This is a genomic window from Maridesulfovibrio ferrireducens, from assembly GCF_900101105.1.
Taxonomy (GTDB): Bacteria; Desulfobacterota; Desulfovibrionia; order Desulfovibrionales; family Desulfovibrionaceae; genus Maridesulfovibrio; species Maridesulfovibrio ferrireducens.
In genome coordinates this window covers 286,138-343,808 of the sequence record NZ_FNGA01000002.1, presented here as the reverse complement: position 1 = coordinate 343,808, position 57,671 = coordinate 286,138, and the positions used below count along the sequence as shown (strand labels likewise).

The 57,671-nt window shown below is 42.9% G+C and carries 52 protein-coding genes (2 of these 52 only partly in view); 17 read left to right on the top strand and 35 right to left on the bottom strand.

All coding sequences use genetic code 11. The features are described from left to right. From BLT41_RS06350 to BLT41_RS06230, 25 genes are all read right to left on the bottom strand, one after another. On the bottom strand, window positions 1-41 hold the 5' portion of the coding sequence (locus tag BLT41_RS06350; protein WP_092159441.1) for a glycosyltransferase family 39 protein. It extends 2,614 nt beyond the left edge of the window; 41 of the gene's 2,655 nt are visible here — the first part of the coding sequence; it begins with the start codon at window positions 39-41; its stop codon lies off the left edge, out of view. Between the two features lie 9 nt (window positions 42-50). Continuing rightward, window positions 51-1,325: an ABC transporter substrate-binding protein gene (locus tag BLT41_RS06345; RefSeq protein WP_092159440.1), complete on the bottom strand. Its 1,275-nt coding sequence runs from the start codon at window positions 1,323-1,325 to the stop codon at window positions 51-53. 11 nt (window positions 1,326-1,336) lie between these two features. Continuing rightward, window positions 1,337-3,220 carry a DUF3131 domain-containing protein gene (locus BLT41_RS06340; protein ID WP_092159438.1) on the bottom strand — a complete coding sequence of 628 codons (1,884 nt, stop codon included), beginning with the start codon at window positions 3,218-3,220 and terminating at the stop codon, window positions 1,337-1,339. 1 nt (window position 3,221) lies between these two features. Beyond that, window positions 3,222-4,634, bottom strand: coding sequence for a DUF3131 domain-containing protein (locus BLT41_RS06335; protein ID WP_170830327.1), 1,413 nt, complete (start codon window positions 4,632-4,634; stop codon window positions 3,222-3,224). 10 nt (window positions 4,635-4,644) lie between these two features. Then, the gene (locus BLT41_RS06330) at window positions 4,645-6,072 is read right to left on the bottom strand and encodes a DUF3131 domain-containing protein (protein WP_092159434.1); all 1,428 of its coding nucleotides are present in this window, start codon (window positions 6,070-6,072) and stop codon (window positions 4,645-4,647) included. Then, window positions 6,069-7,595: a DUF3131 domain-containing protein gene (locus BLT41_RS06325; RefSeq protein WP_092159426.1), complete on the bottom strand. Its 1,527-nt coding sequence runs from the start codon at window positions 7,593-7,595 to the stop codon at window positions 6,069-6,071. Before BLT41_RS06325 ends, BLT41_RS06330 begins: the two co-directional genes overlap by 4 nt. 7 nt (window positions 7,596-7,602) lie before the next feature. Further along, a complete protein-coding gene (locus BLT41_RS06320; RefSeq protein WP_092159422.1) occupies window positions 7,603-8,649 on the bottom strand; it encodes a hypothetical protein in 1,047 nt (348 codons plus the stop codon). A gap of 2 nt (window positions 8,650-8,651) precedes the next feature. After that, window positions 8,652-10,010 (bottom strand): DUF3131 domain-containing protein, encoded by a 1,359-nt coding sequence (locus BLT41_RS06315; protein ID WP_092159420.1) that lies wholly within the window; start codon window positions 10,008-10,010, stop codon window positions 8,652-8,654. Window positions 10,011-10,048: 38 nt separating this feature from the next. Then, on the bottom strand, window positions 10,049-11,854 hold the full coding sequence (locus BLT41_RS06310; RefSeq protein ID WP_092159418.1) for a glycosyltransferase family 2 protein: 1,806 nt from the start codon (window positions 11,852-11,854) through the stop codon (window positions 10,049-10,051). An 11-nt stretch (window positions 11,855-11,865) separates the two neighbouring features. Then, on the bottom strand, window positions 11,866-12,201 hold the full coding sequence (locus tag BLT41_RS06305; RefSeq protein WP_092159412.1) for an STAS domain-containing protein: 336 nt from the start codon (window positions 12,199-12,201) through the stop codon (window positions 11,866-11,868). A 43-nt stretch (window positions 12,202-12,244) separates the two neighbouring features. Then, window positions 12,245-12,994: a dolichyl-phosphate beta-glucosyltransferase gene (locus BLT41_RS06300; RefSeq protein WP_170830326.1), complete on the bottom strand. Its 750-nt coding sequence runs from the start codon at window positions 12,992-12,994 to the stop codon at window positions 12,245-12,247. Window positions 12,995-13,002: 8 nt separating this feature from the next. Further along, a complete protein-coding gene (locus BLT41_RS06295; RefSeq protein ID WP_092159408.1) occupies window positions 13,003-13,359 on the bottom strand; it encodes a DMT family transporter in 357 nt (118 codons plus the stop codon). Between the two features lie 10 nt (window positions 13,360-13,369). Continuing rightward, window positions 13,370-13,720 (bottom strand): EamA family transporter, encoded by a 351-nt coding sequence (locus BLT41_RS06290; RefSeq protein ID WP_092159406.1) that lies wholly within the window; start codon window positions 13,718-13,720, stop codon window positions 13,370-13,372. Window positions 13,721-13,723: 3 nt separating this feature from the next. Then, on the bottom strand, window positions 13,724-14,149 hold the full coding sequence (locus BLT41_RS06285; protein WP_092159404.1) for an ATP-binding protein: 426 nt from the start codon (window positions 14,147-14,149) through the stop codon (window positions 13,724-13,726). Beyond that, on the bottom strand, window positions 14,146-15,129 hold the full coding sequence (locus BLT41_RS06280) for a metallophosphoesterase (RefSeq protein ID WP_092159402.1): 984 nt from the start codon (window positions 15,127-15,129) through the stop codon (window positions 14,146-14,148). The genes BLT41_RS06285 and BLT41_RS06280 overlap by 4 nt, the downstream gene beginning before the upstream one ends. Further along, entirely contained in the window at window positions 15,126-16,286 is a 1,161-nt protein-coding gene (locus BLT41_RS06275; RefSeq protein ID WP_092159400.1) for a PP2C family protein-serine/threonine phosphatase, read from the bottom strand. The genes BLT41_RS06280 and BLT41_RS06275 overlap by 4 nt, the downstream gene beginning before the upstream one ends. Window positions 16,287-16,405: 119 nt before the next feature. Beyond that, entirely contained in the window at window positions 16,406-17,539 is a 1,134-nt protein-coding gene (locus BLT41_RS06270; protein WP_092159398.1) for an HD domain-containing phosphohydrolase, read from the bottom strand. A 34-nt stretch (window positions 17,540-17,573) separates the two neighbouring features. Then, on the bottom strand, window positions 17,574-20,036 hold the full coding sequence (locus BLT41_RS06265; protein WP_170830325.1) for a PAS domain-containing sensor histidine kinase: 2,463 nt from the start codon (window positions 20,034-20,036) through the stop codon (window positions 17,574-17,576). A 7-nt stretch (window positions 20,037-20,043) separates the two neighbouring features. Next, entirely contained in the window at window positions 20,044-20,397 is a 354-nt protein-coding gene (locus BLT41_RS06260) for a PAS domain S-box protein (protein ID WP_092159394.1), read from the bottom strand. Between the two features lie 29 nt (window positions 20,398-20,426). Continuing rightward, entirely contained in the window at window positions 20,427-21,629 is a 1,203-nt protein-coding gene (locus BLT41_RS06255; protein WP_092159393.1) for a response regulator, read from the bottom strand. 337 nt (window positions 21,630-21,966) lie between these two features. Further along, window positions 21,967-23,232: a hypothetical protein gene (locus BLT41_RS06250; protein WP_139167336.1), complete on the bottom strand. Its 1,266-nt coding sequence runs from the start codon at window positions 23,230-23,232 to the stop codon at window positions 21,967-21,969. A gap of 9 nt (window positions 23,233-23,241) precedes the next feature. Beyond that, on the bottom strand, window positions 23,242-24,669 hold the full coding sequence (locus BLT41_RS06245) for a hypothetical protein (protein ID WP_092159391.1): 1,428 nt from the start codon (window positions 24,667-24,669) through the stop codon (window positions 23,242-23,244). Further along, on the bottom strand, window positions 24,670-25,908 hold the full coding sequence (locus tag BLT41_RS06240; RefSeq protein WP_092159384.1) for a tetratricopeptide repeat protein: 1,239 nt from the start codon (window positions 25,906-25,908) through the stop codon (window positions 24,670-24,672). Window positions 25,909-25,926: 18 nt separating this feature from the next. Further along, window positions 25,927-26,934, bottom strand: a complete 1,008-nt coding sequence (locus BLT41_RS06235) for a hypothetical protein (RefSeq protein ID WP_092159378.1) — start codon at window positions 26,932-26,934, stop codon at window positions 25,927-25,929. Between the two features lie 83 nt (window positions 26,935-27,017). Further along, on the bottom strand, window positions 27,018-27,899 hold the full coding sequence (locus BLT41_RS06230) for a hypothetical protein (RefSeq protein WP_244512205.1): 882 nt from the start codon (window positions 27,897-27,899) through the stop codon (window positions 27,018-27,020). Between the two features lie 239 nt (window positions 27,900-28,138). On the opposite strand from BLT41_RS06230, the gene BLT41_RS06225 reads away from it, so the two are divergent. From BLT41_RS06225 to BLT41_RS06210, 4 genes are all read left to right on the top strand, one after another. Continuing rightward, window positions 28,139-28,927 carry a NifB/NifX family molybdenum-iron cluster-binding protein gene (locus BLT41_RS06225; RefSeq protein ID WP_092159377.1) on the top strand — a complete coding sequence of 263 codons (789 nt, stop codon included), beginning with the start codon at window positions 28,139-28,141 and terminating at the stop codon, window positions 28,925-28,927. Then, a complete protein-coding gene (locus BLT41_RS06220) occupies window positions 28,924-29,484 on the top strand; it encodes a hypothetical protein (RefSeq protein WP_092159376.1) in 561 nt (186 codons plus the stop codon). The genes BLT41_RS06225 and BLT41_RS06220 overlap by 4 nt, the downstream gene beginning before the upstream one ends. Before the next feature lie 152 nt (window positions 29,485-29,636). Further along, the gene (locus BLT41_RS06215) at window positions 29,637-30,638 is read left to right on the top strand and encodes a substrate-binding domain-containing protein (RefSeq protein WP_170830324.1); all 1,002 of its coding nucleotides are present in this window, start codon (window positions 29,637-29,639) and stop codon (window positions 30,636-30,638) included. Window positions 30,639-30,704: 66 nt separating this feature from the next. Next, window positions 30,705-30,995 carry a hypothetical protein gene (locus BLT41_RS06210; protein ID WP_092159374.1) on the top strand — a complete coding sequence of 97 codons (291 nt, stop codon included), beginning with the start codon at window positions 30,705-30,707 and terminating at the stop codon, window positions 30,993-30,995. 61 nt (window positions 30,996-31,056) lie between these two features. Here BLT41_RS06210 and BLT41_RS06205 read toward each other — a convergent pair whose 3' ends face one another. Genes BLT41_RS06205 through BLT41_RS17425 form a run of 3 tightly spaced genes read right to left on the bottom strand, consistent with a single transcriptional unit; the run spans window position 31,057 to window position 33,215 of the window. Then, window positions 31,057-31,788, bottom strand: a complete 732-nt coding sequence (locus BLT41_RS06205) for a lysophospholipid acyltransferase family protein (protein ID WP_092159373.1) — start codon at window positions 31,786-31,788, stop codon at window positions 31,057-31,059. A 12-nt stretch (window positions 31,789-31,800) separates the two neighbouring features. Continuing rightward, window positions 31,801-32,694, bottom strand: a complete 894-nt coding sequence (locus BLT41_RS06200) for a CPBP family intramembrane glutamic endopeptidase (protein ID WP_170830323.1) — start codon at window positions 32,692-32,694, stop codon at window positions 31,801-31,803. A gap of 2 nt (window positions 32,695-32,696) precedes the next feature. Further along, the gene (locus BLT41_RS17425; protein ID WP_170830322.1) at window positions 32,697-33,215 is read right to left on the bottom strand and encodes a hypothetical protein; all 519 of its coding nucleotides are present in this window, start codon (window positions 33,213-33,215) and stop codon (window positions 32,697-32,699) included. Between the two features lie 212 nt (window positions 33,216-33,427). Here BLT41_RS17425 and BLT41_RS06195 point away from each other — a divergent pair, with 212 nt between their 5' ends. From BLT41_RS06195 to BLT41_RS06180, 4 genes are all read left to right on the top strand, one after another. Beyond that, on the top strand, window positions 33,428-33,643 hold the full coding sequence (locus tag BLT41_RS06195; RefSeq protein ID WP_092159370.1) for a hypothetical protein: 216 nt from the start codon (window positions 33,428-33,430) through the stop codon (window positions 33,641-33,643). A gap of 32 nt (window positions 33,644-33,675) precedes the next feature. Next, window positions 33,676-33,858 carry a hypothetical protein gene (locus BLT41_RS06190; protein ID WP_170830321.1) on the top strand — a complete coding sequence of 61 codons (183 nt, stop codon included), beginning with the start codon at window positions 33,676-33,678 and terminating at the stop codon, window positions 33,856-33,858. Window positions 33,859-33,882: 24 nt separating this feature from the next. After that, on the top strand, window positions 33,883-34,125 hold the full coding sequence (locus BLT41_RS17825) for a DUF6933 domain-containing protein (RefSeq protein ID WP_092159366.1): 243 nt from the start codon (window positions 33,883-33,885) through the stop codon (window positions 34,123-34,125). A gap of 549 nt (window positions 34,126-34,674) precedes the next feature. Further along, entirely contained in the window at window positions 34,675-35,142 is a 468-nt protein-coding gene (locus BLT41_RS06180) for a reverse transcriptase family protein (RefSeq protein ID WP_139167335.1), read from the top strand. Between the two features lie 912 nt (window positions 35,143-36,054). Here BLT41_RS06180 and BLT41_RS06170 read toward each other — a convergent pair. The 3 genes from BLT41_RS06170 to BLT41_RS06160 are packed head-to-tail and all read right to left on the bottom strand — an operon-like array spanning window position 36,055 to window position 39,161. Beyond that, window positions 36,055-37,038 (bottom strand): GDP-mannose 4,6-dehydratase, encoded by a 984-nt coding sequence (locus BLT41_RS06170; protein WP_170830319.1) that lies wholly within the window; start codon window positions 37,036-37,038, stop codon window positions 36,055-36,057. Between the two features lie 13 nt (window positions 37,039-37,051). Then, window positions 37,052-38,326 (bottom strand): class I SAM-dependent methyltransferase, encoded by a 1,275-nt coding sequence (locus BLT41_RS06165; RefSeq protein WP_170830318.1) that lies wholly within the window; start codon window positions 38,324-38,326, stop codon window positions 37,052-37,054. Window positions 38,327-38,345: 19 nt separating this feature from the next. Continuing rightward, a complete protein-coding gene (locus tag BLT41_RS06160; protein ID WP_092159356.1) occupies window positions 38,346-39,161 on the bottom strand; it encodes an FkbM family methyltransferase in 816 nt (271 codons plus the stop codon). 231 nt (window positions 39,162-39,392) lie between these two features. On the opposite strand from BLT41_RS06160, the gene BLT41_RS06155 reads away from it, so the two are divergent. Next, entirely contained in the window at window positions 39,393-40,463 is a 1,071-nt protein-coding gene (locus BLT41_RS06155; RefSeq protein WP_092159354.1) for a TIGR00180 family glycosyltransferase, read from the top strand. 143 nt (window positions 40,464-40,606) lie between these two features. Here the strand turns inward: BLT41_RS06155 and BLT41_RS06150 are convergent, their stop codons facing one another. Further along, window positions 40,607-41,713 (bottom strand): FkbM family methyltransferase, encoded by a 1,107-nt coding sequence (locus BLT41_RS06150; protein WP_170830317.1) that lies wholly within the window; start codon window positions 41,711-41,713, stop codon window positions 40,607-40,609. A 515-nt stretch (window positions 41,714-42,228) separates the two neighbouring features. On the opposite strand from BLT41_RS06150, the gene BLT41_RS06145 reads away from it, so the two are divergent. Continuing rightward, window positions 42,229-43,632 carry a putative sugar O-methyltransferase gene (locus BLT41_RS06145; protein WP_170830316.1) on the top strand — a complete coding sequence of 468 codons (1,404 nt, stop codon included), beginning with the start codon at window positions 42,229-42,231 and terminating at the stop codon, window positions 43,630-43,632. Between the two features lie 497 nt (window positions 43,633-44,129). On the opposite strand, the gene BLT41_RS06140 is transcribed toward BLT41_RS06145, so the two are convergent. The 3 genes from BLT41_RS06140 to BLT41_RS06130 are packed head-to-tail and all read right to left on the bottom strand — an operon-like array spanning window position 44,130 to window position 48,162. Continuing rightward, window positions 44,130-46,139 (bottom strand): hypothetical protein, encoded by a 2,010-nt coding sequence (locus tag BLT41_RS06140; RefSeq protein WP_092159348.1) that lies wholly within the window; start codon window positions 46,137-46,139, stop codon window positions 44,130-44,132. A gap of 20 nt (window positions 46,140-46,159) precedes the next feature. Then, entirely contained in the window at window positions 46,160-47,305 is a 1,146-nt protein-coding gene (locus BLT41_RS06135) for a Rid family hydrolase (RefSeq protein ID WP_092159346.1), read from the bottom strand. A 20-nt stretch (window positions 47,306-47,325) separates the two neighbouring features. Then, window positions 47,326-48,162 (bottom strand): DAHP synthetase I family protein, encoded by an 837-nt coding sequence (locus BLT41_RS06130; RefSeq protein WP_092159344.1) that lies wholly within the window; start codon window positions 48,160-48,162, stop codon window positions 47,326-47,328. Window positions 48,163-48,879: 717 nt separating this feature from the next. On the opposite strand from BLT41_RS06130, the gene BLT41_RS06125 reads away from it, so the two are divergent. From BLT41_RS06125 to neuB, 7 genes are all read left to right on the top strand, one after another. Then, window positions 48,880-50,331 carry a mannose-1-phosphate guanylyltransferase/mannose-6-phosphate isomerase gene (locus BLT41_RS06125; RefSeq protein ID WP_092159342.1) on the top strand — a complete coding sequence of 484 codons (1,452 nt, stop codon included), beginning with the start codon at window positions 48,880-48,882 and terminating at the stop codon, window positions 50,329-50,331. Continuing rightward, the gene (locus tag BLT41_RS06120) at window positions 50,331-51,686 is read left to right on the top strand and encodes a phosphohexomutase domain-containing protein (RefSeq protein ID WP_092159340.1); all 1,356 of its coding nucleotides are present in this window, start codon (window positions 50,331-50,333) and stop codon (window positions 51,684-51,686) included. The genes BLT41_RS06125 and BLT41_RS06120 overlap by 1 nt, the downstream gene beginning before the upstream one ends. Before the next feature lie 226 nt (window positions 51,687-51,912). Further along, window positions 51,913-53,004, top strand: a complete 1,092-nt coding sequence (gmd, locus tag BLT41_RS06115) for a GDP-mannose 4,6-dehydratase (RefSeq protein WP_092159338.1) — start codon at window positions 51,913-51,915, stop codon at window positions 53,002-53,004. A 2-nt stretch (window positions 53,005-53,006) separates the two neighbouring features. Continuing rightward, window positions 53,007-53,957 carry a GDP-L-fucose synthase family protein gene (locus tag BLT41_RS06110; RefSeq protein WP_092159336.1) on the top strand — a complete coding sequence of 317 codons (951 nt, stop codon included), beginning with the start codon at window positions 53,007-53,009 and terminating at the stop codon, window positions 53,955-53,957. Between the two features lie 90 nt (window positions 53,958-54,047). Further along, window positions 54,048-56,420, top strand: a complete 2,373-nt coding sequence (locus BLT41_RS06105) for a glycosyltransferase (RefSeq protein ID WP_092159334.1) — start codon at window positions 54,048-54,050, stop codon at window positions 56,418-56,420. Window positions 56,421-56,423: 3 nt separating this feature from the next. Beyond that, window positions 56,424-57,059, top strand: coding sequence for a class I SAM-dependent methyltransferase (locus tag BLT41_RS06100; protein WP_092159332.1), 636 nt, complete (start codon window positions 56,424-56,426; stop codon window positions 57,057-57,059). Window positions 57,060-57,266: 207 nt separating this feature from the next. Next, on the top strand, window positions 57,267-57,671 hold the 5' portion of the coding sequence (gene neuB / locus BLT41_RS06095; protein WP_092159331.1) for an N-acetylneuraminate synthase. The gene runs 648 nt beyond the window's last position; 405 of the gene's 1,053 nt are visible here — the first part of the coding sequence; the start codon lies at window positions 57,267-57,269; the stop codon falls past the right edge of the window.

Here is a 57,671-nt window from a genome sequence, read left to right as displayed (position 1 = left end):
GCCCATAACGCAAGATCTATGTGTTTGGCTTTATCATTCATGACAGCTCCTTATTTATTTGAAAGACCGCTCTCAATTTTTATCATTTCTTCAGCTACAGATTCGGGAGTAGTTCCTTTCGCCAATGCATCTTTCAAAAGTTCAAGTGTTGCACTTGCGGTTCCGTACCATCCGGGTGTTGATTGATTTACTTTGACTATTTCCGGAGCCTGTTCACCTTGTTCATACATGGCTTGTGCCGGCTTCGGAGCCATGCCCGGAAGATTTTCTCCATAAACAGCGGCGGATTTGCGGGCAGGAAGTATGTATCTGTTTTTCAGACGGTAGAAATCAGCTCGTTCAGAAGTGAGAAAGTGCAGCAGTTGAAGAGCCTGCTCAGGGTGCTTTGTCTTGTTGTTGATAACATAGCCTCTGGTCCATATATGATTCTGTTTATGATCTGCTTTATTTGCTACAGGCAGGAAGTCTACAAGCACATCTTCAGGCTTTACAGGAAAACCTACTTCGGAGCTTTGGCTTAAAAGGAACCATACGTAGTTGCCGTTTATGGATAACCCGGCGCGTCCTGATCGGAATTCTCCCTCAGCCGTGGGGTGGTCATATTTTTCGTAGTCGGGCTGGTTTTCTTTCACCAGTATTGCAAAGTTTTTGTAAGCGGATCTGTGAGCTGCCAGTCTATTTTCTGATTCCTGTCCATGTAATTCAATTTGAAGCAGGGTGTAGTAAAATTTATATAGATTAAGACCTTTGGAAGGGAAGATGATCCCTTGAATGTTATATTTTTCTTTTATAAATCTTGAAGTGGTTACCAGATCATCAAGTGTGTGCGGCATTCCTGATTCCGGTAGTAGATCTTTGCGTGCATACAGATATTGTACTCCGACGAGAGCGGGAAGTCCGTACAGTTCATCGTTTTGGGAATATCCGGCAATAAGTGGTGTTAAAAAGTCAGACTGATCTCTGATTGGAAGTTCTTTAAACCACGATTCTATCGGAAGAAGCAGCTTTTCATGTGTGAAAGCCGCAACCCAGCTACCGGGCATTTCTATTATGTCGGGCTGTTCAGCTGTAGGATTTCGCAGCGTTTGCAGAGATTGTTCGTGAATTTGCCATTCATCATATTCTGGTATGGTCCGAACTTTAATTTCGGGATGAATAGTCATAAAATCGTTTAAGGTACCAAGTCCCTTGCTGTCTTCAATAAAGACGCGATTAACATCTCCAAAAATCGTAAGCTCTGCCGGATTTTCGGGTGTGGGCGTTTTCGCACAGGCCGCGGCTAGGCTTAAAGCCGTTGCAAGGATTAGAATTTTAATGAATTTCATGGCAATTCTCCCTATTTCCGATTTTTGTTTGACGTAGGCGTAATAGTTCCTGACATTTTCCTGTACATGGCGGCTTCAAGAATTAAAGCGTTGGTTTCGAGTGTCAGGGCTTTGTTTGTACCCTCGGTTTCATATTTTCCTGCATAAAACCCTTTACCTTGCTCTTTTAGCGGGTAGAGGTTTTCGATTAGCATGCGTGTGTAGGCCGTATTGTAAAGAGCGTCCCAGCCGAAAGCCATTGCTGTGGATGACCAGAACAGTTTAATAGGTTTTTCGGAATACGGGCTGATACATTGCCATGTTTTTTCCCCTTTTTCCGCTATGATTGCGCTGGTCGCAAACCATGGAGCACGATCCAGTCTTCCATCGCTTGCACTGGTAATTGTTTTTGTTTTTTTGTAACGAGCTTCCTGCACTTCATAGATACGCCTTATAAGTTTATCCTGTTCGTTATCTGATTTTCCGAATTCCATAAGGGTTAGCACAAAGGGTTTGGAAGAAAGGAGGGCTTTTGCTGATTTATCGAACGGAACCTTTACTCCCAGCATGTTTTTGTAGCCGAGAGTTTTGCGGTAATCACTTGAAGCCCAAGCATTAAAACCCCAAGGTTTTAAGCATTCTGCTGCATAAGAGCCATAACCGAAGCCATTGACTACCGTTAGAATTTCCTTTCCTGCATAAACATTCATGCTGTAGATCAGCCCGTTTGTGACGAGTTTTTCTGTGCGCATCCGTTTGAAAATTTTTTCAACAGTAGATTTAAATTCGGGGTGTAGTGTTGCTGTCTTTTTGAGCCAGAGCAGCAATCTTGCTACATCTGGTCCAACCCATCCTATTCCGGATGACGTCGGTTTTTGGTCTTCACCAACCATTCTTGCCGACTCGGCAAAGTACAGTTTGTTAGGCAGTTCGTTGTTATACAGATCCATGGATGACAGCGTTTGCATCATTAAACCTGCCCGCTGTTTAAATTCATCACCATTTATAAGTTCTAATTCATAAGCGGCGTTAAGTGCGGCAAGTGATGAGCCAATTTCCCAAACCGTAGTAATGGAGTAGAGGTCCAGACCGTTGTAAAGTCCTGTAGACGGCTGGTAATTCCGCTGGAAATAACTCCATGCCAGACGGGCTGCGTCCCGGTAAGTTTCACTTAATGCAGGTTTCGAGCTAGTTGAATCCTTGGCTGCGGCGATTGTTGCTGCTGCCGCGGCTGAGCTGTGATTTCTGGGCACTTCTGTCGTTTTCACAATTGGAGGAGTGCTTGTGCCGGAAATATTTGGACCCCATACTCCTTCAGAATAAGGAATAACTGTAATAGCCCCTTGTCCTGCATCTCCCATGTTGTTCCATATTTGATCGGCTGTTTTTTCTCTGCGTAGTCCGGTGGAGGGTCTAATGTAGTTTTTTAGACCGAATAATTCCCATGCGGTCGCCATTCTTCCTGCTTCCGGTGGAAGACTGACTGCGGGGCCTGCAAATCCGGGTGCTTGTCCCGCTCCCACTGCAGCAGGTCCGGCGGCTCCGAGCCTAGCCATTTCAAGTTGTTGATCTAGATTTTTGCGGACTTCATTCCACGACATTCCGGCTCTTGCAAAGCGTGCTGTGGCCATTCCCCAAGATTCGTAGGCTCTTGCGTTTCCGGCGTTTTCAGCTGCTCGGCTGGCCATAACAAAGACTATTCCGCTGACTTCCGGAGAGAGTCCTCTCATATTTTCAGCTAGATCCTGCAAAATCATGGCGGATGGTTCAAACTTTCCATTTTTATAGAGGGCAACCGCTTCAGCAAATGTCGGGCTGGAAACTAGCTGGCCCAGTCCGTCGAAAGCAGCCATAGCTGAAATTGCACTCATCAAACATATCGCAAAGGTTACTGTCAGAATGCGGAAGATTTTCATGTTATAAATCCTCCCTTTCTCTGCCCGGAAGACAGCGTGGATAATCACTCATAGGTAATTCCTTGCGGATATAGAAATCTATGAAACTTGGTTCCTTAGCGACTTTAACGAGTGGGCCTGTAAGTCTGTGGAGCAAAGATTCCAGCACCATGGCATTTGTTTCAAGTACAATGACCCGATTTATTCTCCAATTTTTTTCATATCGTCCTTCAAGCCATCCGCGTCCTTCTTCAAAGAAACAACAGGCCGCGGCCGCCATTATGAAGCGGGTATAATCGGTATCCCACAATGACCACATTCCGAAAATCGCGCGGGTTGAAAAAACAGCCAGATCATAATGTATTTCTCCCGATCGTGAAATTGTAGGCCAGAGCTTTCCTTCTGCTGTAATTGTCCCGATTATTGCGTAGGGAGGTTTGTCTACACCGTTTTCACTTCTGGCTGTCATGATGCCTTCGCGGCGATAACGTTCTTCTTGAATATTATAAACGTTTTGGGCCATTTTTGACCGCTCAAGCGCATCATCCCCGGAGGGGTGACTTTCTGGTATACCCGTATCCGAAAAACCGAACTCCATACCTTCAAGTAAAAAAGGTGTGGATGTTAGATAAACGGGGACTCCCGTGGATATCGAATCCCGTGGGTCATAGGGGATTTTATAACCGTATATTTCTATGTAGCGCAGGGGAGAGGGAACGGAGGAACGGATGTTCAGCCCCCACAGTTCGTACCCTCTGGCGGCGTAAGCTTCCCAGCCAAGCCTTCCTTCATATATAAATTCTGTTTTTCCGTTTACAGTTCGTCCGCTTCGAAGCGTGTCATCACTTGATATGGCAAGGCAGAAATTCCAACGCAGCACCGCGCGGTCTACGCCTTCTGCAAAAAGCGGATAATTTGATTTTAAAACTTTAAGCCAAGTCAGCAGTCTTCCTATATCCATTGCTGAAAATCCGGCAGATCCGGGTTTCATGTCAAATCCGACCATGCGCCCTGTGTTCGTGTTGTAAATCAGGTTGGGTAACTGCCCCGCATAAAGTTCCATCGCATTAAGCCATTCAATGAGTTTACCGACCCGTTGGCAGAATGATCTTTCATCCAGAATATTCATATGGTGCGCGGCCATTAGTGCGGAAAGATAGGCCGCAATTTCTCCCACGGAAGTGTAAGGATAGTTTTCAGCCGCGTTCACCAGTCCGGTGCCTGAGTTGTAATTTTTTTCAAAATATGTCCACGCCACTTCCGCGAAAAGCTGTCCTCTGTCGGACAATATATTGCACTGTGTAAGAACAATTTCATTTTCATCATATGGTGAAGAAAATCCGCATTTTACAGTTTCATAAATAGCACCGCACCCTGCAACCATGGGAAGCAGGAATAGTGTAATTAGAAAAATTGCGGCCTTGCGACGAATCATGAAAACTCCATCAGGGGTCATATTTGTGTATGGTTATGTACGGTTGATATTTCCAAGGAGGTAGCGCCTTAGAAGGCAGAGAATTGCTTTCAAAGAATTTATCCCAGTAGCTTTTGCTGTCACTGTATTTCAGCAGTTTACCCTGAGTTTTGTAGAGCAGAATTTCTAAAATAACTCCGTTACCGTTCAGAGTTATGGCTTGGTTCAGCTTCCCGGTTTTTTCGTAACGGCCCACATAGAAACCTTTGCCCGGTTCGTACATGGTGGAAGCTACCTCCGCCAGAAGGTCAGTGTAATCGGATTTGAACAGAACCCAGAGCCCTAGCGCCGCTTTGGTGTTCAGGCTGGACAGTTCCGGCATAGCTGTTCCCTCGTGGCTTAATGTTGCCCAGGGGATTCCGTGTCCGAGGATGGTGTCGTAGATAAAGTAGGGTGCTTGGTCCACAGCGTCTTCGGTTTTTGCGGTAAGTATTCCGGTATTCAAAAAGCGTGATTCTTGAGCTTTGTAAACATCCCATGCAAATTTGGCCTGCATCGGGTCACTGTGGCGGTTCACATTGTCATTGTGGTCACCGGGTAGATCCCAGTTGTGTTCTATTCCGTCGAGAACGTAATTTTCGGTAACTACGAAGTTCGGTGCATGTTCATTCTCAGGATCGCGCGCATCAAAAGGAACGGCAACTCCAAAAATTGTAATGGTAGAGTAAGGATCAATTTTGGAAGCAGTCGTTGTGTCTGCTCCCCATAGTCCGAACCCTCTAGCCGCATATTCTTCGTATCCGAGCCTTCCTTCAGCGTAGTGGATCAGGTTATTTTCGTCGCGTTGGTAATAACTCGCGCCGAACATAATACCTTGCCGATCCATAAGCTTGGACCAGTTCCAGCGCATGACGGATTTATCAATCTGTTCTGCATATTCCGGGTAGCGTTCTTTTAATATTTTCAGCCAAGTCAGAAGTCTGCCAAGGTCGAGTGCAGACCAGCCAAGCGCGCCGGGCTGATTGGACCAGTCCACCATTGCTCCGTTGTCCGCACTGTAAAATTGATTAGGCAGGTCGCCTCTGAAAAGTTCCATGATGTTCAGCCATGCAACAATTTTTCTAATGCGCGAATCAAACTCTTTGCTATCAATAATTCCAAGCTCTTTGGCCGCAACAACCGCGGCTATATGTGCTGAAAGATCCCACATGGTGAACGGCGAATAATTGGGCTGTGCCCCAGCAAGTCCGGTCTGCTGGTTAACGTTGTTTTTGAAGTAATCCCATGCGGTTTCCGCCCACTTTTGTTCTTGCGGCGTGAGTGGGCCTTGTCTTGGAATCTGTCTGGTTGCAGGGGAGAATCCCGCTTCCGTGGTTTCTGGAAATGATATTGCAAATCCAGAAGTTACGAGAGCAAGCAGCACAAGAATTGAAATGTATTTTTTAAATATTATTCTCATGGCATCGGTTCCGCTTTTGTCATAGGCAGCAGTGGTTGAAAATCATTTTGAAATCTGGACGGAGGTAATCCTTTTGGTTCAAAAGATTTATTTTCAAGCGTAATTTCCCAATATCCCGGCATGACTGAGTCTCTATAAAGGATTCCGGAATGGACAAAAGTCAGAGCTTCCAGAATGGCGGCATTGTCATTTAATGAAATGGACTTGTTCGCGATTCCTCCGTCTTCGTAGTAACCGGCGTACCATCCTCCGTAACTGTCATACATATCTGAAACCGCGTTCATTAGCAGATCGGTGTAAGGATCATTGAACATGGCCCAGAGAAGAAATGTGGCTCCGGTGGAAACGCATGATTGTTCAGCTTGTCTGGTTCCGGATTTATCTATAGTCGCGAAAGGTTCACCAAGGGCAAAAACTGAGTCTATTACATAGTAAGGAGGGCGGTCGAGATTGTGCTCTGTTCGTGCTGTCAGTTTTCCTTCAACTGTGTAGCGGGATCGTTGAACCTCAAAAGCGGCAGAGGTCAGTTGTCTGGACGCAGAATCTTCCGGCCAGCTGTCTATTTTTGTTTCGTAGAGGGGGGTTGCCCAGCCCAGTTCCATTCCTCCCAGTGAACTCATGCCTGTGATAACCGGACCGATCTGAAAAGGTTCACCTTGCGGACGTGAAAGTCCGGCTTCTTTGATAGGACGGTTGTCGAATGGAAGTAGAAATTTATTTATTGTCACCATTGAATAATGGTCAATGCGCAGGGATGCTTTTACATCAAATCCCCAGAGTGCGAATCCTTTAGCTGCGTATTGCAGCAGGCCGAGGCTGCCTTGTCGATAGGACTTAAGTTTCCCTGAATTATCTTTATATGCACCGTAAAGGAGTCCCTCGGCATCAAGCAATTTTCGGAAATTCCACCTTAAAACCGCTCTGTCTATAGCCGCAGAGTGGGTGGGGAATTCGTTGCGTACAATGCGCAGCCAGATAAGCATTCTACCTATGTCTATGGCAGAATGACCTTCCTCTCCCTGTTGTCCGTCGCCTCGGATCATTTGTCCGGTTCGCGCACTGTAAAAAGTGTTGGGTGTTCCAAATGAGTTCAGTTCCATGGAATTAAGCCACGTAACCAACTTTGTCATACGTGAATGGAAAGTAATGCTGTCTATTATTTCTAATCTTTTAGCACATGTAAGTGCCGCGAGGTATCCTGCGATGTTATGTATGGTTAGAGTGTCACTGCCGACAGCTCCTTGCGGCAGACCTGTTTCGGGAAACACCGTGCGGTCAAAATAAGCCCATGCCTGTTTTGCATTGTGTAAATCCTTTTCGGATAAGACAGGTGGTGATTCCTGTTCCCAAAAATTACTCGTAGTGGCTGTATGTCTGGGAAAAGGTTCAGCGGAAATTCTTTTGAACGTGAAAATATCATCACTTACTGAATGTGAGTGCAGCTTACACCCGCACAGGATAAGCAATCCTGCAATGAGTGCAGCGGTTGGGAAGAATTTGATAAGACCTGTTTTCTGTTTCATTTAATTCTCACCATTCCATATAACGTGGGCCCCATGGCGGGCGGGATTTGCTTGGCTTTGGTTCTGTTCTGCTCGGTCTACCTGCGAAAAAATTCCAGATGGCTTCAAGATCCAGATTGTAACCTAAAAAGACACTGCCATCCATGAAGTCTCCTTTTTTGCCACTGTTTCCCCATGGGAAACCATTAGGGGCATAACTGCTGAAAGCTAGAATAAATCCCCCGGGTGACCAGTCATAGTAACCGAAGCCGTAGGTAAAATCAGGATCGCCGGATGTTGTCTGCGATGAATCCGGGTAAAGATTGCCCTGTGCCCAGAGACTTATGTTATTCCATATTGGAACTGAAACCCCTAAGCCGAACCATTGTTTCCACCATCTACCGGGCTGATATTCAGGAGTCAGGTTATATGACGCCCAGCCCAGAATTCGAGCCTCGTCATCAGGGTGCAGGAATCTTACGATGGTTTCCGGTACTTCAAACCTGTAAGTTGTCGTTATGGTCCCCTGATTTAAGTCTGTAAATTCCTCACCCACTTTCGGAGAAAGCCTGTTTCCTCCGTAGTTTGAGTATTCAATGCTAAGTGTATCCGGTGCATAATTTGCTACCCCGAAACTGTAGCTGAAATCGGGTTCATATCCTTGCTGATAGGTTGAATCTGCATATTGATAGAAAGTCACTCTGCCATAATAAGGTGAAAGCCCGTTGAATCCGATTGTCTCTGTAAAAGTTTGTTTCACTATTTCTTTCGGGGAATTCCCGTCACTGTTTGCTTGCTCCATACTTGTTACTGCTGTTGTGTACCCCACGTTTATGGACATCTCTCTTGCCATAACTTCACCGAAAGATTGTTTGCCGTTAAAACGTTCAGTATCAATTTTAAATGACCTCTCCAGCATATCCAGAAAACTCCAACCCTTATCTTTTTGACCAAGTGTCTTCATTCCCGGGCTGGGAATGTTTTTTATATACAAAGGTTTATCTTCTCCGCAGCAGAGGGTGCTCGAAAAAAGCATCAGAAAAACTGCAAGTACTAGTTCTCTGCCAAGGGACATGATTAATCCTTGTTCCCCCGGCCTTGAATTCGGAGGAAAGGTCCGAATTTCCTATAGCACAGGGCTTCGAGAATGATTCCGTTGGTGTTACAGGTTGTGACGGAATTTGTCCGTCCATCGCTTTCATATGTTCCGGCATAGAATCCGTTTTTTTCTGTGGTTAGTTGCATAGCCTTATCAAGGAGCATTTCCGTGTATTCTGTATCATAAAGACTGTTCCATCCGAAAATAGCCTTGGTACTGAGTGTCCGCCATGCCGAGGATTCAAGCCCCTCAGAAGTTAGACAAGCCCACTTTTTACCTTCTCCGAATACTGTGTTGTAGACAAAGAAAGGGTCTTCATTCAGGGCCGTTTCGGTAACAGCGGTTATGATTCCTGTATTCTCCCAGCGGTTTTGCTGAGCAAGGTAAATGCGGTAAGAAAACTCATTTGAGAAATAGTCCCATCCGAATTCCAGACCGTCCAGAATGTAAGGTTCACTCAGAGCATAAGTGTGTGCCCCGAAGCGTGAGGAGCTGCGGGTATCCACAGGAACTTCAACGTCTTCAATTTCTACAAATCCGGTATAATCTAAGTAGCTGTAAGCTTCGCTTATATCGAAGCCCAGCAAGGCGAATGATTTGGATACATATTCTTCATACCCTAACCGTCCTTCCTGATTGAGTTGCTCTATACCGTTTTTGTATGTGACTCCGTAAAGTTGTCCGTTTATAAACATGCGGCTGAAATTCCAACGAGAAATTATGTCTCTAACTTTCGGCGTGTATTGGTTGTATTCGTATATAATCACGTTGAAAGGAACGAATAACCTTCCTATGTCTATAGCACTCCAGCCTGTGCCAGTTTCGGAGGGCTGGTTCTGATAGTCAGTCATGGAAAGGGTTTTTGTGTCATAAGCTTTGTTAGGCAGTTCTCCATTATACAGAGGTATTGTGGCTAATGAATCCAGAGCCTTTGCCATACGGCTATGAAAATTTTCATCACTGATAATTTCAAGTTTATGTGCTGAAATAAGACCAAGCAGGTATGAGGATGTGTCCCATAGTGTCGTGAAATGGAATCCGGTAACTGAATCTGGCAAGCCTGTTTCAGAATTCCAGTTGTTCTCAAAATAGTTCCACGCAGTTCGGGCCATTTTAAGTTCATCAGCAGTTAGTTCACGGTGCTTGGCAAAAGGTATATCCGCAGTGAACGAGACAGTTGGAACAGCTTTTCCAGAAGAATCTGTTTCCGTGACAAATCGTTCCGGTTGCATGTGGCTGAGGTCCGTCAGGAGAAATATGATTATTCCTGTGGTGATCAGTCCCAGTATTACGGCTATTTGACTTCGCATTTCCAGCAGAGCTTCCTTGAAACGCATATACATCTCCAATATTTATACAAATTTCTTCTTTATTTCTATTTATTGCTGTCTGGGCTCCAAGCTGCCGCGCGTATTATCACCAAGAGTGAGGACATGTTTAAAAGTGACCAGAAGGTTGCAATAATGAATCCCAGCAGGTCATATTCATACCCGAGGAATATTCGTCCTAGGTACCAGAATATTCCTGCTAAGTTTAATGCTATTACAAAGATTTGAGGTCGAACAAGATCCAGTCTGACTTTGCTTTCACCTGTCTTGGGCGTAACATTGAATTTGATGGTACTGCCCTTGAGAACCGTCCATATTGCTCTTATATTCAGCGGGAAAAAGGCTACGTAGTATTGAACGTTTCTGAGAGTATTCACTCCCCATGTTCCAAACATGAAAGTTAGCTGACAGATAATCTGGAAAGAAAGAATGTGAATAAAAAAGTCCAGATCAAAACCTTTCACCGGAACAATGTTGGTGAAATAGAAAATTGGTGGAGTGATCAGAAAAATGATCATCCAGAAGGCTGCGAAATATGAAAAGGTTGAGGCGAAATACATAAGCCTTTGCCCGGAAGAAAGTCCGGGAAGCGAAACCGGATTGTCTCTTCGCAGAAGATCGAGAGTTCCGCTGGAATATTTAAAATTCTGTGTCAGGTATGATCCTAAGTCTTGAGGAGACAACATTTTTGAAAGTATCTCAGGGTGGTGGATTGATTTCCACCGTCTGGAACGGTCAGCATGGAGGAGCATCGAGGTGTAAATGTCTTCAGATACATGGTACTTATACGGAGTTACTTCAGTCTCCGTCATGAATCCTCTGATGGCGCCAAAGCGCATGGCTTCGGCGAGTTCTGGATCATCTGTATCCTTGCTGGCGTGATCAGCATGGCGCTCTATTTCTTCGGCATAACGGATAAGTGCCGCCCGTTGTACTGCTTCACGTCTATGTAGTGACCCTGCTCCGCAGCAGAAAGACGCATTAAAGTTCATGCGTTTTCTAAGAATGCAGTCATAAAACATGCGGGGATCACTTCCGAATATATCGCGGCCGATATTTACGGTCCCGATAATATTTTCGATCATTCTACCGATAAAGGAACCTGTCCTCCCAAGCTTTTTGCCGAGCCATTTTTCAAGTGTGATCCCTTCAGGAAGATCATAGAACCATTGCGGAGTCTGAACCCATGCGACATCCGGGTCTTTGAAATACCCCAGTGTGCGTTCCAGAAATTTTGGGAAAGGGCGGGTGTCCGCGTCTAGGATAACTATGATGTCACCTGAAGTTTGCTCCATGGCATTTCGTAAATTTCCAGCCTTGAATCCCCGGTTATCATCGCGGGTGATGTAACCGACCTGTTCTTCCTCTGCTACATTCCTCATTTCTTCTCTTTTACCGTCATCCAGAATATGAATGCGAATATCTGCCGGATATGGATAAGTAACGGCTTTGGAGTCATGTATACTATAGCGAACCAGCTCAGGATCTTCTGTATAGGTCGGTAGAAAGACATCTACTGTAATCGGCCTGTCGACAGGTGGACGGTCTTTTTCAGCGAGAATATCACTGACCGTTTTCGGTGGGGTTTTCGGTGTTTCGTCGCGATAAGCCCATAGGTTGATGATGAAAAGAAAGGTGCTTAAAAAAGCGAGAGTTTCTGCCAGCGCAAGAGGAATAGAAAACCAGAGAGCTTCGGTGTTGAGCGAATAAAACCAGCGCCAGTGAAAGTACCAGACTCCCATAGCAATATTTATGGTAGCCAGATATTGATACAGAAATTGTCTGCCGCCCGAAAAAGGAACGGGTTTATAGGGTGTTCTGTGTTCAAATTTTGAGAAGTAGAATTCCTTCATATCCCGCTTCTCTAAAAACCTTCAAGGGCGGTTTTTTCGTTCTCGAATGAATCTAAAATTTTATCGAGCCTTGTGAGTCTAAGTAGTTCCATAATCTGCTTGTTTACGTTGCAGAGTTTAATGTCTCCTTTTACTCCGACTTGCCGGAGAGCAGAAATGATGGCCCCAAGTCCTGAACTGTCGATGAATTCGATTTGTTCCAGATTGAGCAGGATGCGAATATTGTTTTCTTTAATAAGATTTAGAAGAGCTGTTTTGAAATCAACAGCCGTGCTTGCGTCAAGACGCGTAGTTCCCGGTGTTATAATACAGATATCTTGTTGATTTTTAATATCAAGTTTCATCATTATTTTGCTCCTTTTACAGATTGCCTGTTAATTCCGTATAAAATTAAAACTTTCCGCGATGCAGAAATCGTATGCGCATAACGTCTATAAACATTCTGATGGAGTCTCTTATCGGATCGACAGTGGACCCTTCAGCATGGCTCCATTTTACCGGAACCTCCTTAATGCAATATCCTAATTTACGGGCAATAAACAATTGTTCTACATCAAAACTGAAACCGTAGAGTTTTTGTCTATTCGCAATTTCTTTGCCCGCTTCGCTGCGGAAAGCTTTAAATCCACATTGAGTATCTTTGATGCCCCGAATGGCAAAAAGACCGACAACCGAGTTGAAAAGAAGGCTCATCAGTTCCCGGTAGAAAGGCTTTTTTTCCACTTCGGAATCTTTCATTCCGCGTGAACCGATTACCACATCGCAACCTTGTTCCAGAACCGGCAGTAGCTTGATTACTTCTTCAATGGGGGTTGAAAGGTCTGCATCTGAGAATAAAATGTATTTTCCGCAAGTTCTAAGCATACCTCTTGCGACAGAAAATCCTTTTCCCACGTTTTTAACATTTTCCATTATGGCGCTGACATTTTGGTCCTTCATTTCATTGTTGTATATATCCACGGTTTTCACGACTTCTGTGGTCCAGTCTCTGCTTCCGTCATCCACAACAATGATTTCACTTTTGTAGGGCTGCTTGGATAGAAATTCTTTTACAGTATAAAGAGTGTCTGCAATGCGCTCCTGCTCATTATAAGCGGGGATAACCACCGAAAGATAAATATCTTCTTCGTACGTATTCATTTTACACCTCATTTCTTTGCGGTAAGACCTACGCCGGCTGAGATCACAAGAATTCCTGCCCAGCGGGAAACTGAGACTGTGTCACCGAACATCCACCATGAGCCTAGAGCAACAAGGACATAGCCGGAACTTAAGAGCGGATAAGCGTAGCTGAGGTCCAGTCTGCCGAGCACCGCAACCCACAAAATCATAGCCATTCCATAAGATATCAGTCCGCATAAAACCCACGGTTGAAATATTATATGGAAAAAAGTCATCAAGTCCGGGTTTGAGAGCGGTCCCAGAACCAGCATACCTTTTTTCATAAAAAGTTGTCCTATAACACCCAGAACAACGGATAAAATTACAAGCATGTATGATTTCATATGTTCCTTCTCAGCTTCTTGAAATAAGGATAATACCGAAGATGATAGTTGCTATTCCTGCGTAGCGATGCAGTGGTACTTTTTCTTTGAAAATATATTTTGAGGCGATCGTGACCAGTACATAGCCGATGCTCATCATGGGGTAAGCAAGGCTAAGTTCCATGCGTGATAATACAAGCAGCCAGAGAAAGGCTCCCAGTCCGAGGCTGCCTATTCCCAGAACTATATGAATGTTGGCAGCCGCCGCCAGTACGCCTTTTCCTTCAGCCATTTCACTCTTGATGCGAATTGCTCCGAGTTTTTGAAATATTTGCCCTAACGTTGTCATCATTACTGAAACTAGAACCAGAAGATATTCCATTGGCTAGTTCTCCGATTCGCCGAACGCGATGTTTTTGGTCATAGTCAGTTTGTTTATTATCCCGACTCGTTTGTATTCAACTTTGTCCATAACCTGTTTGATAAGGAAAATTCCGTATCCGCCCGAAGGGTGATTTTCCAGATCCGGTTCCGTCACGTTATCAAAATCAAATCCGGGACCGTTGTCTTCCACCCTGATGATAAGATTCTGTCCTTTAAGTTTAAGGCTTAACACAATCCCGTCCTCTTTCGAAGCTTCTGCATGACGAATGGCATTAGACACGGCTTCTGAAATTGCGAGGTCAATCTTCTGGGCAATTTCCTCCGGCAGGGAGAGCTCTTTTTTACATCGCTTGACCATTGCGGCGCTTATGGAAAGATTTTTAAGGTCGGAGCCGAATCTTTCAGTTATGTGGAATTCTGAGTTCATGCGCTGTCTCCGGTCGGAAATTTCTGCTTCAGCCTGTGCAAAGTGTGTATGGTCACTTCCGGCGGGCAGTTGAATCTGGCTGGAACTCCTGAACAACCTGAGCCGCGTGAGGTGTAGCCGATCATTTTGTCATATTCCCAGAGTCCGGCAGTCATCCTGCGGGGACACGCAGCATGTGTAATGAGAGGGATTTCTCCTGGAAGGCAAATCTGGCCGCCGTGGGTATGCCCGCAAAGGTAGAGGTCCACTCCTTTTTGCGCTGCTTCGGCGAATAATTCGGGCGAGTGAGAGAGTAATATCGTGGTGCTTTTGTTCGGTCGTGATTTCAGTGCGCGTTCAAGGTCATGAGATCCATAAAAATGAGGGTCGTCCACTCCGGCAATAAATAGTTGTGCGCCATTTTTTTCAATAAGAGTGCTTTCATTCAGAAGCACCTGTGCACCCGCCTTTTCCAGAGAGGGAACCTGCTCAACGAAATCGTGATTTCCGAGTATAGCGTAAATTCCGTGAGCGCAGTGTATGCTTTTCAGAAGACGCTCCATTCCTATGGAGCATTTTTCATATGTATTGTGGGTAAGAAAGCGGTAATCTCCGGTGAGTACACAGAGGTCATATTTCAGTTTTTTTACTAGCGAGATCAGTGTTGCACCATTGTCAACAAATCCGTCCATGTGGATGTCTGAAAGGTGTAGTATTCTGAATCCTTCAAATTCGGAGGGGAGTTCGGGTAATGCGATATTCTGTTCTTCTGTTTTAAATGCGAGGCTGTTACGTTTTCCGCGTTCGTCCATAAAAGAGAATTGTAAAATAGAGCCGACCAGACGGGTAAAACCTTCTAAATTTTCCAAGTGAATATGTCCGCACCCTTTGCCGTATAGAGTTGCGGAATGGTCAACTTGCAGACTTAAGCGGCGGGAAAGAGCTTCTTTACCCATCCTCAAGGCCAGTTCCTGAAAAATACTTTGCTGCAAAGTGCTCATTGATTTTCGTCCTCTTTTTCGAAATCAAGGCAGCAGATTGTAACGTCATCCAACGGTGGGCGGTTTTCTCCGAATTGCATCATTTTTTCATAAATATGATCAAGCATTTCACGCGATGACATCTCCCGGTATTCTTGAACCAGCGAAATGAATCTTTCCATTTCAAACATTTCGTCAGATTGAGACTGATATTCTGATACTCCATCGGTAAAGCTGATCAGCTTGTCTCCGGGATTGAATGGAACTTCGTCTTCTTCAAATGGAATACCCGAATTCATACCGATGACACTGCCGCCTTTTTCCAAGTACTCAAGAGCTCCGTTGCTACGAAGTAGAATCGGAGGCAGGTGCCCGGCGCTGCTGTAACGAAGAGTCTTGCGGGCAGAGTTTATTATCCCGTAAAACATCGTGAAGTGTTTATTTAATCGTTCGATGGGGAAGTCGTTATCCAATTGTAGCAAAAGTTCAGAAGGGGATATTATTTCGGCTGTTTTGGAATTAGTCAGATGGCCGGAGCGCGCCAGCAAGAGAGATACTGATACGGCGGCGAGGGCTGCGGAAACTCCATGACCGCTGATATCCATTAAATAAAATCCCGTATTTTCATGGTCGAGAGGAATTATATCGAACATGTCTCCGCCGACATAATCACTTGGTTTGAACAGCCAGTTCAATGAGAGTTTTCCGATATCCGCACGCTCATGAGGAAGAAAGCTTTCCTGAATAAAAGCGGCGGCTTTTAAGTCTTGTTTGATTATTCGTTCTTTTAGTTTATTTCCGGTGATAAGATTATATTGATCCTGTCCAGCGCGGACAACGTTTACAATGGTTTCTTTGTCTGAAGGTTTGGTGAGAAAACGAAAAACATGACCCTGATTCAAAGCTGTTACAGCTGTTTCTAAATCGGCATGTCCAGTTAGTATGATGCCGATAGTATCTTCATTTAGTTTATTGATTTTTGATAATAGGGTCAGGCCGTCCATGTCCGGCATTTTGAGATCTGAGATAACAACAGGGTAGGGGCCTTTTTCCTTGAACATAGCAAGCCCTTCTTCTGGGTGCGATGCCGTATCAATCAAGAATTCTTTGCGCAGAAGGCTGCGAAAGGACGCAAGGATATTTTTATCATCATCTATAAACAGGACCCGCTGTTTCATAGTATTCCCGATTATGTGTTTTATTTGATAGCTCTGATTTTTATTATATATTAAATTATGGTTGTGGGTCTATTAAATAAAAAAATAAGTGTAAATATAAACAGGTGCAGGTCTAGTTGCTATTCGTTTTTGAAAATTTTTTTGTTAATTAGAACATTAATTTGATCTGGAAGTTTATTATTTCGTGCAACATTATTTAGCCGGGCAAGGACCGCTTCTCCGATTTCCTGTCCCTTTGCTATTACCAGAACTCCTGTAGATGTGTTCAGATTTTGATTCATGATCATTCCCGGTTTAAGGTCTGAAACAGGTAGCATCTTCTGCTCATAATGATCTTCAATTGTGGCTGCATTTTCTAATGATTCAAGTATATTATTGTCGTACCACTTGATGTTTTTTTTCATTTCAAAAAAGGCTTCTGATGAATTCATGCCTCTGCCTATCAAGGTTTCAAAGTCGAGGCAGGCTTTAATTATTTTAGACTCAATAGGCATGTCTGGAAATTCGTCTGCACATTGATTTTGTTTGCTTATGATCTCAACAACCTGATCAAGTCTCGGAATATTAGATAGAAGTTTTGCTGATATGGATGGATGAGCTGCAAATTCATTTTGCTCACTTTCAGTCAGATTTTTACCGGAATGAATCTTGTGCAAGGTTGCCTCGCTCAGGGATATACAGCCGAGCTGGGAGAGCATTGCGGCCAATTCAAGCTGGTTGGTATTGCGAATGCCGAGACGTTCTGCCGTTTTCACTGCCAGCCTTTTGATGCGCTGACTGAGGCTGAATGTTTCAGGGCTAACGACTGAAAGCACATCCGTCAGAACTCTGATGCAACCCTTTAGTGTCCCGCGCAAAAGCTCTTTTTCCGAGGTGACCAGTGAATACTGTTTTATCGCGGCATCAAGAATGCGGCGCATTTCGTCGGCTTGCACCGGCTTGGTAAGAAAACGGAATACATGCCCTCTATTCACCGCCAGTGTTGCTGCCTCAACGTCCGCATGTCCCGTCAGCATTATGCGTGTTGTGTCCGGGGTTATCTTTTGAACTCGATGCAAAAATTCAATGCCGTCCATGCCGGGCATTTTCAAGTCAGAAATAATGACAGCATATTTCTTTTCATTTTGTATCATCTCAAGCCCTTTTTCAGATCCTTCGGCGATATCAACGGAATACTGTTTTCTGAACATTGCTTTGACAGATTTTAGTAAATTTATTTCATCGTCCACAAATAGAATTCTGGCTTTTTCCATCCGCTTATTCCTGTTTTTTTAGGCGTCTTATTTGTTATGTGGTTGCTGTTAAGGGAAGGTGGATGATGAAAGTTGTTCCTACCCCCAGCTTAGAATCTACATCAATGCTTCCACCGTGTTTGCTCACAATTATATCATGAACGATGGCTAGACCTTGTCCTGTGCCTTCTCCCACTTTTTTAGTGGTAAAGAACGGATCAAAAATATTATCTAAGACTTCAGGAGGAATGCCCGCTCCGTTATCGGTAATTTCTATTGTAATGAAGTCATCTTTTTTAGTTGTAACAATGGTTATCTCCCCTTTCTTACCTGTGATTTCCTGTTTGTCCCGTATAGCGTGAGCCGCGTTGACAATCATGTTAAGAAGTACTTGGTTAATATCTCCCTGAAGAGTCATAATCATGGGGATGTCTTCAAATTGAAGGTCAACTTCCGCTGCATATTTCCATTCGTTTCGAGCTACAGCCAGGGTAGTTGTTATGGCTTTGTTAATGTCAGTGAGTTGTTTGGAACTTTCTCCGGGATGAGAAAAATTTTTCATAGCCTTAACAATGGTTGCCACTCGTCCAACACCTTCAAGAGCTCTTGTGCACGCTTCCGGTATTTCGTTCATGATGAAGTCAGTATCTTCATCTTCGGCAACCTTATCTCTTTTATTCATGATTTCCTCGAAACCTTCGAGTTCTCTACATGAATCCAGTATTTTCCCCTCAATTTCAGATAATTTTAAAAAATCATCAAATGCTTCCTTAATGAATTGTACTGAATCTCCTATATACTGGATCGGAGTATTGATTTCGTGTGCAATTCCAGCAGCCAGTCTGCCTATGGATTCAAGTTTTTGCGCTCTTACCAGTTTGCGTTCGAGATTTTTACGAGCGGTTATATCAAAAAGTATCAAAGCTAAATGAGGTCTTTCTTTTACTGTTATAGGAAGTACATGTCGTGAAACAGGAAGAGTGGCGCCGGTTGCGTTGATAATATAAGTTTCAGAAAGGGTTTCTCCTTCTATTGAGTCGGGGCAAACGGTTTCTAGAGAACTTCCTTGAGCTTTGAAAATTTGATCACAATTCTTGTTTAAAATTTTATTCCTTGAAATGCCGAACATATTTTCAGCGACACCGTTAATTTCAACGATGGTTCTTTTTTCCAGATTCAAGATAATGAATGCAGCTGAAATTCCATCAAGGAGTGATAGTAGTAGTTCGCTGCTCTGCCTGATTTGCATTTCTGCACGCTTTCGCTCTGCAACTTCTTCCATTAGCTCAAGCGTCTTGTTCTCCAAATCTATCGTGCGCTCTTGAACCCTTTGCTCTAGTTTCTCATTTAAAAGAGAAAGCTCTTTTTCTTGTCGTTTCCGTTCAGAAATATCTCGAACTATGCCTGTGAACATAGTTGCGTCATCCGTAACAATTTCTGTGATTGAAAGTTCTATTGGAAACCGTGAACCATCCTTACGTACTGCTTCTCTTTCTTGGCCTATACCTATGATGCGTGGAATTCTTGTGTCTAGGTAACGCTTTATATAGCTGTCATGGTCAGGTCTGAGTTCTGGAGGGACTAAAATTCGAACATTTTTGCCAGTGAGTTCGCCCGGATCGTAGCCGAAGATTTTTTCCGCAGCAGGATTAACTGTTTCGATTTTGCCTGCGGAATCTGCAGTGACTATGGCATCAATTATTCCGTTAAATAGAGCCGAGAGTTTGGCTTCTCTATTTTCAAGAGCTTTTTGTGCCAGTTTTTTTTCGGTAATGTCATTTTTTATGGCAATAAAATTTGTAACTTTCCCTTTTGAGTTAGTTACAGGGGTTACTGTTTGATATTCGTGGTAGAATTCGCCACTTTTGCGGCGATTAACGAGTTCTCCAGACCACGATGAACCGGAAAGTATAGTTTCCCATAGATTGTGGTAGAAATCTTTGGACTGCATGCCTGATTTGATCAGGCTGAGAGTCTTTCCGTAAATTTCATCAAATTTATACCCTGTCATTCGGGTGAAGGCTTTGTTTATCCAATGTACTCGGCCGTTAATATCAAGAATGACAATTGCATCCGCCGCCGCCGCAAGTGCCGCTCCTTGAAGTCTGAATTCTTCCAGTTCTTTTTCCTGCGAAGAATCTCTGACCAGCATGATAGTGCTTGGTGGAGATTCTTTCATATCAAGGTATTGAACTTTTATAAATAATGGGATGTCGCTAGGGCCGAAAGTGAAGTCTCCTTGTTGTGAGTTTTTATGTGATAAAGCAAGATACAAAGGATGAGCTTCGTTCGGTAACATCTGCCCTCTCAGGCAAAGGTGGAAAATATCCGTTACGGACTTTCCCATGATGAAAATTCGCTTGAGTCCTATAAGTTTAGCGAAGCTGTCATTGCACCATTTGGCTTTTCCGTCTTCATCTGTCCACAGCAGGGCCTCGTCTATTGAGCTTAGTACTGCTTCAAGGCGCCCAATTATCGACCGGAGTTCGATTATGAGGTTTTCTTGGCCTTCGCTCATGACAACTTTACTCCTTGTTGCGGGGTTCAATAGTTGCGGCGAAGGAGTGCTTTTCATTAACTATTTCACTGATGATGAAATGCTTTGCTGACTCGACTGTCCCATCAGATTTTGCAATTTCTAAATCCAGATGTTGACCTAGGATTGATGCTTTACCTGTGGATAGATAAGCTGAAAATCCAAGCTGATGTGCGTCTCGCAGAGGTTTTGGAATAATTGCGGTGAGTGGTTTCCCTTTGAGTTCATTTTCAGTCCACCCGAATTCGCGGGTAAAACTTTCGTTAATACTTGTGATAATTCCGTTTATGTCCGCTACTATGACAGGTTTAGCTTTGTTTTCTAACAGCTCCTTTATCTTCATGTGCTCTCCTGTAATCTCTTTTTTTTAACTCAGTTGTTAACGATATGCTTAGCGCAGCTTTCCTGCCATTCGGTTAGACGGTCGCCGAAACCTTGTGCTGTCAGCCATTCCATGTTGATCTGTGAGAAAATAAAGTTCGAGTCTGGAGAATAAAGCTCGTGCTGTAACGTATTGGCAGCATGAACTACAAGCGCAACGGTTAGTCCTTCTTCTGAGTTTTCAGGGGTATGATGATTGAATACTCCTGAGACAATATCTTCATGAAATCCCCATAATCCCAGCAAGTAAGCTCCGATTGCAGCATGGCCGACTCCCAGTTTGTTTTTTTCGCTTAAACTGATTGGACCTCCCGTTTTGCGTACTTCTATAAGAACTGGCTTATATATCGTGTCCATATTGGTCACGAATATAAACTTACCTACATCATGAAGAATTCCTGCAACATAACAAGCGCCGATGAATTTTTTGTCCGTTGTTTCCATCGTTGCGATAGTTTTGGCAAAGTCGCCGGTCTGGAGCGAGTGATCCCATAGTTTATCAATTGAATATCCAGCAAGAGATGATAAATCTATTTTGTTCAGAAGATGTACTCCGAGCACTAGTCCTTTAACAGCTTCAGTGCCTAGTAGAGTGACTGCATGGGAAGGGGAGGATATTGTATTGTAAAATCCGAAAAAAGCCGAGTTAACTACCTTGAGTATTGTGGCTGACACTCCGGGATCTTTTTCCACAAACTTTCCTACACGGTCGAGACTTGGCTCTTTTTTTTCCAGTTCAGTGCATATTTTGACATATAAGTCTGGAATAGCTGGGAGGGAGTTCAACCGGGCCACCATAGTACTTATTTCATTATTATTGAGAATATGCCGCAACTTGGTTAAACGCTGTATTGTTTCAATAAGGGTTTTCGACTGGCAGGGTTTGCTAATAAATTGGTGTGCACATGTTGTCGATTTCAGGAGTGTTTGGATTTCAGAATAGCCGGAAAGAATTATGCGAATAGTAGCGGGTTGGATCTTCTCGACAATTTTAAGGAAATCAACTCCGTTCATGCCGGGCATGAGTATGTCGGAGACAACTGCATCAAATGATTCCTTATGAATCAACTTCACAGCATCCTCTCCGCTGGAAGCAAATCGGCATGTCCACTCTTTTCTTCTGGAGTGTAGCATGGCTTTGATTCCTCGCAGCAGATTTTGATCGTCGTCTACAAATAATATTTTATGTTTCATTGTGCGTATTCTTACGGTTGACGGAGAGGATTTAAGAAGTACAGCATGTATAATTATTTTTAGACTAAGATATTAGATCTTTTTATACAACTTAGATTTGTAAGTTTAGCTAAGCCAATATACTTTGTATTTTTTTTGCTGTTTTTAATGCGCTTAAATTATGGCTTAATACGAAGATCAAGTAAGGAAGTGTTGCTGTGAATAGCTTATATGAAGGGGTAGGGAAGGGGGATTGCCCGTAAATATTATTATGGCAGGATTAGTAAAGTTTAACGCATTTAAAAACCTTTTTCATATCGGCATGATACCGATATGAAAAAGGTTTTATTATAAAGTCTTATTGTTGTATCAAAACTTTTTGTCCGTTGAAGTGGATATTCTTTTCAGGAATTATTATCCCCATTCCTTCGAGCACTTCAAGGAGTTCTTCGAATACAAAGTCATCTGCAGGAACTCCTTCAGCCAATTTTAAAATAAGATTTTCAGATTTTATTTCAGAGTATTGAATCATTTCCGGGTTAAGAGATTTTTTAACTTTGTACATAGTTCTCTTGGAATTTAGATGTACACTAACAGTTACAGGCAGTGTCTTTTCTTTTTGTGCATGAACCTGAGCCATGGAAGCCATTCTTCTTATTTGTTTCTTGGCTTTATTCATAAGCAGGGATGCTGCGCTAGATGCCACTTCTGTTAATCCATCACGAATGGCTACACTGGGTTGTCCTGCAGGAACCATAACCATAAAATCCTGACTACCCACAGATTTAGTTTCTCCTGAATTTAAATCATACAGAGAAATTGCTATAGCTGCTTTCAATTCTCTTGTGGTCTGGTCAAAATATAAAGATGCAATTCTATAATAAAGAATAATTGTATTTTGCGCTGCAAATTTTGTTCGAACAATATTCAAAAGTCTTCTGTTTATTACAAAATCTTCTGATTCTCCGTCAAAGTAAACTCCAACCAGGGGGTCATCGTTTGACATCTTCATCTTCTGGAATTCATTAAAAGTATCCAGTCTGGTAAGTTTAAGTCCTTCCTGATTTGCTTTACTGATTATTGTATCCCTGATTGCCCGTTGGTACGAAGTATAGAAAACCACAAACGGCCCTAAACCGCGCAGTTTTCTTACACCTGAAGAATCCTCCGGATTGAGTATCATAGATATATTGGCCGTTGATGGCGGTTCTTCCATGATCAGGATTATAACCTTTGCTGCTCCGCTTTGTGGCCCGCAACCCAATTCTTCAAGAGTGTAGTTAAGTTTTTCATCATCAATGCGTATTAGATATGACGCTTCCATAGAATCGCCAATCTGAGAAATGCCTTGGGATGTGACTCGCTTGATAAACGCGGCTCTGTCATCAACTAACTGCTTGGCACATGAGGTACCTACGGCTGCCGGGCTGACTCGTTTCAGGTAGCTGATTATAGCTTGTTTTCCAGCTAGAAGCTTTGCTTGTTTTTTAGCTTTGAAACTGCGTTTACCTTTTACTGTGACGGAAACACCTATATCTTCGTAGGCATTTCCTATTGAGGCTGTTAACATAAAAATGAGAACAGCAAGCACTATGGCTGTTGTTTGTGAAACTCGGTAAGTCATTTCAGCCACCTAATTACTCATTTTTGTTGTTTCTTGAGAGTCCTCTAGCGCCCTGTAAGCTTCACTATTTCTAGCATCCATATCCAAAGCAAGTGTGCAACGTCCTATGCCGTCAGCAAAATCCTGATCTGTATTTGCATACTCATTGAAACCAAAGCGATATATTTCTAAAGATCTGTTAAAGTCTCCAATTCCTTCAAACGATAACGCTAAATTGTATATATCGCTTAAATGGCTGTCCAAGTATGAGTTTGCTGAACTGGTTATTTCTTCTAAGTTCGGTTTGACAAATGGAATTCTTTCTTCAGCAGGAAGTTCTGCCTGTTTTTCAGCATATTCACCCTGCATCTTTCTGATAAGCATTTCTTTAGTTATTTCTTCAAACTCCAGAGAGTCTAAAAGTTGCTGAGCTAGCTCTGTATCTTTATTGGCGATTTTAAGAGCCAAATACTTAGTTAACCCCCTAAAAGCTTCAGTCATGAACATAGTTTGTGTTTTTTTGTCGAGGCCATGCATCGAAATGTCAAATTCTTCGGAATGAGGTTGGATTAAGTTCTTAAGGCGTGTGGAAACAGTGTTTGCCAGGTCATTTTTCATACCCACAGAGGTAGGTATGCTTTCGGTTATGTTGGTCACTTCATTATCAAGAGCTGTTTTTCCTTGGGAAGCGGAGCTTGGAGTCCATAAACTTGTTAGTTGGGAAATATCGGGAAAACCGAATCCTTCTTTTGTCGTTAAAGTAGTTACTCTGTTTTTGGCTTTTTTAAATGCTATAAGCTCAATATTTGTTGAAAAATGACCATTACTAATGATTGCCGGTTTTTTTGCAATTTCAAAAACCTGTGCAACTTTTTCAACTTGCCCGTTAGGGGTGAGTCTATAAACCGACAAACTCATCATCAAACTTGCTGTAACAGTTCTATAGTGTGATTTATAAAAGTTATCCTGTCTTTGAGTAACCAAAGATTTAGAACAATAAATAGGTTTTCCCTTGTCTGTTTTTCCACATACATATTCCCGGACAACCCATCTAGACAGGGACATTTTACTTGGCATGTAATTTTTATATTCATCAGAAATCTGCCACCAAACTTGCCCGTAAAGAACACCGTCTAGGCGGTCGCCCGGTTTTGCTCTTTTATTGATTTTGACAAGTTTTTTTTCCAGATCTAAATCTACTAGCTGAAAATGAGGCTCGCTATAGAGAGTACTTTCCACACAGCGGCGAGCTAGTTCGCAAGCCTTTTTGTTTGCGGTATATTTGCCGGTTGCAAGGTTTGGAGAAACAGAATTGAAAGGCAATACCGCAATTTTACTGATACCAGATATTTTGATTTCGCCCGGGGCAAGTAGTTTTATTTTTACTTTCGGTGCACAGCCAGAAATCATGCAGACCATGGTAAGTAAAATTGTAAAAGCAATGTATATTTTACGCATTTATTGATCCTCGTATTTTTTCTGCTGGTAGTTATTTATTTTATTAGGATTCTTAAGGCAGCTTGAAGCCGCTACTAATTTTTGGACCCGCAAACAGGATTCGCTTGCACGAATGTTTTCAGGATCTGCTTTTGCTGCCATTTCATAGTATTCTAGGGCTTCGTTTCTATCCCCGATAATTTCCAAGATAATTGCCATGTTTTCATAATCAGGAGAATAGTCTTTTGTTATATCGATCAGGTCATTAGTTCTTTTCTGTTCGAGATCTGCTTTTTTTTCTGGATCTTCAGCGTTTGTAATTAATTGATCATATTTCGAATTAATTTCTGCAGACAATTTATCCATAGTTTTTTCTTCTGCCTCAACAATCGGTCCAAGCTTATTAAATGCGTCATAAAAAGCAGTTCCCTTTATCAAGGCCACTACGGAAGAATCACCTTTTTCATTGACTAACAGGGATCTTGATTCACGGTGCGGAGATATGTCCATTACAACTTTTGAGATTGCGTCGTTGAATAGATTTTGTGCAACTTCAAGATAAGGTGCTTCCGAGTTACTGCCGGCATCACCACCAGCCTTATTTTCAAATTCAAGATCGTCAAATTTTCTAGAATAGAGTTTTTTTCCGGAGCAATCATACAACGTACAAACTAAGCTGCCTTTTGCTTTAACTTCAATATATGAAACTTTATTGGTTACAACTTTCTTGGTAGGCTTGTTTGCTTTTGTACATGGAACACCATTTTTGTTTGTTATAATGCTATAGCTTTGAGTAACAAGTGTAGTGTTTATCTTGTCTACACCTTTAGTTCTTTTGTAGTTTATTGTTGCGTAAACTTTGAGCTTTGCCGGTTTACGTACTTTTACTATTTTAACGGCATACCCGTGTTTAGAGTGCGCTAATTTCTTTCGTACAGCTTTTAGACCTTCAATATCTCCGTATATTTCATCAGAAGGTTTAATATACCCGTTAAAGTATAGCTTAGAACTGAAATCGTTAACGATTGTATTGGTAAAAACATTTCTTATGCTTTTAGATGTTCTTTTACCAACTCCAGATATTTTAATTTTTGGTTTATCGATATTTATTCTTTCAATGCTGGCTACATCTGAGAAAGCAATTGGGGGCATTATGTACTCAGCATAAACCATTTTTTTGGTGGTTTTACACCCAGAAGCAGTTAAAATAATTAAAGCCAGACAAACGCTTAAGCCTATTGTATAGATTTTTTTTAACATATTAATTACCTTATAAATCTAGAGCATAATGCCTAAACGTTTTGCAGTTTCTTCCAATCTTGCCATTGAATCCGCGGTTGCATTAATCAAAGTCTTATCTTCCGCAAGCAACAATATTCTTGCATAGCCATCATGAATAATTTCCGCGCTTTGCTCGGATATCCCTCTAGCTTCTTTTGTCATATACAGCAGGTAAAAATTCGCCAGATCTTCAGACATAACTCGTTTAGGAGTTTGATTCAGCTCAGCTTCTTTTTCCCATTGTTCATAGCGGGCAGGAGTAAGATCAGACAGAGGAACAGGTGTAACCAGTGATTCTAATTTTTTGTGGGCTTTTTTAATTTGATTAGAAAGAATAAGTTCTTTTGCTTCTGTGTCTCCGCCACTTGGAAATATTACAGGAACATTACGCCGTTCTTTAGATAACAGTCCGTCAATGTTTTTTATAATCTCAGCCATTAGTTTGCTGCGCGTTCCCTTGGTGTCACAAGAAACTTTTGCTTTGTTCTTATTTTGCTCTCTAACCCATTTGGTATCTTTCGCGACTACATTGAAATAAGCCAATGGCTCCAGATTGTTGATTTGATAAATACTTACGCCTCCAACAAGCGCGGCGGTATATGAGGCCCCATAGTCTTTAACCATAATATCATGTCCGCTTCCATCTTTGTTTTCTATGGGTTTTTTATAGTAGCGGACATTATATGAAGTCTGTTTTGAATTGTCACATCGATCAGCCCAAAAAGTATCTAAATTGAGAACATATCGGGGATTCGGTCCGTTTCCAACTTTAAAATAACCGGCATGGTTTAGTTTTGCCGCGAGCTCTCGGGCAAAACCGGGAGTCTCTTTTTTGGTGCTTGTTGTCGGGATAACTCTTAGCAGGGAATCTTTTTTTATGATTGAAAGTTTGGAAGGTACTTCAAAATTGACTTCCGCATTAGGGGTGGGCCTTTTTACCGCGCACCCTGCAAGCAACAAAAAAGACAGACTTGTCGTTATGATTAAAAACCTATTTAACTTCATCAATTCCTCCAAAGATGAGCGCATGAAAAAATGCAAAATGTTTTTTGTAATTTATATCAATATTATTGCTGATTAGAAGATGCTTACCAGCTGTTCTGCTGTTGAACTCGGTTCATCTTCATTTTTTTATTTCGGACTGCATGAACTTGTAATCCGGATATATATATGGAACTTTTTAGATTAAGCTTCTTAAACATCCGAACAAGATTTCTTTTTAGCTTTGCGGAATCAACGCTAGACCTGTAAAAGAGTTCACTATGTCTTTCAGAATTCTGGGAATTAGACTTAATTCGGTGCGAATCGTAACCTGAAAATGTTTGGATGGTGTCTTCAATATCCATTATTTCATAGTTATTGAATCCATCAAAAACCATAACCCATTCCTGTAGGCGTCCGCCTTCAGCGTCAACATATCCAGCAATACGCTCAGCCAAAACGTCCCCAACTTCCTGGCCCAGTATTGCTGAAATGTCCGAGAGAGCTTCCAATTCATCATTTCGTGAATAAGGTTTTTCTATCGGTTTCGATATTTGAGATTTTATGTCGAAATTACCCAGTTTGGAGCCATCATAAACCGAGACCAAGCGTCCTGCCACACGAGGTCTGATTCGCACTGTATTATTATCGTTTTTCTTGTTGGGATAAATGGAAAAAATGACAATAATATCAATGCCTAAATCTTTTGCAGTCTCGATTAATTCAGCTTCATTTCTGTTTGTTTTCCCCCGGAGATGAGACGTGGAAGATAAAGCAGCTTCATCTTTTACGTCGAACCCTTGATTAAGCAGAGAATTTGAAATTGAATTAAGAACTTGCGTAAAAGGGCGTGAATCACGAGAGAGGGTTCCTGGGTCGAAACCATCTCCAGCAATCATAATTCTGGGTAAATCAGCTGCGAAAGCGGGATTGATTGATACACAATATAGTAGAACAAAAAAGAGTACGGAAAATAAGTTACGGATCACTCGAGTACCTCCATTATGGTCAAGACATGATTTGATATCTAAAAAGTAAAAGTTTAACAAGTACGTATGTATAAATAAGTGGTCTAGAAATAATAATACTGGCTTTGTTTGCGTGTAGAAGTGCAGAGTTTAGAAAGCTGTGATGAAATCGCTTTGCATATTTTACGTCCTAAGAAGGATTACCAGTAACAGTTTAACCTTAAAAATTAACCTCAAAAATACAGACTCTTAGAGGTCGCATGAAAATAGCCATTCCAAGTACTACACCTGATATGAACGGTAAGGTGGAACAAAAGCTGGGTACAGCCGCCTATCTATTGATTCTTGAAACCGATGATATGTCTTTTGAGGTCATGGCTGGCCCCTCGCGCTCGGCTGGGCCCGGAGCAGGAGTACAGATCATTTCGCAAGTTGTGGGCATGGGGGCTCGAACTGTTCTCGTAGGTCAGGTTGCGCCGCATATTGTTAAGACTTTGGGAAAACAAGGTATTCATGTCATTAATCATGTTTCCGGACCTGTGAGCGAAGCTTTGTCGGCCTATTTGCACTCGGAACAATCCCTTCCAGCTTCGGAGTGCAACGAAGTAAAAGTTGAACAAGTAACAATAAGAGATGAATGGATTGAGGCCTTGCTTAAAGGTTTGCGTCAGTTTTATACCCTTTTGCCGCGGCTGGTAGGTGTTATTCTGCTGCTGAGCCTGTTTCGGGGATTTGTGCCGGAACAAACGCTGTTGTCTTTATTTTCCGGTTCGGCCCTGTATGATTCATTCTGGGGAGCGAGTCTTGGGAGTATTATGGCTGGAAATCCTGTAAACAGTTATGTTATAGGTCATGGTTTGCTGGAAGCCGGAGTGGGGTTGACCGGAGTTATGGCCTTAATGCTGGCTTGGGTCAGCGTGGGCGTGATTCAAATTCCTGCTGAGTCTGCTGCTCTGGGGTTACGTTTTGCATTGGTACGCAATGCGGCTGGATTTGTAGTGGTCGTCTTTGTCTCTTTGGTTGTATTCTTGTTGAGAGGCGGCGTATGAACAAATACAGTGGTTCTTCAATTCTTTTCCGTTTTGGATCTTTTCTAAAACCATGGTTGTTTCCTTTGGCTATCGCGGCTTTATACGGATTTGGATTACTGCTTGCGCCAGCGGCTACTGACCGCGCCCTGCACATCAGCGGTTTAATGTTCCATCAGATAGCTTTGCCCCTTTGTCTGGCTCTTATTATTATGGTGCTGTTTAATCGTTTTTTGTCATCAGCAACTGTAACATCTTTTCTCGGTAGAAAATCCGGGTTAAAAAGCATATGTTTTTCTTCATTGGCAGGAATTCTCTCCATGGGGCCGATTTATGCTTGGTATCCATTATTTAAGTCTTTGAAGGAAAAAGGAGCTTCGGATTTTCACGTAGCTAATTTTATAGCCTGCCGTTCAGTCAAACCTGTACTTTTCCCGGTATTGGTGGCTTCATTCGGCTGGTCTTTTTCCGCGCTATTCGTGTTGTTGAGTCTTCTTTGCGCGTTGATTGTCGCATGTATAGTGAGCTTGGCGTGTTCTGGATCTTTGGGATTTGTGGGCGGAGATGTTTCTGACTGAATTTTGTATTGCTGCTGCGAAATTTCTGGCACATATTTTTGTGAATATCATGATTGATTTATGCCCCGTATTCCGGTGTCTAAATTTATTCAAAATTATTTAGCAACGGTGAAGATAATAAAGGAGATAGGATGAGTGTGCGGAGCTTTAACTTGAAAAGTAAATTGTCGGTTATAATCTTTTTGTTTGTTGTCATAATGTTGAACCCAATCCAGACAAGAGTTGCAGATGCAGTTGCACCCAAAAAACTTTCCATTGCAGTAATACCGGAACGTGGTGATCTTGATTTTTGGAAATTATTGAAAAAAGGAGCCGAGAGCACAGCGAATGAGGATAGTGGTATCGAACTTCTTTGGATTGCTCCAGCAGGATTTGGAAGTTTCAAGGAACAGGAAAGTAAGGTCGACTGGTGCATTAATAATAATGTCGACGCAATTGTGATTTCTCCAATTCGTAAGTTTAAGATGCAGAAATCATTGGATAAAGTCTTGCGTGCGGGAATACCGATAATTCAGATGGTTTCAGAGACATTTAATGGCGCAAAAATCGGTAGTATTCATTCCGATAATTTTAAAGGTGGTATGCTGGCGGCTGAATATCTGGACAAAAAGCTGGAAGGTTCCGGCAAAGTGGGGCTGGGGCTGTTCAAGAGAGGAAACAACCCGGTGCACATGCGAGTTAAGGGATTCAAAATGCAATTGCAGAATTCGGGGTCTAAGCTTAAAATAAGCAAGTCGATGTATATTGGCGGAGATTCGGAAATAGCTTTGGCAAAGATTCGGGCCACCATGTGGAGCGATGGAATGGATTCGAAGAAGAATCCAAAGCTGGATGCAGTCGTTGGCCTGAATGAAAGTAGCAGCGAAGTTATTTTTGAACTTTTTGAAAAAATGGGGAAACGTAAGGATTTGGCATTTGTAGTATTTAATCCAGATCCAGAGATGATCCAGAAGATAGAAGAAGGTTATATTCTTGCGGGAATAGCTCAAGATCCTTATAAGATAGGCAGAATTGCCGTGGCTCAGGCAGCAATGGCAGCCAGAGGGAAGAAAATTCCTTTAGAGACCGTGACAGAAGTCTATCTGGTGACCAAGGAAAATTTATCACAGCCGAAGATCCAAAAAATCCTCGGTTTAAAGGAACGTAACTTATAGAATAGTTTGGAATTTAAAAAAAACTATTTTTGAATAAGTTTTCAATCTTAATTAAGGAAATTTAATATGGATTTAGTCAGAGACATAGATGTACCTTGTATGGCTGAGGGGATCGGCTTAGGGAAATTGACGATTGAACATCCTTTAGGCTCTTGCGGACATCCCGTGTTTGTAGCTGAGTCCTCGACAACCGGATACGGCCCCACGGAGGTTCTGTCAGTCCAACCTTTAGATGGGCATATCTACTCCGAAGAACAACTCGAGTATGTACGGTATCACGGGTTACAGGTACATGGTGCGCTTGCATGGTATATGGAAGACTGGGCGCCAAGTGCTCATATATGCGAAGAGCACTAGATCCTGCTGTAGAATTGCGGACATAATCTTAAGAAACTGATATTCCTTAAAAGGTTTAGCTTTATAGCGCCTTCCTGATTGCTTCGCGGGCTGTATCCATCAGCAACCGAACATCACCCTGAAAATCATCAGGCTCCAGTGCGGGAAGGACCGTCATGCGGATTGTGCTGGAAGTGTTGAATATCCATTTTCCTTTGGGTATGGCTCCGCCGGTGCCTTGAATGGCGATGGGAAGAACTGCCACCTTTTTTTTCAGTGCCAGCTTGAATGCCCCGTTACGGAAAGTTCCCAGATTACCGGTCTCGCTACGGGTTCCTTCAGGGAAGAATGTTACGGACATTCCTTTGTCTATCCAGATTGACGCTTCCCGGTAAGCCTTGCGAATGCTTGAAAGATTGGACCGTTTGAGCCGGATGTGTTTTGCCAGTGACATGCACCATCCCAGAAAAGGAACTTGGAACAGTGAATCCTTGGCGATCCATTTGAACTGCATGCTGGTCTGAAAAAGCATGACTATGTCTGCCATGGACTGGTGGTTGGCCACCACGACGTAGGTTCGATCCTTGTCGATGTTGTCCAGACCTTCGACTGCAACGTTCCAGTAGGGATTTATGCGGATGACTACTTCCGACCACCAGAAACATTGCGCATGCTGAATTTTCCGTTTTCTGTCAAAAGGGAATGTTATTGCTCGGAGTGCCAGCATGACCAGAAAGAGCAGTATCGTAAGTAAGATGGAGGATGTCCATATGATTGCTGACATGGCAATCCGTTTTGTAGCGGAGGCTATCATGATTCTTCTTCGTTAAATGATGTAAAGGTAGTCCCAGAAACCCAGCACATATGCCAGACCGCCAATCATGAAATGGGATATGCTGACACCTACCAGACATCTCTTTTGGGTATATAAATATCCCCAGTATAGTGAGCAGACAAAGGATGCAAAGGCTATTCCCACGGAAAGCTGGATGTGCACCAGCCCGAAAAGAGCCGATGCTGTGAGGATTGCCTGGAGGGTTGCGTAGGGTTTGTCCAGCACAGATTCAATGGTAGTTTGTATCACCCCTCTGGCAATAAATTCCTGCAGTGCCGCAACAGGGAGATATACAGCGAACAGCAAATTAAAATTGTCCATGACAAAAAGATCGTTGCCCATTTCTTTACCCCAGAACATGATGAAAAAAACTTTGAGCAGGATGAGTGCTACACAAGTTATGAGGGTGCCGGGCAGCATGCGACGGATGGATTCCACGGCCCCATCGAGGGTCACCCCAAGGAATGAAAATGAAAAACCACTTTTGCGGATGATGAAAATGCTTACCATTAGGAAAATTGCTTCAACGATTCTTGCCGAGTTCTTGTTTTCGTAATTAAGTTTATCGGCAAGAAAGATCAGAAAAATGTATAGTGAAACGGAAAGGAACAGGCTTACAAAAATATTTGAAAACAGGTTATTCTTTTTTTTCTCTTCCAGTAGTTCTGCATTTCTGGATTTCAGGCCTTCTATTGTTTCTTCTAGTACGAATTCTCTGGCTTCCAATTTAACGGACATAAATCCGAGAGATTCCAGGAACCGGACTTCATCCTGCGTATATTTTTTATTATCCTGCATTCGATCCATCTCAACTGATTGGGAGTAATCCCCCCGTATGACTGATGAGATTATTGCATCGAGTTGTTTTAATAAACTTTTGTCCATCGTTAACCTCGTGTTTCGAATTTGGGACATTCGCAATAGTTCAACATCGCCTGAGAAGACGGGAACCTTCCGCAGTTGAAGTATTTCCAGAAGAGGCTGCCGTAGCACAAACATCTATTGCCGGATGTATCTAAAAAGCAGCAGTCTACAATGAACGTGCAGCAGCGGTTACATTCTCCGCAGCTATCTTCAGGCAGAGTCCACTGTTTGGAGAGACGAAAGAGGGTTGGGTCGGGGCGGTCCATGGGAGGCGAGGTCAGAGGTAAAACCGTTTTTATCAATCCCTGCTCCCGGCTTAGCAGACCCCAGATGTAGGCAGCCGAATAAAAATAGTATTTATGATAATATTTCAGGTATTTCCAGAACCGTAGGTCGTTGAAAAAGAAATAAGAAGTGTAGGGGGCTATTATGTACAGGAAAGTTCCACAGGAAAGCAGGTTGATTACGACAATGGCGTATGACATCAATCTGAACAAAGCGCGTATCATTGTTGCCTCTCTTTTAGAATCAAATATTCGCATGCGATAACGCCTGTGCTGATGCTTGTCTATCTTAATGAATATATTTCTTCAAATATATCGAGTGGATTGATAAAGTTTATAGAACATTCTTCAAGCATCAGCACCAAGCTGTAAATTGAAACAAAGTCAGGGTTATGTGGGGTTCCAGTATAGCTTTGAACCTGCCATCTGCTACGCACCGAAAATGGGTGGAAGTAACCCCTGAGTATTTAATGTTGACTGGCAGTACTTGTGATTACTCTGAACATGAATCAAGGCGTATCCCTATTTCAGGGCCGCTTGCGGAGCTCATATCCGAATTGCAGCGCACTAACCTTATAGAAAAGGTTTTCTTGAACAGCAGGGGGCTTCCTTATAATGAAGCTCCCACTGTATTTGCCGGTGTAACCAAAAATCTTGGGTTTAACGAAGGGCGAGACAGACGGTAGACCGCATCAGTTTTCACACAATTCGACATACCGTGGCCACCGAATTGGCAAAGGCCTTTGATCTTCGTTCTCTTATGGATGTCATGGGCTGGAAAGTTCCCGCTATGGCCTTACGTTATATGCACGGTGATGAGGAAGCTGCCCGCTGTGCTCTTGATATGCTTGGTGATAGTGGAGAAGGTGGTAAGGTTATTCTTTTTCGGAAGCGGGGGTAGGCTTATGTTTTACAAGAAGTAACCATGTTATACATGGGCTGCACCAAGAAATTGTTGGATGAGTTTAAAATCAAAGAATCAGCTGAGAAATCTGATCTTAGGGGGCTGCGCGGTTGGCATGGCAATACCTTTCTCTTGTATCGCAGCAAGGCTGCTTTGCTGGTCAACGACGGAACCATATTCGCGGTTTTCATCCCAAGGCTCTGCTTCAGTGTGGCGGGTACTCATACGGGAAGACTCACAATAGGAGCGTGCCTGGCACTATGAATGGTATGAAGCGGCTGTCGATCATATATCATCTGCCACAAATTTGGACGGTGACCTCATACCCAAAATGAAGACGACCTTAAAGCCCTCCTGCTGCAGTATGTGTCAAAGAACTATTGTTGATAGTCCATACTGAAAACGTGCCTGATAAGGTGGGGCTGATGTGACGGTTAGTGCGCTGGTTAAAATCGGCAAGGAGTTGAGGATGAAAGAGCCTTACGGTGAAGCGTTGACAGGGGTACGCACGGGCCAGCCATTGAGCTGCGAAATAAAATCATCTGGATGCCGACGTTGTTAAGCGAAGCGGAAGGCCACACCGAGGGAAGCGCTATGCGCAAGCTTGTTGAGGATCCCACGGTGTGCACGTGCGGAAACTCATTGTGCAGGAACTGGGAGGCCCCAAGGGGTCCTTCTTTAAATGGTATAGATGGACGGTCCGGGAAGGCTGGAAGTTATAAGCCAGACACGAATGTACTTGGGAAGTCGGATGATTGCAGCGTACCTAAGAAGTCGCTGAACAAAGGTAATGGAAAACTATCGGCGGAAGATATGGAGGAAAGGCGGTCAATCAAGGGGAACACGAAGCAGGAGGCTAAGGTCCGAACTAAGAGTCGGGGAGCCATGTTGATCGGTCTGCAGCGTGTGCGAGAAGTTGCTCTTAGGGATAAAAGAGCACAATTCACGACCCTTTTGCATCATGTGAGTGTTAATGTGCTTGAATACAGCTTTCGCGAAATAAAGCTTCAGGATAATTTGAAATGTTTACATAGAAAAGTGCATAATAGCACCTACCGGGCCAAGCCTTCTAAGCGGATATGCATTCCAAAATATGACGGTCGAAAACGGCCGATAGGTATAGCCTCGCTGGAGGATAAGATCGTACAGCACGCAGTTGGAAAGTTGCTTTTAATTATCATGAAGTTGATTTTAAAGGTTTTTCTTATGGTTTTAGAGCAGAAAGAGGAGCACATGATTCTCTTTCTGCGTTCACAGTTGGTCCAGAGAAAAGGAAAGTAAATTGGGTGCTGGATGTGGACATTCAAGGGTTCTCTGATACCATTTCCCATGAATGGATGATTCGTTTTCTTAAGCACCGGATTGCCTATAAAAGGATTCTCCGGTTAATACGGAAATGACTTCGAGCCGGAGTCTCAGAAGATGGTAAATGGCTACGTATAGAAGTAGGTTCGCCATAAGGAACAGTAATATCCCATTCTTGGCGAAGATATACCTGCATTATGTGCTGGACTAATTTGCAAATCATTGGCGGCAAAAGCTGGCTAAAAGTGACATAATCATAATCATTCTGAGTTATGCAGATGATTTTGTTTTGGGATTTCAATATCAATTTGAAGCAATTCGCTTTCTCAGCGATCTAGTAAGCTTTGGAATATTTCGTGGACATCGTCAGCGATGTCAGTTGGGAGCATGTCTTCGTAGGTTTCTAAAAGGCACCGATCAAGTTCCACAGCAACCTTGGTTACCTTCTTGGCATTGAAAAGCGACAATTCGGAATCGGTTTTAAACAGGGATATTGTCGAGTTCACATTGCCCACAACCTGCTTAACGCCTTTGTTCAAGTCTTCCCTATAAATTGTCAGGCAGACCGTAGATCACGATAGAAAACATCGTGCCAATGGCTTTGCTCTTAAGCTGTACATGGTTGGGCATCACATCACTTACGATGATCTGGTTCGTTATTGGCACAAGGTGCTACATCGCCGAGGCCAAAAAATTCGAATTAATTGGAAAACATTTGGGGTGCTCGTCAGATGTTGGATTCTTAAGTTTAAAGCTATGCATCCATGCTAACGACCCAAGGTAGGAGTTCCGTGCGGGGGACATCCGAAATGGTGGTCTCTATCGCGACCCTTATTTTGAGCACCAGTAGCTGAACGTGGTTTGTTAGCCTTTTCGTGCTCATAAAATTCAGCCTGGATCACCTGTCGCTTCCAGAAGCGCAAGGTCATGCTGAACCATGTCCCTCATGACATCTCTCATGCTTGTGGTGGCGCGCCAGCCCAGATCTGATGTGATTTCGTTGTTATCTCCCACTAAATATGGAGTGGACTTGTTCGACAAGCCTTTTACATGATTCCGCCAGTCAAGTCCCACTGCACCATAGGCGTGTTCTAGTAACTCCGTTAACGCCGTATCATTGCCTGATGATACTATGTAATCTCGTGGAGTTTTCATGCTCGTCATAGTCAGCATTGCCAACACAGCGTCTTGGGCCGCGCACCAGTCCGCTCGGGCACCAATGTTTTTTAATTGGAGAGGTCCTGCCGAGTCGCGTACCAAGGAGGCTACATGTTTGCTGATGATTCGTGTCACGAAAAGATCTGATCGATAGCGAGATTCGTGGTTAAACAGAATTGCTGTGGCCCCTCTGAACCCGTCATGACGCCTATGAAAGGCGATAAACCTCCGCGCGAGGTCCTTCGCCAAGGCATAGGAGTTGTGGGGATTAGGGGGGGTAGTTTCATTCACCCGCGATCCTTCTATTGTCCCCTTACCAAATATCTGTGATGATCCTGCGGCCACTAGCATTGCTTTGGGTGTCACACGCATAATCGCTGGCACCAGTGTCATCACTGATCCCAGATTAGTGTCCATCATTGCAGCGCCTTCCGCGATCGCGTCTATGCTGGAGTGTGTTGATTGATGATGGTTCGCGGCTAAGTGTAGAATCGCATTCGGTTTTGTCGCATCTAAGATGTCTTCCAGTGTCTTTCTGTCGCGAAAATCCCACCAATACCATTCAGTAATCGGATGGTCCGGCTTGGGATTAGAGCGGCCGAGGCACTGGATACCAATGACATGGCTCCCCGCGGAGATCAAGATCTCGGCTGCCAGCCGTCCATCTTGTCCGGTGGCTCCTGTGATCAGGACTTTATCGGGAAAAAGAGTCATGCTCGGCATTGTCTCAGGACGTCACTAAAATGAATTCCGGCAACGGGAACAGGAGCGTTTTACCACTGGCCAAAAAGGCTTGTTCACGCTGTATGATTTCATCCCGGAAGTGCCATGGGAAGACTATAAACACATCAACCCCCATAGCCCGAGCCTCGGCTTCGGATATGATTGGAATCCTCGTTCCGGGTGTAACCTTACCAAATTTGCGCGGATCCCGTTCGGCTATGGCTGGCAATAATTCCGGTGTAATTCCGCAGTATTGTAATAGTACATTGCCTTTGGTCGACGCGCCATAGCCAAGCACTTTACGGCCTTGCTCCTTGGCAGTTATTAGAAAGTTACGCAGTCGTTCTCGATGAGCCATAACTTTATCAGAGAAACTGGCCCATCCCTCAAAATTGTTTAAATGATGGTCATTCTCGTACGTCAACATCCTGTTCAGGGAGAAGCTGTTTGGTTGGTGCCGAGAGCTGTCCGCGCGGCAGAAGAGTACTGAGAAACTGCCTCCATTAATGTTGTTGCTACGAACGTCTAGAGGTCGCAGACCAGCTTTCTTACCCATTTCTATCATGGCGTGCAGGGTAAGATAGGTCGCGTGCTCGTGGCAGATGGAATCATAACACAATCGCTCGTACATGGCGCGGGCATGACTTTGTTCGGTCAGCCATACTCCATTAGGGGAGAGCAATTCCTTAATCTCCTGCATGAACTTTAACGGTGTGTCGATGTCGTAGAACATTGCGATAGAGGTAATGATCTTGAATTTTTGATCAGCACTCAGAGCATTGCGCACTGCTTCAGCAGAGAAAAAATCCACGATTAATTGTGCATTGTCCGGGTATCGGTCCGCAAATTGGGCAGCTGAAGGGTCTACACCCACTGGGAAACCACATTGCGTGGCCATGGCTGACAGCAGGGTTCCGTCATTACTCCCAATATCTAGGACCGCGTCACTCTCTTCAAGTCTGGCCCAGCCGGCCACGTAGCCAGCTAAATCGTATAGGTGTTCTTGCATGGTGCTGGTCACCGAAGACGCGTAGCCATATTCAGCGCCATACATCTCGCTTGGATTATACAAGTGCGATAACTGTAGCAGGCCGCAACCTTTGGAGTGTTGGTCAGACTCGCAAATTACAAGGTCCAGCGGTCCTACTGGCGGGTCCTCGTCGTCTGGCTTAAGAAATCTTCCTGTTAAATGCTGCTCGCCCAAGTTTATCAAAGGCCGCAAAATTTTGCCGCCACAAGCGCGGCATTCCAATAGTGGAGTGCTAATGACGCGATTCATATCCTGATAACCTCCATTCTTATACATCCAAAATAGCCACTGACTGTTTTATTAATGCCTGTGCCATGAAAACCGCGTCCGCGCGGACAAAATTGTCAAAATAGTTCGGAGGAAGTTCAAAAGCAGGCAGCAGTGCACTGTCTTCGTCACGGACATAAAATCGGTTCAGACCATCGAAGTAGGCGAATTGGTAGTTCGCTGAGAGCAAGACGTCTTCCCACTGATCCCAGTTCGGGATAGCTGTTTCCGGATAAGTGGCCTCAACCACCACGACCCTAGGGCGTTGGGCTCGCCAGTCGTTACCGTTGATAACGTCGGCTTCCGCTCCCTCAACATCAATTTTCAAAAAGTCCACGGTTTGGCCCTTTAGGTCTGCAAATAACGAGGACAGGCAGCGGGTTTCGACATCTTTTTCGGCAATGTTCACGCCTCGGGCGCGATAGTTGTCGCCCATGTGTTTTGCAAGGGTCGAACGGGAGGAACCAGCATGGACATAGGCAATAGCGGAACCTTCTTTACAACTCACGGCCAAACATAGATTTGTATCCCTGGAGCGTGTTTCATCAAACTGAGCCATATTAACCGGGTCCAGATCAATATTCACACCGTGCCATCCAGATTTATAGAAATGTTCTGTGACAGAGTTTCTGGTCGGATGGTATGCGCCTACATCTATATATATTCCTTTCTCTTGGTTTTTAAAGGCCCGAGCCAGAATTACATCTTCGAAGTTCTGTGCATAACTGATCATACAACCACGCGCAACGCGGTCTAAGATCTCGCGGGCAATATCCAAGGCCGTCTCTGGAGCGGCTGTAATGGGTAAGGAGCTCATGGTCTAATATTCCCAATAAGTTAAAGAGTTGTCGGCCTCAAAGGCTTGTCCTTACTAGGACTATGATTAACTTGACCATTACCTATGGTATGTATATTGTCAATATTACATACAAAAAAATTACGCCCGTATTTTTTGAGGGAAACGTTGCGAGCTTGTTTCATTGGTCCAAGTTGGTGAAGGCTGCGTTTTGACCGTCTTACCCCGGGCATAGTAAAGGAGAATATACCCATGCCCGGCAAAGACGTAACTCTAATAGTTCCTACTTTAGAAAGAACCAATTTTCTGTACCGCTACGTTAATGCGTTGCAAGCCCTCGGCTTCGAGGGAGTCCTTCTGATTATGGATTCCAGCAGTTATGCTACATATGAATCCACGCGTAAAATGTTGGCGCGGCAGAAGCTTTTTTACGAAGTTAAGCACCTGCCAGTGCCCAAGTCTCCGGGTATGAGTGTCTCAATCAGTATAAATCAGGCCATTGCCTTGGGGGTGGGAGAAGTTGAGACCACCTACTGCATGACCGCGTTTGACGACGACATTCCGGTGCCGCAAACTTTGGATAAGTGCGTAACTTTTCTAAAGGAGAATTCGGATTTTACCGCAGTGCACGGCGACATCGTGTTTATGCACGCTCATGGTGAAACACAGAATCAAAAGGTAGCTTTGCTGCCAACTCTACCGTATCATCAGGATCAAGCCGTGGGGCGATTTGAGGCTTATTTAAACTTATTTGGTAACACAATGTATTTGCTAACGTATCCTGAAATTTACAAAGACAACGTCCCGAAGGAAGCTTATACCGTTCAGTTTCCACACTTCGCGGCAGAATACGTTTGGATGTTAAATGCGGTCATAAAGGGTAAAATTGGCTTTATAAACGAGTTGTTTGTGATTCGGCAAAAACATGATGACAATCTAGGCTCTCAAAATCCATACCTCCACATGCGTAAAGCCATTTTTTCCAGAACATGGCATAATGATATAAATACATTTGTCGACATTTTGGCTAACAGCATAGCAAGCGTGGACAACATTCCCTTGCACTTGGCCCGCAATGCTTGCGAACAGTTGGTGGCTTATTTGGTTGCGTTTCGGCTAACTGATAGTATTGGCCATTCAGTCCGGCAGCATCCTCATTTTTTGAAACGGGAGAAAGCATACAATACTCAGTCCTCTTTTGAACAAATAAATTATGAACGTGTACGTGATTATGTGCTGGCTCAGCCATTGGATGAACCAGAGATTGGCGAAGGTTACGTGGCTGAAAGCCATAACTGCGATACTGTCAGCAAACTTGGTTGACCTCGATTATATTTGGCCGTCTAGATATATCTAAAATTATTGCGCGGGCCTAGTTCCATTACGTGATTCTTGGTTTTCCTTCCATTTATGAAATGGTTATCTAACAATCCGAACAACAAATTTTTTGGTATAATTTTAGCCATCTATTTGGGCGATTTGGAAAAATGAGGACAAGTAATATCGCCAAAGTCAGCGTATGAACGATATTTGTCCATAAATAAACCAAGAAGTAGATTAGCGTCTTCGGGTGATTTGTGCATGTCTTCCAGCAACCCCTCAAGCTCGCGTATGGTGTTCTTTGGTTGTTGTGCAATGCTATCTAGGAGCAACTTTCGCAATCTCTGTTGGCTCTCAGGAGGCCAAGGCAGTATCGCAAGCAATTCTAAGGCAAAATCGATATATCCAAAACAGAATGCGGCTAATATTAGAACGGCTGTTTGTCGTTCATTAGTATTAGAGAAATTAGTTTGTGGAGCATCGTTAGAAAAGGTCCATGAACTTTGTTCAATTGGGTCTTTGAAGAATATAGCGTCCGCCCAATAAGGTCGTTCTCGTCCTAAAGGATAATTCCGTTTATCGACAAGGCGTTTCGAGCGGAGATGAACATCATGAAAACCAAAAAAAGAAAACCCAAGGCTGCGCAAATATGACTCAACTTCAGAAAACAACGGTTGATCATTATAAATTGGAAGAAATTCAGTTTCAATGAACAAAGCTACAGTTGTTGTACGTAAGGTCTGTTCCGCCCCTTTGAGTATCGCCAATTCATAACCTTGAGTATCAAGCTTAATTATTTCACCCCAGGCGGCCTGTTTGTCCTGCTGGGCCTTCAATACCTCGTCCAGAGGTTTAATTGTAATAGGCAATTGTTTTCCTGTTGGACGGGCTCGCGAAATATTATAGCGTTCAACTACAGCTGGATTTGGCGCAAACAGTGAACTCGCTGCAGGATCTGCTGTCATATGTAGACCTGCAGAGCCATGGGCTTCGCCAAGAGCCAGTTCCTGCACGAGAGTAAGACGTCCTAGCGGGTCTGACTCAGCAAGAGTTCTTAATTCAGCCGCTGCTTCCTTGTCCGGTTCAAAAGCCATGACAGCAACTAACTGTCCAAGGGGCGTAACGATATCGTGGGCTCCATAACGCGCTCCAATATCAATAAATCCGATTGGTAAGTCTGAAAGAGACTTTAATACTTCTGTTTGTCGCCAATTTTCGGAGAGATCTATTCTAATTTTTTTTGAGCTGTCCACGAGTTTCCTCCATCTGAATCTGCAATTATTTATTTGCATATAATCATATACGAACAAGTCTCCCAAAGCAATATCATACCTTACCTGAGCAATCTGTAAAGTTTTTGTGAAATAGGTTCATCAATACATGTATTTTTGTTACAAACAGCGTAAGTGTTTGGATAGCCTTCTTTAAAAGTGTTGAAACTACTTTGGAGTTTACCCCAATTTAAGAGGGGGCAGCCCAACCCTTACGAAAAAGTCATTCAAGTTGATTTTTCCTGTGAAGGGTGTATCATTTCTTAAAATTAAGGGTGTTATAAGGAAGTGCCACTTTCTTACGATGATGATTCTTTTAGGAAAGAAACTTTGTCTATTTTATCGCATCAGCTTATACGTACACCGGAATCATATATAAAATTTACCATCATGACTATAGAATGTCACTAAAGGATTTCTGAATTCGGTTTCTATTGTGATCTTGGGGTAGTGGTCTGGCCACTTAAAATGCTTATCTGCAGTAAATGGAGGAATTCGTGACCATTCTTGAAGAAATCATAGAAGCAGAGAAGACCGTTTCTCCTTCTATTTATAATAAAAAATCAATCTTGTGGGATAGGGCATTAGCGGAACGAGACAAAACTGCTTCATATTCAACGTACCATAACATGCTGTCGGATAATAACCTTCTTTATGGTACAGGTCCTAGGCAAGGTAAACTTGAAACTATAGCACTGTTGAAGAGATTCGGAGCATACTTAGACGCAGATCTAATTAAGAAGATGAACTTTTCGAAAGTAGGTAATCCATTTTTCATTAAACTTGGAGATTCCCAAATATCTGTACCTCACCTGTTTAAGTTCGGGTCATATTCCTATATCGAGGAAGGACTCAAAGTCGCAGGGCTTCATAAAGGCAAAATACATTGTGCAGAAATTGGTGCGGGCTGGGGAGCAGTCTCCTCTATGCTGATCGATCAGAACATATTGGCATCATATACGGATATTGATCTATTTGAAAATTTAAAAAATGCAGCTTTTTATCTAACGGAAAGATTTCCGGACTTGCCCTACTCGCTTAACGACAGTAACAACAATGCATTCTTTAATTTCTACTTTCCTTCAGAAATTAAACATGTTCGGAAAAATTTTGATTTGATAATCAACGAAGCCTCTCTGGCAGAAATGGATAAAGAAACCGTAAGGGTCTATTTGCAATGGATTGAAAATCATCTAAGCGAAAATGGCATTTTTTTCTGGCAAAATGGCCGTTACAGAGGTGGCAATCCAGACTTAACTGAAAAGATGTCTGATTACCGCTTAAGTCGTTTTAAACCATTGTTGCTATTTCCGCAGAGAGGTCGGGCAGGATTGTACCATGATTCGGCAATTGCCATCATTTTAACAAAATGGACAAACGGCGCATCTTCATCTTTACCGCTTGATAAGTACTATGATGTCTTGGTTCAATTGGCTGACATCGGCATCACTGATGAAGTTTTGTCAATATATGCTTCAATACCTAAGGACACATTAAGCGATGCTCAGGTAGTTTTCTTAGATTCTGCAGACTATTTGTTTCGCAATAAGCGAATTGACAAACTGGTTTCATTTTGTCAAAGGAGCAAAGCAGACAGAGACTTGAAGAATGCTGCAAATTATTTAATCTCTGCTTATAAATTTATAAACAACTACAGTGACGCAAGAGAAGAATTTGGGGTTTATTTTGAGAACGGCAAATCTCCTTTAGCCTTGGCGTTTATCGCCTGTGTCTTTCATGCAAATTCTTGGAAAATAAAGGACTATTCGCCGATTGATTATTTGGAGATGAAGTTGGAGAAAGAATTTCATTGGCCAGATGTTATTTCGATCCAACAATTCAACAGCCAGAAAATAAAAAATTGCATAGCAATAAAAATCAAATATCCTTGGCTTAAATAACATCCCTCTACAATGTTTTCCGATTAATTTATCTTTACCAACGTGTTGCAAATGGAGCATTCCCAAAGTGCGGCATGTGCAACACGTTGGAGAATAGTTCCGCGTACACATTCTAGGTCCTGAGATCCGTTTTATCGTATTTTTGTGGGGTTACTTCTCCTAACCATCTGCTCGCCTGTATATCACGCCTGACCAGCCTTATCCGATTACTCCAGTTTTTTTGAGTTTCATACCTTTCATTGGTGGATTACTACATTTTAAGTTTTCCCTAGGGTCAGTTTGACCGTTAATATTCTTCATCGAATCGACGTAAGGAGTAAAGCAATGTTGCCCCTGAACAAGCCAATCCGTCAATTACACAAATAACCGGTTCCGAATTTTTCATAGTGCACCTTCTGTTTTAGAGCATTCGAGCCTCCATCTTAGCTGCATGGTGTGCAAATCAGATAGAGTAATTATTAGGACTTCGGAATTTATATTAATTTCAGAGGAATAGCCTAGCCCTTTTTTACCAACCCAAGGTCCTGAAGGTATGAAAGCAATTCATGTGGATCGATCTGTGCAATCTGCGGTTCGGTCTGCAGAGTTCCTTCCGATCCGTCATCAAGAGAGATAGCTTTGTCGCTTTTACGGAAAAGGGCGATATAAGGTTTGAGCAATTGGTTGTAGCTCTTGAACCAGATGGTGTAATCACCATACTTCCCTTTGATTGGGGTTTCTTCCAGCAACTCACTCAGCAGGAAAGTGTCATGCGTATTAGGGCCAACTTCACGGTGCACTACATACATTCTGCCGTCTTTATCATAGATTTCCACATGGTATTCTGCGGTCGTGTTATAGGATTTGTTCAGTGAATGATGCCGCACTATGTATAAGGAATCATACTCATCATCCAATGTTCCCGGGCCAAAATGGTCACTCACCTGCATCGGGGAATATGAGTATTCACGGGATTTAGGAAGTGACGCATTCACGTAAAACGGGATGTTTACGTCTGGTCCACTGCTTATAAATGTAGTGCATAGGTAAGGAAAATTCTTATGTTTAAGCGCGAAAGTGAAAGGGGGTGAACTAGGGCTGATTCTGGCTGATTCCGGATCGGGTGTGATACATAAATTGCCTTTGCCGCTTAAGTCTACTCCATGTTTGCTCATATATTCATTCAAATTCGTAAACTGAGGGCTGGAAGGACCTATTTTTTCCGGTTTTGAGAAAATTTCATTGCCGTTTTCATCCAGAACACGAAAGAGAACCTTAGTAAGTTCGCATGTGGTCGGCGACAGTAGTCCTATCCATGTTTCAATTTCAAATCTTTTGTCAAGAAGAGGAAATACTACTTCCCAAAGACGCATGTTAGCTGAGTTACGGATTTTGATTTCTTGTTTATCAAGGACCTTTGTGGAATTGCTCCAGAATCTAGCACTTCCACCTGTCTGATGGTAGGTGTCAACAGGTATGAAGGTTCCTTTTTGTACAAGATAATGGTTCGGGCGATGCAAAGGTTTATCGCAGCTTAAAAGTACATATGCTCCTGAAGTCTTATCAAGCGGCAGATCTGAAAATAATTCATTGAGGTTCTGGTAGGACATGTGCCCAGCAAGAATCGGAACCAAACTCTTTTCAACAGAAATATCCTGCCCATCTTTATGAAAATGGAGCAGAGCCCTAACTGTAACCGGGCAGTCATTTTCATTATATATGCATGTGTATGCTTCAAGATCGGGGTTTGACGGGACAATTCCGCGATTGAAAACGGTGTGAGGCGGCCATTGAGACCATCCGGACTGATGGTTACGGCACATCCCCGCAGGACTAATGTAATCTGCCCAAAAATGAATGAACGGCTGTACTCGGGATTGTAGGTTTTCAATTTCGCACTCTACCTTCAGATACCCCCTGAAATTGGAAAGGTTCATTTCAGCACTCTTCAAAGAGATGCAACCTCCCGGAGGAATGATCACTTGTCCTGATCGTACAATGGTTCCATCGCAGGCGCACACTTTCCATCTCAAGTCCACGGGGAAAACAATACGAAACTTGCGATTAAAATAGTGGTTTATATTAATAACGGTTTCCGCTTCATCTGAAATGAAGTCCATATACGCGCTTATTTCGGATGTTTGTCCAGAGTAGTAACGAATAATGATTTGATGTGAGTTGTTTGTTTCAAGAAGTGCATGTGCAAGAGAAAAAGCCGAGGCTCGGGAAGTGGAAGCCACAAGCCATCCGTCGCAGTCGGGCATGGGGGCGTCTGTCCGTAAAAGTTGTATGGTGCTGTCGAGTATGCAGGCTCCGGCTAGATTGATATCAAAAGTATAAAATCCCGCTAATTCGTATTTTCCAATACGTGAAGGGATATGCTGTGGGACAGTGGTGTGGTCAACATATACGGCGTACCTTTTTATGTCGTATTCTTTAAACATTGTGATAATATGCTCAGGACCTCGGCTTTCAACATAGGATCCTGATTTAATCAGTGGGCCGGTGAGTGCTTGTGTTGTCGACATAAATTGTTCTCCTGCTGGGTCTACATAGAATGGCAAAAAGATTCGTATCTATAATCCGCAAATTTTGAAATGGCGATGCCTTCAATTTCGATAAGCCATTGGGGACGGCATACTGCCCCCCGAACCATAATCCACGGGATATTCTTCGGCAGGGCGTTCTGTAGAAAATTATTTACAATTCCTGCTTCGGATGGATCGCGAAGATATACCACAAGGATTTTTAGGTCATTCATCTCCGCTCCGTATTTTTGGAGCAAAGCTTCAATATTGACCAACGTCCTTTCAGCTTGTTTTATTACATTCTCAGGGTGAAGGATATTCCCTTCTCTGTCAATGCTGGCTGTCCCAGAAATGTAATAATGTGAACGATCACCGTATGTTACACGTGTAGCCCGTTCAAAGGTGACATTGTAGTCATAGGTGGGGCAAAGGTATTCTGGAGCGTTTATAAATGTTATCTGTTCAGGAGCCAGTCCGGTAATGGACAGTGAGTCCATGCTGACCAGATCAGAAACATTGCATCCCAGTCCCTCAATGCCCGTGCTAGCTATGTAATGAGTTCCCTTGGTCAGCCCGATAATATCAAAAAGTTCTCTACGGGCGTCAACCATTCCTTGATAATTGTTATCTATGTCCCGTACATATATCCATGTCCGGATAATATTGTCGAGTATTGTTGCGTCGTATTTTGAAATTTCTGACGCAAGATGTGCAAATATCTGGTGTGTTTGCTGGTAGGAAGATTCCGGGCGTGCAAGTTGGCCTTTAATCCATTGGCTGCAGTAATTTCCGTGACGGACGGTAAGAGTGTTCGGGGTTCTTTCGAGCTTGCGCAACCTCCCTGGGGCATCGATATGATATGCTTCCAGCGCGATTTTGCCTCCGCGGGCAGGAGGCTGTCCAATGATGCTGACAAAGCTGCGGTCTTCGATGTCTTGAATGGTTCCCTTAAGGATAGGTAACTGATTGGTTATGTCACTTAAATGGAATCTCAGGAAAATTTCGCTGTTATCGTCTAGACCTTCTTGCTGCAGCACTTCTTTGTAGCGGCCCAAAACATTCTGCAGGGACTGAGAGAAGTTCAGTCCCTGCTTTGATTCAATGGCTAAAAAAACTTCATTTGAGTTGGAATTGTCGAATCTTGAAAAACACATGTTTTGATTCATTGCATACTGCCTTTAGATTATTAATTATCCTGTTTAGCGCTTAGCCTGCGTGTTATTTTGTCAGCTGTTTTAGCTGCTTTGAGATTCTTTATCAGGTTTGATAGTTGTGCGGGGAGGAGCTGTTGCTTGGCATCACTCAAGGCCTTATCCGGATTGACGTGAGACTCCAGCATAAGGCCGTCGAAGCCATATGCGAGTGCTGTTAACGCCACGTTTTCTATAAGATTACGTTTACCACAAATATGGCTGGGATCGCAAATGATAGGAAGGTCGGGAAGTTTTTGTTTCAACTTAAGCGGGATTTCCCATACCGGGGAGTATCGATAGGCATCTTTTTCCGTGGTGGAAAAGCCACGATGGATTGCGGATATTTTGGTGATACCAGCCCGGTACAATCTTTCGATTCCCCCTATCCAGAGGGCAAGTTCGGGACATATGGGGTTTTTGACCATGACTGGAATATCTACTCCACTCAGGGAATCTGCAATTGCTTGAACGCTGAACGGGTTTACTGTGGTTCTTGCTCCGATCCAGAGAGTGTCAATGCCTTCCTTAAGGCACGCTTCCACATGCTCGGGAGTAGCAACTTCACACGTTACTGGCAGTCCTACTTCATTGCCAGCTTCCTTGAGCCACTTAAGTCCCCCCTTTCCTATCCCTTCGAAGCAACCAGGATTAGTTCTGGGTTTCCAGATCCCGGCCCTGATCATATCAACCCCATTTTTTGCGATCTCTTGGACTGTAGAGTGAATTTGTTCTTCACTTTCCAGGCTGCAGGGGCCGGCGATAAGGGAGAAAGAATTTTTGCTCGTTAGCCAATCGTTACTTTTGGCGAATTGGTGTAAAAAGGTGTTCATAGTGCATACTCTCTGTAAAGTTAAAAGAACATGTTTTTCGTTAATCGTTCCACAGTGGAAATTCTTTTCAGGCAAAAAGGAATCAACGCGATTTCATAGGAAAATTTATCGCCTTTAGTTCTGTATGCAAATATTGGTCCAATGTCTTTTTAATCTTGTGAGTGGGGGAGTGAAGGTGGTTTGAGTAGAGATTTTAGAAAAAATTTTTCCAATAAATTTTAAAATTGCTCAAAATTTCGTACGTGTTCAATTCGCTGCAGCATCCAATAAATGAACGTATAGTATGATCTTCTTCTATTTATTTAGTCTGAGAACGGTGCGTGAGCACGATTTTTATAAAAAAAATTAGTGTATTAAAAACCTCGATATTCAAGTAAATTGCTCTAAGAATGATAAGTGGGTGTTGCTATATTTGGATGGTTTTAGTTCTTTAAGTACGGGATTTAATCTGTATTCAAATCTACAAAAAATCTGTTTATTGATTTTTTAATGGAAGTTTTCTGGATGAGTGTTTGAAGTTCAATTGGTTTTGATCTATTGCAAAGATTCGGGACATAATTAAAATATGGTGCAAAGGATCTAAAGATTAAAGTGAATCCTAGTTGCATTACTTTTGGGGATACCGAACTTCAAGTGATTTTGTTTTTGCCTAATTTGCTAAGCACAAAATTGACCTGCTGGCATTAATGCCGGGAAACATTTTTAAGGAGAAGATAAATGATTCCAGTTATTTTGGCAGGAGGAACAGGATCACGTCTCTGGCCCCTTTCCAGAAAGGATTTTCCTAAGCAGCTGATGCCTGTTTTAGGTGGACGTTTATCTTTGCTGCAGGCAACTGTTGATCGGGTTATGAAGATTCCCGGTGTTGAAAATCCAATTATTGTAACAAATGAAAAATATAGATTTATTATAGCCTCACAGCTTCAGGAACTAGGGTATGATCCCGGGCGGATAGTGCTGGAACCAATGGGCAAAAATACTGCCCCTGCAGTGGCAGTAAGCGCGGTATTAGCTCTTCAAAATTCAGACGACGCAGATCTGCTGATTCTCCCTGCAGATCATTATATAGAGGACGTCGATGCTTTCCTCGAGTCTATTTCTAGTGCTCGGGAGTTCATAGGGGATTCTGGTCTGGTTGCTTTTGGAGTTGTGCCTGATAAGCCGGAGACCGGATATGGCTATATAAAGCGTAACAATGATACCGCAGTGGGTAAATCCGTTGCAGGATTTATTATCGACCATTTTGTTGAAAAGCCTGACCTTGCCCGGGCAACCGAATATGTCTCTTCCGGTTCCTATTACTGGAATAGTGGAATGTTCATGTTCAACGCTAAGGTTTTTTTGCAGGAGCTGGGTAAATTTGAACCGGAAATGGTCGCTTGCTGCAGACAGGCCGTTGAAAAGGCGAAAGATGATCTGGATTTTCTAAGACTGGATCATGATGCTTTCAGCAGATGCCGTGAAGATTCTATTGATTATGCCCTGATGGAAAAAACATCCAAAGGAATAGTTGTCCCTCTTGAATGCGGCTGGAGCGATGTGGGGTGTTGGTCCTCGCTGTACGAAATAAAGTCGAGAGATGAGAACGGAAATGTGAGTATCGGGGATGTCGTTTTGGAGGGAGCTACGGATTGCTATGTGCATTCGTCAAGTCGCCTTGTTGCCGGGCTGGGAATTGATAATCTTGCTATAGTCGAGTCTCAGGACGCTGTGCTCGTTTCAAGACTTGATCAGGTTCAGGACGTTAAGAAGATTGTTTGCTTTTTAAAAGGCTCGGGGCGCAAAGAGTATGAGTCCCATTGTAAAGTTTTCAGGCCGTGGGGTAATTATGAAAGCATTGATACTGGTGACAGGTATCAAGTTAAAAGGATTATTGTTTATCCCGGCCAGACATTGTCCCTGCAAAAGCATTATCACCGGGCGGAACATTGGATTGTTGTCAAAGGGACAGCAATTGTGACCAGAGGTGATTCGGAAATGTTTTTAACTGAGGATCAGTCAACCTACATCCCCTTGTGTGCTGTTCACCGGTTAAGTAATCCTGGAAAAGTAGACCTTGAGCTGATTGAAGTCCAGACCGGAAGTTATCTTGGAGAGGATGATATTTTAAGACTTGATGATATTTACGGACGGTCCGGGGAAGAAATCCCGCCACAGGGAGAAAAGTAGTGCAGGATCTCTCTCTTTCTTGTTTTAAAGCTTATGACCTTCGGGGCAAAGTCCCTAAAGAACTGAACCCTGATCTGGCTTTTAAGATTGGTCTTGCCTATGCTACAGTCTTTAATCCTCGGACTGTAGCAGTCGGATATGATGTCCGTCTCTCTAGTCCTTCACTGAGGTCTGCTCTGATCGAAGGTCTCAACAGGGGAGGGGCAGACGTAAAGGACATAGGTCTTTGCGGCACAGAAGAAATATATCATGCTGTGTTCAACCTTGGACTGGACGGCGGCATCATGATTACCGCCAGCCATAACCCCAAGGGGTATAACGGCATGAAGTTCGTCCGCCAGAAAGCCATTCCTGTTAGCGGAGATTCTGGGCTGAATAAAATTAAAGAGCTGATACTCAAAGATTCATTTCATCCAGCCTCCTCATCTGGACTCGTTGAACATATTGACAATACTTCCCAATATATTGCGCATCTTCTCAGTTATGTTTCACTGGAAAATCTTCACCCACTCAAGATTGTGGTTGACCCTGGCAATGGTGGTGCTGGGAAAATTGTTGATTTTTTGGAGGAACATCTTCCTTTTAATTTTGTGAAGATAAATTATGAACCGGACGGAGATTTCCCCAATGGAGTGCCTAATCCTCTCCTTTTTGAAAATAGGGCAAAGACTTCTCAGGCTGTAGTGCGGCACAAGGCAGATATGGGAATTGCATGGGACGGAGATTTTGACAGGTGTTTCTTTTTTGATGAAAACGGGGAATATATTGAAGGTTATTATCTGGTCGGTCTGCTTGCAAAAATGTTATTGGAAAAGTACCCGGGAGAAAAAATATTACATGACCCTAGGTTGACGTGGAATACCCGTGAAATTGTTTTGCAGCATGGAGGTGTTCCGCTTGAAACTAAGACCGGACATGCCTTTATAAAAGAGAGAATGAGGGCTGAAAACGCTGTTTATGGTGGAGAAATGAGTTCTCATCATTATTTCCGTGGTTTTTCATATTGTGATTCCGGTATGATTCCGTGGCTTTTAGTTGCCGAGTTGCTTTCTGTTTCAGGTAAAAAAATTTCAGAGTTCATAGCTGATGCAAAGGAATCCTACCCTTCAAGCGGAGAGATTAACCGTAGGGTGGAGGATAGCGAAAAGTGCTTTAAGCAAGTCCGCGAAGAATTTCAAAGTAAAGCTCTTGCCGTTACTGAAATTGATGGTATGAGTTTTGAATTTGCGGATTGGAGGTTTAACCTGCGGACATCAAACACGGAACCTGTTATCAGGCTAAATGTTGAATCCCGAGGGAATACCATGCTTATGGAACGCATGACGGAAAAGATTTTAAATTTGATAGATAGTTGAGCGGTGAACTACTGTTAATGCTTGTTTTGCACGGAAATTGTATTGTAGTCATTTATAATGTTTTATATTCGTATAGACATAGGGTAGATGATTATAATTGTTGAATAAATTTTTGTCAGTTTTTTGGCTCTGAAAGAGCTGCTGTGGGCATTGTTGTAGATTTGTATTTATTTAGATGTGCATGGTAAAATATTTGTTGATATAAGAACATAAATTTGAGGATGTTATGGCTAAGAAAAAAGCTCTTATAACCGGAGTGACTGGGCAGGATGGGGCATATTTAGCCCGTTTTTTACTCGATAAGGGGTATGAGGTGCATGGCATTAAACGTCGAGCCTCATCATTTAATACTCAGCGGATAGATGATCTTTACCAAGATCCCCATGAAAAGGGTCGTCGTTTTTTTCTGCATTATGGAGATCTTTCTGATTCTTCCAATCTTATCCGTATAATTCAAGAAGTACAGCCTGATGAGGTGTATAACCTTGCTGCGCAAAGTCACGTTGCCGTGTCTTTTGAGAGCCCAGAATATACTGCAGATGTAACCGGACTTGGTACGTTGCGGCTTCTTGAGGCTATTCGTATTTTAGGGTTGCAGGAAAAAACTAGATTTTATCAAGCATCCACATCAGAACTTTTTGGTCTCGTTCAGGAGACGCCTCAGAAGGAGACAACTCCTTTTTATCCACGATCACCATATGCTGTTGCAAAACTTTACGGCTACTGGATATGTGTCAACTACCGAGAAGCGTATAATATGTACGCGTGCAACGGGATTCTTTTCAATCACGAGTCTCCCGTGCGCGGAGAAACCTTTGTTACTCGCAAAATTACAAGAGCTTTAGCCCGGATTAAACTTGGTATGCAGGATTGCCTGTATCTTGGTAATATGAATGCCATGCGTGACTGGGGCCATGCAAAGGATTTTGTGCGTATGCAGTGGTTAATGCTTCAACAGGATTCTCCTCAGGATTACGTCATTGCAACAGGTGAGCAACACTCTGTACGTGATTTTGTTGATGCTGCCGCAAATGAAGTAGGGATTGAGGTGGAGTGGCGTGGTACTGGTGAACAGGAAGAGGGGATAAATAAAGAAACAGGTAAATGCATTGTTGCCATTGATCCTCGTTATTATAGGCCTACTGAAGTCACAACTCTTTTGGGTGATCCGGCTAAGGCCAAAAGTGAGTTGGGTTGGGAACCGGAAGTCTCCTTCAAGGAACTTGTTCGGGAAATGGTCCAGAAGGATTTGATTGAAGCTAAACGAGAAAGGTTGTGTGTGCAGCATGGATTTGAATTGTTTCAGCCGCAGGAATAGTCATGAAGCTTAATACAGACGATTTGGTTTATGTTGCCGGACATAGGGGACTTGTGGGGGCAGCCATTCTTCGTCGATTGGTTAAAGAGAGAATTTGTCGCGTACTGTTTAAAACTAGCTCTGAACTTGATTTGCGGAATCAGCATGCTGTAGATAATTTTTTTGCTAATAATAAACCTGCATATGTTTTTTTGTGTGCGGCCCGCGTGGGGGGCATACAGGCGAATAGTTCATACCCTGCAGATTTTATTCGTGATAACCTGCAAATTCAGACGAATGTAATTGATGCCGCATACAGAAATGGTGTGCGCAAGCTTGTTTTTCTCGGTTCATCATGTATTTACCCTAAATTAGCTCAACAACCTATTCAAGAGTCAAGTTTATTGACAGGGCCTCTAGAGCCTACAAATGAGTTTTATGCTATTGCCAAAATCGCCGGCCTTAAAATGTGTGTTGCCTATCGACGGCAGTATGGCTTTGACGCAATAAGTGTTATGCCCACCAATATTTATGGTCCGGGTGATCATTATGATCTTGAGACTTCCCATGTGATCCCTGCCTTATTGCGCAAATTTCATGAAGCGAAAATAGCTGATAATCCTACTGTAACTGTCTGGGGAACAGGTAGTCCTAGACGGGAATTCATGCATGTTGATGACCTCGCGGATGCATGTGTGCATCTGCTGATTAATTACAGTGATGAGCAGACTATAAATATAGGTGTGGGTAAAGATATAAGTATTTCAGATCTGGCCCTGCTTATCCAACAGATTGTCGGCTATGACGGAGATATTCTCTTCGATACAAATAAACCGGATGGTACTCCCCAGAAGCTCCTCAATGTTTCTAGATTGCATGAAACAGGATGGAAGGCAAAAATTTCTCTGGAGCAAGGTTTACGTGAAGCTTATGAATATTTTGTGTCTTTTTATAATAAAGAGTCCTTTAAATAATGGGGGCGGAAAGAATTGGCGTATTTGAATAGTTATATTTTTTGATAAAGCAATATGCTTTTTTGAAATTAAAAATACAGGAGTTAGAGCATGGGAGCCCATCTCAAAAGCCCCCTTCCTAAAATCAGTTTTGGGGTCATCGTTTTAAACGGTGAGCCTTTTAACCGCTATTGTTTGAAGTCGCTATATCCATATGCGCATGAAATAATAGTTGTGGAGGGGGCTGTTAAAGGGGCAGAAGCTGTTTCTTCCCCAGACGGTCATTCTACTGATGGAACACTTGAGATTATAAAGCGTTTTAAAGAAGAGGAAGACCCTGAAAATAAAATTATCCTGATTACAAGGGATGGGTTTTGGGAAGAAAAAGATCAAATGTCAGAGGCCTATGCAGAGGCTGTCTCTGGTGACTGGCTTTGGCAAGTTGATATCGATGAGTTTTATAAAGAAGAAGATATGAACTTTATTTGTAATCTTATGGATGAACGCCCTGAAATAACAGAAATTTCTTTTGAACAAAAAACTTTTTGGGGATCTCCTGATTATATCTGTGATTCTTCATATTTGCAGCAGGGAGCAAGCCTGTATCATCGTATTTTTAAATGGGCACCAGAGTACAAGTATAAAACCCATAGACCTCCCACTGTGATAGATCCAGCTGGCGTTAGTTTGTGTGAAATAAATCCACTCTCAGGTGTGGATTTAGCTGCAGTTGGCGTTTATATGTATCATTATTCTCTCCTTTTTCCAAAACAGGTCCGCGAAAAAGTGGCTTACTATTCTACATGGAATGGAAAGGCTCAGCGCAAAATGCCCAAATGGATGGACGATGATTATTTTGGGATGAATAATCCTTTTCATCTTCATAATGTTACATCTCACCCGGGGTGGCTTGAAAGATATACCGGACCTCATCCAAAGCAAGTTGTTGAAATGTGGAATGAAGTGAAGACGGGAAAGAAGTCTGTAGAAATTAGACCCATGGATGACGTTGAAGAATTTATAGACTCTAATTCTTATCGTCAGGGAATACTTGATATACGCGCAGAACTGCGAAGAAGAGATCATCCTGATATTAAGATGGATGACCCCGTATTACGTTCTGTTATAAATAAAGAAGATAGCCCTTACGGGTATAAAATAATACAGATCAGTACCAATGAAAGCCGTGGAGGAGCGGCGCAGGTACATAATAGTATTTGTGAGTTATTCTCCGGTAGAGATGATGGAAAGTTTGGTGTTTCCAGCTTCGTTAAAGACACAGATAATAATGCCCCGTGGTGTAAGCCTCTTTATTTGGAGTCAATTGAAAAGCAGGTTTCTACAGTTGCCACTCCTCTGATGGATTATGATATTGCTTCAAGTTTTTACCTTTTACAAAAGCCTGAATTTTTAAAGAGTGATCTGGTGCACATGCACAACATTCATGGGTATTACTTTAACCCGCTAACATTGCCATTGGTTAGTTTGTTGAAGCCAACAGTCTGGACCTTGCATGATATGAATCCATTTACCGGTCATTGTGGTAATTCTTTGGAATGTGAAGGATGGCGTAATGGTTGTAAATCATGTGCTCATCTTGATTACTACCCACAGTTGAAAAAAGATGTAGCGGGAGATCTCTTTCGTGACAAACGGATTATTTCGTCTGTTATTGATACTACGCTGGTCTGTCCTTCACAATGGTTGGTTGATCTTGTTAAGCAGACTTTTTTATCTAAGCTTGATTGTAAAATGATTCCGAATGGTATTGATACTAATATTTTTAAGCCATATCTGAAAGATGAGGCTCGAAAAATTCTGGGCATTCCTAAGGATGCTTTTGTGCTGGTTATTACAGCCAAAGGCGGAATGCAAAGTAAAGGCGGTGAGTTTCTTGAGAGGGCAGGTAAGGAGTTACAGCAGCGTAATTCTAAACTCGTCTTGTTGAATATCGGTGGAACATATCATTCAGATTCTGTTAATATCATTAATTTCCCTTATATAGCTGACAGAAATGTACTGGCTTTGGCATATAGTTCGGGAGATGTATTTGCTTATCCTTCCCTTGGAGATAATCATCCGCTTTGTGTTATGGAGGCGATGGCTTGTGGTTTGCCCGTCGTTACCTTCCGCACTGGCGGAATTCCTGAACAGGTTGTCGAGGGGGAAACCGGATTAATTGCCGATTATATGAATCAGGAACAATTTACTCAAAGCCTTGGTATGTTGATGGATCGTCCTTCACTTTGCAAAGCAATGAGTATGAAAGCTGCTCAACATGGCAGGTCTTTCAAAGTTGAAAAAATGGTGGATAGTTATGCCCGCCTGTATGAAGAAGTTTTGGAACGCAGATCAAGAAACGGTGCCCCTGATGTGGGTAAGGTTTCTCGTGCTCTTGAATATTTACAGTCTCGTTTGGCTCAGGTTGGCAATACTGCCGGAGTCGAGGTATATAAAATGATGTTTGAAGATAGGGTGGTATAAATTATGAGCCATTATGATGAAAATTATTTTAATTGGCAGAAAAATATTGGGGCTTTTGGAGGCATGGCTAATCTCTTTAAGTTTCAAGGATTGTATAAAGAATCGGACTCGGTTGTTGATTTTGGGTGTGGCGGCGGATTTTTGCTTGCTAATATGAATGTTAAAGAAAAGATGGGAGTCGAGTTGAACGAGACAGCTAGACGCGCCGCAATGGAGCATGGTGTTAACTGTGTTGCTGATGTTTCAGAAATTCCAGATGACTGGGCTGACTGCATTGTTTCCAATCATGCCTTAGAGCACGTTTATTGTCCGTTGGATGTCCTTTCAAAATTGCGTCTCAAGCTTAAAGATAACGGAATAGCTGTTTTTGTCGTTCCACATCAGTCCATTGATGAGGAGTTTAAGCAGGGAGACAGGAATAATCATTTGTATACATGGAATCAGCTGACTCTGGGTAATTTATTTGCTGAGGCTGGATATAATGTAAAAAGTGTGCAGGCTATTCAGCATCAATGGCCACCGAATTATACGGAAATTTGGAAAGAGCATGGCCCTGAAATTTTTCATGCGCTGAGTGAAAGAGTTGCGCGTAAAAATAATAATTATCAGATTCGGGTGATTGCTGGTAAAAAACGTTAGTGTTTTCAATTTATGCAGATCAGCTTTGAGCATACATTGTGTCTATATTGAAGGATGTGATCTGGCGTTTGTGAAAGGTTAAAAAAAAGAGTGAGCGTAATTGAAATTATCTATAAGAAATTTATACTGAATTGTTTTGTTGTTTCATTGCTTACGAAGTAAGTATATTTTTTGTATTTAGATTGGTAAAATAAACTTGGAAAACCTATGCACCCCAGACTGAATATTGACGGTATAAAGATCGGTATCGATTGCCCTGTTTTCATTATTGCTGAGGCTGGGGTCAATCATAATGGTGATTTGGAACTCGCAAAGCAATTGATTTCTAAAGCTAAAGAGTGCGGAGCTGATTGCATCAAATTTCAGACTTTCAGAGCAGATAAGATTGTAATTCCGGATGCTCCTAAAGCAAAATACCAGCAAGTTAACACGGGCGTAGTAGAATCTCAGTTTGATATGCTCAAAAAACTTGAAATGCCGTCTTCGTGGTATCCTGTGCTTGTTGAAGAGTGCCGTCGGGCTGGGTTGGTTTTTTTATCCACTCCCTACGATTTGTCAGATATTGAATTTTTGGAGAGGTTTGATGTCCCTGCATATAAAGTAGCTTCTGCT

Excerpts from the sequence above, each read along its gene's own strand:
- BLT41_RS06345 (WP_092159440.1), bottom strand. The coding sequence starts at position 1,325 with ATGAAATTCATTAAAATTCTAATCCTTGCAACGGCTTTAAGCCTAGCC.
- BLT41_RS06340 (WP_092159438.1), bottom strand. The coding sequence starts at position 3,220 with ATGAAAATCTTCCGCATTCTGACAGTAACCTTTGCGATATGTTTGATG.
- BLT41_RS06335 (WP_170830327.1), bottom strand. The coding sequence starts at position 4,634 with ATGATTCGTCGCAAGGCCGCAATTTTTCTAATTACACTATTCCTGCTT.
- BLT41_RS06330 (WP_092159434.1), bottom strand. The coding sequence starts at position 6,072 with ATGAGAATAATATTTAAAAAATACATTTCAATTCTTGTGCTGCTTGCT.
- BLT41_RS06325 (WP_092159426.1), bottom strand. The coding sequence starts at position 7,595 with ATGAAACAGAAAACAGGTCTTATCAAATTCTTCCCAACCGCTGCACTC.
- BLT41_RS06320 (WP_092159422.1), bottom strand. The coding sequence starts at position 8,649 with ATGTCCCTTGGCAGAGAACTAGTACTTGCAGTTTTTCTGATGCTTTTT.
- BLT41_RS06315 (WP_092159420.1), bottom strand. The coding sequence starts at position 10,010 with ATGCGTTTCAAGGAAGCTCTGCTGGAAATGCGAAGTCAAATAGCCGTA.
- BLT41_RS06310 (WP_092159418.1), bottom strand. The coding sequence starts at position 11,854 with ATGAAGGAATTCTACTTCTCAAAATTTGAACACAGAACACCCTATAAA.
- BLT41_RS06305 (WP_092159412.1), bottom strand. The coding sequence starts at position 12,201 with ATGATGAAACTTGATATTAAAAATCAACAAGATATCTGTATTATAACA.
- BLT41_RS06300 (WP_170830326.1), bottom strand. The coding sequence starts at position 12,994 with ATGAATACGTACGAAGAAGATATTTATCTTTCGGTGGTTATCCCCGCT.
- BLT41_RS06295 (WP_092159408.1), bottom strand. The coding sequence starts at position 13,359 with ATGAAATCATACATGCTTGTAATTTTATCCGTTGTTCTGGGTGTTATA.
- BLT41_RS06290 (WP_092159406.1), bottom strand. The coding sequence starts at position 13,720 with ATGGAATATCTTCTGGTTCTAGTTTCAGTAATGATGACAACGTTAGGG.
- BLT41_RS06285 (WP_092159404.1), bottom strand. The coding sequence starts at position 14,149 with ATGAACTCAGAATTCCACATAACTGAAAGATTCGGCTCCGACCTTAAA.
- BLT41_RS06280 (WP_092159402.1), bottom strand. The coding sequence starts at position 15,129 with ATGAGCACTTTGCAGCAAAGTATTTTTCAGGAACTGGCCTTGAGGATG.
- BLT41_RS06275 (WP_092159400.1), bottom strand. The coding sequence starts at position 16,286 with ATGAAACAGCGGGTCCTGTTTATAGATGATGATAAAAATATCCTTGCG.
- BLT41_RS06270 (WP_092159398.1), bottom strand. The coding sequence starts at position 17,539 with ATGGAAAAAGCCAGAATTCTATTTGTGGACGATGAAATAAATTTACTA.
- BLT41_RS06265 (WP_170830325.1), bottom strand. The coding sequence starts at position 20,036 with ATGAGCGAAGGCCAAGAAAACCTCATAATCGAACTCCGGTCGATAATT.
- BLT41_RS06260 (WP_092159394.1), bottom strand. The coding sequence starts at position 20,397 with ATGAAGATAAAGGAGCTGTTAGAAAACAAAGCTAAACCTGTCATAGTA.
- BLT41_RS06255 (WP_092159393.1), bottom strand. The coding sequence starts at position 21,629 with ATGAAACATAAAATATTATTTGTAGACGACGATCAAAATCTGCTGCGA.
- BLT41_RS06250 (WP_139167336.1), bottom strand. The coding sequence starts at position 23,232 with ATGACTTACCGAGTTTCACAAACAACAGCCATAGTGCTTGCTGTTCTC.
- BLT41_RS06245 (WP_092159391.1), bottom strand. The coding sequence starts at position 24,669 with ATGCGTAAAATATACATTGCTTTTACAATTTTACTTACCATGGTCTGC.
- BLT41_RS06240 (WP_092159384.1), bottom strand. The coding sequence starts at position 25,908 with ATGTTAAAAAAAATCTATACAATAGGCTTAAGCGTTTGTCTGGCTTTA.
- BLT41_RS06235 (WP_092159378.1), bottom strand. The coding sequence starts at position 26,934 with ATGAAGTTAAATAGGTTTTTAATCATAACGACAAGTCTGTCTTTTTTG.
- BLT41_RS06225 (WP_092159377.1), top strand. The coding sequence starts at position 28,139 with ATGAAAATAGCCATTCCAAGTACTACACCTGATATGAACGGTAAGGTG.
- BLT41_RS06220 (WP_092159376.1), top strand. The coding sequence starts at position 28,924 with ATGAACAAATACAGTGGTTCTTCAATTCTTTTCCGTTTTGGATCTTTT.
- BLT41_RS06210 (WP_092159374.1), top strand. The coding sequence starts at position 30,705 with ATGGATTTAGTCAGAGACATAGATGTACCTTGTATGGCTGAGGGGATC.
- BLT41_RS06205 (WP_092159373.1), bottom strand. The coding sequence starts at position 31,788 with ATGATAGCCTCCGCTACAAAACGGATTGCCATGTCAGCAATCATATGG.
- BLT41_RS06200 (WP_170830323.1), bottom strand. The coding sequence starts at position 32,694 with ATGGACAAAAGTTTATTAAAACAACTCGATGCAATAATCTCATCAGTC.
- BLT41_RS17425 (WP_170830322.1), bottom strand. The coding sequence starts at position 33,215 with ATGCGAATATTTGATTCTAAAAGAGAGGCAACAATGATACGCGCTTTG.
- BLT41_RS06195 (WP_092159370.1), top strand. The coding sequence starts at position 33,428 with ATGTTGACTGGCAGTACTTGTGATTACTCTGAACATGAATCAAGGCGT.
- BLT41_RS17825 (WP_092159366.1), top strand. The coding sequence starts at position 33,883 with ATGTTATACATGGGCTGCACCAAGAAATTGTTGGATGAGTTTAAAATC.
- BLT41_RS06180 (WP_139167335.1), top strand. The coding sequence starts at position 34,675 with ATGGAGGAAAGGCGGTCAATCAAGGGGAACACGAAGCAGGAGGCTAAG.
- BLT41_RS06170 (WP_170830319.1), bottom strand. The coding sequence starts at position 37,038 with ATGACTCTTTTTCCCGATAAAGTCCTGATCACAGGAGCCACCGGACAA.
- BLT41_RS06165 (WP_170830318.1), bottom strand. The coding sequence starts at position 38,326 with ATGAATCGCGTCATTAGCACTCCACTATTGGAATGCCGCGCTTGTGGC.
- BLT41_RS06160 (WP_092159356.1), bottom strand. The coding sequence starts at position 39,161 with ATGAGCTCCTTACCCATTACAGCCGCTCCAGAGACGGCCTTGGATATT.
- BLT41_RS06155 (WP_092159354.1), top strand. The coding sequence starts at position 39,393 with ATGCCCGGCAAAGACGTAACTCTAATAGTTCCTACTTTAGAAAGAACC.
- BLT41_RS06140 (WP_092159348.1), bottom strand. The coding sequence starts at position 46,139 with ATGTCGACAACACAAGCACTCACCGGCCCACTGATTAAATCAGGATCC.
- BLT41_RS06135 (WP_092159346.1), bottom strand. The coding sequence starts at position 47,305 with ATGAATCAAAACATGTGTTTTTCAAGATTCGACAATTCCAACTCAAAT.
- BLT41_RS06130 (WP_092159344.1), bottom strand. The coding sequence starts at position 48,162 with ATGAACACCTTTTTACACCAATTCGCCAAAAGTAACGATTGGCTAACG.
- BLT41_RS06125 (WP_092159342.1), top strand. The coding sequence starts at position 48,880 with ATGATTCCAGTTATTTTGGCAGGAGGAACAGGATCACGTCTCTGGCCC.
- gmd (WP_092159338.1), top strand. The coding sequence starts at position 51,913 with ATGGCTAAGAAAAAAGCTCTTATAACCGGAGTGACTGGGCAGGATGGG.
- BLT41_RS06110 (WP_092159336.1), top strand. The coding sequence starts at position 53,007 with ATGAAGCTTAATACAGACGATTTGGTTTATGTTGCCGGACATAGGGGA.
- BLT41_RS06105 (WP_092159334.1), top strand. The coding sequence starts at position 54,048 with ATGGGAGCCCATCTCAAAAGCCCCCTTCCTAAAATCAGTTTTGGGGTC.
- BLT41_RS06100 (WP_092159332.1), top strand. The coding sequence starts at position 56,424 with ATGAGCCATTATGATGAAAATTATTTTAATTGGCAGAAAAATATTGGG.